Raw genomic sequence first — 57,671 nt, forward strand, 5'->3', positions numbered from 1 at the left:
GTGTGCTGGTCATAACACTCAGTGAAGCAGTGACCACTGACACTCACCCTGCCAGAACCCGCGTAAACACGGGGGTTGTGGACACGTTCTTCGAGAAAGTTCGCTGTGCAGAAGATGGGCAGAAAAGCAGGTCTCGACACGCTCGACCACCGCGGGGTGTGGCGGGCTCGACACCGTGGGGGTCTCGACAAGCTCGACCACCGAGGGGTGTGGCGGGCTCGACACCGTGGGGGTCTCGACAAGCTCGACCACCGAGGGGCTCGACCGGTGGGGGTCTCGACAGGCTCGACCACCGCGGGGTGTGGCGGGCTCGACACCGTGGGGGTCTCGACAAGCTCGACCACCGAGAGGGGTGGCGGGTTCGTCACCGTGGGGGTCTCGACAGGCTCGACCACCGAGAGGCGGGCTCGACGATGTGCTCGCGGGTCGGGTCAGGCACGCTCGACGAGCAACGCCGCGTGACGCCCGCCGACCCGCGTGAGCACGATGGTGGCCGTGGCAGAACCGGCCAGCGACATCCGCTTGCGAAACTGCGCAGGATCGATGTCGACACCGCGCTTCTTGACCTCGAGCGCGCCGACGCCGTTCTCTCGCAAACGCCGCTTGATCGCCCGCTCGTCGAACGGCATCCGCTCGATAACGCGAAAGCGGGTGGCGAACGGACTTGAGACATCGGTGTCACCGGTGAGATAAGCGATCCTGTCGCTCACCATCCCGGCCCCGAGGTCTCTCGCAAGGTCACCGATCAGCCTGGCCCTGATCACCGCGCCATCCGGTTCGTAGAGGTATTCACCGAGCTCGCGCACATCGACGTCTTCGCTGTTCCCCGGTCCGCTGATCTCGTGGGTGCCGTCCCGGTGCATAACGACTGCAGAACGACGGATGCCGTCGCGGGCGAGCGCACCGAACCAGAGACCGAGTTCGACGACGCTTCCGTCTACGCTCACCCACTGTGCTTCGCAGTCGTCTGGAATCAGCGTGTGGTCGAAGCCCGGGCCCAGCTTCACACCCGTCGGTTTCTGCGCAGCGAGACTCCAGGCGAACACGAGCGACGGTGTGTAGTCCTCAGGCCGCGTGAGCCTCGACGTGTTGGTGTGACCGGACGTGCGGCGCGCCGGGTCCAGGTACACGGCCTCGACGTGGTTCACGTCGAACGACTCGGCGTCCTGATGCACAACGCGCGCGGATTCGAACGGAGCCAGGTTGTAGCTGGCGAGCGTGGCCGTCACCTCATCGTGCTCGACGGCCGTCACCGTGAGCCCGATGCCCGCGAGGGCCAGTGAATCCGCCCCGATGCCGCACCCGAGATCAGCCACGGACGAGAAGCCGGCCCGCGCGATCCGGCCTGCGTGCAGTGACGCCACTGACAACCGCGTGGCCTGCTCGAGCCCGGCCTCCGTGAACAGCATGCGTGAGGCGAACTCGCCGAATTTCGCGGTCGCCTTCCGTCGAAGGCGCGCCTGGGTGAGCGCGGCCGCCACCAGTTCGGGAGAGTGTCCCTGGCTTCTGAGCCGAGAAACGGCTGCGACGACGTCTGCGGCAGCTGCCGTGGGATCGATCTCGTCGATGAGCCGCAGGCCCTCGGGAGTCAGCAGGGTGAGAAGCTCGGCTTTGTCCACCCAGCCAACCTAAGGCATGTCGGATGCCTCCGTTTCATCATGCCGCTCGCTGCGGGGAGAGATGCCAGACATAGACGCGTGAATGCGCCACCCGGTCGACACGATTGGCACTCACGTTGCACGAGTGCCAACGGATCCCTAAACTGGCATTAGCACTCTCGGTGTGAGGGTGCTAACTCAAGTCTTAGTCAAGAAAGAGGTCAACCGTGTCGGTCTCCATCAAGCCGCTCGAGGATCGCATCGTCATCAAGCAGGTCGAGGCAGAGCAGACGACTGCTTCTGGTCTCGTCATTCCTGACACTGCCAAGGAAAAGCCCCAGGAGGGTGAAGTCGTCGCCGTCGGCCCCGGCCGTATCGACGACAACGGCAACCGCATTCCGCTCGACGTTGCCGTCGGCGACCGAGTGATCTACTCGAAGTACGGCGGCACCGAGGTCAAGTTCGGCGGGGACGACCTGCTCGTTCTCTCGGCACGCGACGTGCTCGCGGTTGTGGTTCGCTGAACCGCGACACGCTGAGAAACGCCCGGACGGCTGTGGCCGTCCGGGCGTTTTCGTGTTTTCGCGGGGTCTGGCTCGCGGCGTCTGGTGCACGCCGTCGCGAGTAGCATCGAGGAGTGCCAAGCCCAAGCGATCCTGCTGACGTCGATATCGGACTGAACTCGGGCACCACCTCTCGCCCTTCTCGCGGCGGCATGCTCTACGCGGTGGGTGCGTACGGCCTGTGGGGAGTCCTGCCGCTGTATTTCATCGCGGCGCTTCCGACGGGAGCCGTAGAACTCGTCGCCTTGCGGATCGTGTTCTCTCTCGTCTTCTGCGCGATCCTGATCGCCGTGACGCGGGCGTGGACACGGTTCGCCGCGCTCCTGAAGCAGCCCAAGATCCTGTTCACCATGGCGCTGGCCGGTGTGCTGATCTTCATCAACTGGCAGACGTACATCTACGGCGCTCTCAGTGGACAGGTGGTCGAGGCCTCTCTCGGCTATTTCATCAACCCGATCGTCACAGTGCTCCTCGGTGTGATTCTTCTGCGCGAGAGGCTGCGTCCCGTGCAGTGGATCGCCATCGGGATCGGTATGGTCGCCGTGATCGTACTCACCGCGGCGCACGGCAGTGTGCCGTGGATCGCACTCACCCTGGCGTTCAGCTTCGGGTTCTATGGGTACATCAAGAAGCGGGTCGGTCCGCGCGTCGATGCCATCTCCGGACTGACCCTTGAGACCGCCTGGCTCACTCCTGTCGCGATCGTGCAACTCGTCGTCGTCGCCATGGGCCCAGGCCTCGTCTTCGGCACGGTGAGCACCTGGCACACACTGTTGCTCATCGGCACGGGGGTCGTCACGGCCCTTCCGCTGCTGTTGTTCGCCGCCGCATCGCGCCGCCTGCCGCTGATCTATATGGGGTTCATTCAGTTCTTCGCCCCGCTGATCCAGTTCATCATCGGTGTTGCGATTCTGCACGAGCCGATGCCGACGGAACGGTGGGTCGGGTTCGGGCTCGTCTGGGTTGCGCTGGTGGTGCTGATGGTCGACATGGTGGTGCACGCGCAGCACGGGCGCCGTCGCGTGCGCTCCTGAGGTGAGAGCGTGCCTCGATCGGGCATGCGCGCCTGACCGCCGGCTCCACCCGGCTTTCCGATCGTTCCTCAACGTCGGCTGCACGATTCAACGACGCGGGCATAACCGAAGCCGGAGCACGGTTACGATTAAGTACCGCGTGTGCAGGCCGTCCGGGTCGTTGCAGCGCGGGCCCGAGAGGGCTTTCGCCGCTGTGAAGGGATGCAATGGAACAGCCAGACCCGTTCGGATTCGTCGGACTGACCTATGACGACGTGCTTCTGCTGCCTGGGCACACGGATGTCATTCCGAGCGAAGCAGACACCACTTCGCGCCTGACCCGTCGCATCCGCGTGTCGATGCCCCTGCTCTCGAGCGCGATGGACACGGTCACGGAGTCCCGCATGGCGATCGCGATGGCCAGAGAGGGCGGCATCGGCATTCTGCACCGCAACCTCTCGATAGCCGATCAGGCGGAGCAGGTCGACCGCGTCAAGCGGAGCGAGTCCGGCATGATCACGAACCCGGTGACCACGACCCAGGATGCCACGGTCGCCGAGGTCGACGCGTTGTGCGGGCAGTTCAGGGTCTCAGGGCTGCCGGTCGTCGACGACGACGGGGTGCTCATCGGCATCGTGACGAACCGCGACATGAGGTTCGTCGCCCCGTTCGAGACACGCACCACGCTCGTGCGCGACGTGATGACGAAGACGCCCCTCTACACGGCGCCTGTCGGCGTGAGCCCCGACGACGCCATAGCGATTCTCGCCCAGCACCGCATCGAGAAGCTTCCGATCGTCGATGACAGGGGCCGGCTCAAGGGGCTCATCACCGTCAAGGACTTCGACAAGAGCGAGAAATACCCCCTCGCGACCAAGGACGACGCGGGCCGCCTGCGTGTGGGAGCCGCGATCGGCTTCTTCGGCGACGCGTGGGAGCGCGCGACGGCTCTGCTCGACGCCGGTGTCGATGTGCTCGTCGTCGACACCGCGAACGGCGATTCCGCGGGTGTGCTCGACATCATCAAGAAGCTCAAGTCCGATCCGGCGTTCGCAGGCGTCGACGTGATCGGCGGCAACGTCGCGACGCGCTCCGGCACCCAGGCGATCATCGATGCCGGTGCGGATGCCGTCAAGGTCGGGGTGGGCCCAGGATCGATCTGCACAACCCGTGTCGTCGCCGGCGTCGGCGTCCCTCAGATCACCGCCGTGTACGAGGCGTCGCTGGCCGCACGCGAAACTGGTGTTCCGGTGATCGCGGACGGCGGCCTGCAGTATTCGGGCGACATCGCGAAGGCGCTCGTGGCCGGTGCAGACACGGTGATGCTCGGCTCGCTGCTCGCCGGAACAGATGAGAGCCCCGGCGAGCTCGTGTTCGTCAACGGCAAGCAGTTCAAGACCTACCGCGGAATGGGCTCGCTCGGCGCGCTTCAGACACGCGGCGAGAAGACCTCGTACTCGAAGGACCGCTACTTTCAGGCCGATGTGCCCACAGACGACAAACTCATTCCAGAGGGCATCGAGGGCCAGGTCCCCTATCGAGGGCCGCTCTCGGCGGTCGCGTATCAACTGATCGGCGGCCTACGGCAATCGATGTTCTACGTCGGCGCCCGCACGATCGATGAGCTGAAGGCGAAGGGAAAGTTCGTCCGCATCACACCGGCGGGGCTCAAGGAGTCGCACCCGCACGACGTGCAGATCGTCGTCGAAGCGCCGAACTACACACGCTGACCCCTGCTGTCCTCATCCGACGGCACCCCGCCGACGCGGACGATAGGCTTGTTCGGTGAACATGCAGACCGAGATCGGCGCCGCCAAGCGCGCGAGACGCACCTACGCATTCGACGACATCGCCATCGTTCCCTCGCGGCGAACGCGTGACCCTGAGGATGTCTCGGTGACGTGGAGAATCGACGCGTACCAGTTCGACACGCCATTCATCTCGGCGCCCATGGATTCGGTCGTCTCGCCGACCACCGCGATCATGATCGGTCAGCTCGGCGGGCTGGGCGTTCTCGACCTCGAAGGCCTGTGGACCAGGTACGAGGATCCGGAGCCGCTCCTCGCCGAGATCAGGAATCTTGCCCCCGATCAGGCGACACGTCGTATGCAGGAGATCTATCTCGCGCCCATCCAGCCTGAACTCGTCACCGCCCGGCTGGCCGAGATCCGCGCTGCGGGTGTGACGGTGGCTGGAGCGCTTTCGCCGCAACGAACGCAAGAGCTGTATAAGACGGTGGTCGAGGCGGGTGTGGACCTCTTTGTGATCCGCGGAACAACAGTATCCGCCGAGCACGTCTCGCAGAACCAGGAGCCGCTCAATCTCAAGGAGTTCATCTATGAGCTCGACGTGCCCGTCATCGTCGGGGGAGCGGCCACCTATACCGCGGCGCTGCACCTGATGCGCACCGGCGCTGCGGGTGTGCTCGTCGGCTTCGGCGGCGGCGCGGCGACGACGACCAGGGCGACCCTCGGCATCCACGCACCCATGGCGACAGCCGTGGCCGACGTCGCCGGCGCCAGGCGCGACTACCTCGACGAGTCCGGCGGACGATACGTGAACGTCATCGCAGACGGCGGGCTGGGTGCATCGGGCGACATCGTGAAGGCGATCGCCTGTGGTGCAGACGCCGTGATGCTCGGAACGACCCTCGCCAGGGCGACGGATGCCCCTGGCGGCGGCTTTCACTGGGGCACAGAGGCCTATCACCCCCAGCTTCCCCGGGGGCGGCGCGTCGAGGTCGGGCAGGTGGGAACACTGGAAGAGGTCTTCTACGGGCCGGCGACCGCCGTCGATGGAACGGTCAACCTGGTCGGCGCGCTCAAGCGGTCGATGGCGACCACCGGCTACTCCGACATCAAGGAGTTCCAGAAGGTCGAAGTGGTTGTGGCGCCATACTGCGTGTAATAACGTCAGAGAAAACGCGGTGACCGTTTGTCACCATGCACGATTGCGGGCGTTGGCCGGTGGTCGCGCCAGGGGAGGCAGTGATGACGAAGCCGAACACCGTTGCACGATCGAGCAAGCTGGGGCCGGCTGAACGCGTCGCCGCCATCGAGGCGATGATGTCGAAGGAACTCGACGTTCTGGTGGTCGGCGGAGGCATCGTGGGCGCAGGCAGCGCCATGGATGCCGTCACGCGCGGACTGTCCACGGGCATCCTCGAGGCGCGTGACTGGGCGAGCGGCACGTCGAGCCGTTCGTCGAAGCTTGTGCACGGCGGCATCAGGTACCTCGAGCAGCTCGACTTCGGTCTGGTTCGAGAAGCCCTCATCGAGCGTGGTCTGCTGCTCCAGCGCATCGCCCCGCATCTCGTCAAGCCCGTGCGCTTTCTCTACCCGCTGACGAAGCCGGTCATCGAACGCTTCTACATCGGCACCGGCATGCTGCTCTATGACCTCTTCAGCTGGACGGGTGGGAGACCCCCCGGTGTTCCCCACCACCGTCACCTGAGCAAGCGGCAGATCGCGCGGTCGATTCCGTCGCTCCGCAGCAACGCCTTCGTCGGCGGGCTCACCTACTACGACGCCCAGGTCGACGATGCACGGTATGTCGCATCGCTGGTTCGCACGGCATCGTTCTATGGAGCCCACGCGGCAAGCAGGGTGCGCGTGGAAGGGTTCCTCAAGGTCGGTCAGCGTGTGGTCGGTGTGAAGGCACACGATCTGCAGACGGACGAGCATTTCGAGGTTCGCGCGAAACAGGTCGTCAACGCGACAGGTGTCTGGACGGACGACACGCAGTCGATGGTGGGGGAGCGCGGGCAGTTCAAGGTGCGCGCCTCGAAGGGCGTCCACCTGGTCGTTCCCCGCGACCGCTTCCAGTCGAACATGGGGATGATCCTGCGCACCGAGAAGAGTGTGCTCTTCGTGATTCCCTGGGGTCGTCACTGGCTGATCGGCACCACAGACACCGACTGGCACCTCGACAAGGCTCACCCGGCCGCAACGGCGGCAGACATCGACTACATCCTCGAGCACGTCAACGAGGTGCTCGCGGTGCCCCTCACCCGAGACGACGTCGAGGGTGTCTACGCCGGCCTCAGGCCGCTCCTCGCCGGAGAGAGCGACCAGACGTCCAAGCTGTCCAGGGAACACATCGTCACCCACTCGGTGCCGGGGCTCGTCGTCGTCGCCGGAGGCAAATGGACGACGTACCGGGTGATGGCAAAAGATGCCATCGATGCGGCGGCAGACGCGCTCGACGGAAAGATCCCCGTCTCTGCCACCGAGAACATCTCGCTGCTCGGAGCAGAGGGGTACCAGGCCGCGTGGAACAAGCGCGGAAAGATCGCGAGGGCCTTCGGTGTGCACAAGGCACGGATCGAACACCTGCTGAACAGGTACGGTGTGCTGACCGACGAACTGCTCGACCTGATCAGGGAGCGGCCCGAGCTCGCCGAGCCGCTTCCGGGAGCGGATGACTACATCGGTGCGGAGATCCTCTATGCGGCCACTCACGAGGGCGCGCTGCACCTCGACGACGTGCTCGCCAGAAGGACCCGCATCTCGATCGAGGCGTGGGATCGCGGCGTCGCCGCGGCACCGGTGGCCGCCCAGCTGATGGGCGAAGCACTCGGCTGGGACGCCGAACGGATCGAGCGCGAGGTCTCGTTCTACCTCAAGCGCGTCGCGGCCGAGCGGGAATCGCAGGAGCAGCCAGACGACGAGTCCGCGGATCGCATCCGGCTCGAAGCGCCAGACATCGTCTCCGCAGACAACTGACGGGAACACGGTCACGGCGGTCGGGGAGAGCATCCTCGACCGTCGTTTCTCTGCGGGCGATACGTCTCGGCGCAGGGACGACTGGGTCTTCAAATAGAATTGTCTGTACACCCCACAACGACAGGAGCCACAGGAATGGTTGATGTTCGGCGGGTCAAGCTTCCGGGAGTCGGTGTTCTGCACAGCTTCACCACCGGTGACGGCGGCAAGGTCGGAGTGATCGCACATCGCTCCGGGCACAGCGACCTCATCACCTTCGCAGACAACGAAGACGGCAAGGACGCGACGAAGATCTCGTTGCGTCTCAGCGACGACGAAGCGCACACCCTCGCCGAACTCCTCGGCGGCACCCAGATCACCGAGTCGCTGACCGCACTCGACCAGATCCCCGGTCTCAGCATCGACTGGTTCACCGTCGACTATGAAGACCATATCGCCGGCCAGCCGCTCGGCGACCCTGCCGATCGCGGAATCGTCGGCCTCACGGTCGTCGCCGTGGTGAGGGGCGAATCAGCCAACCCGGCTCCGTCCAAGGACTTCCGCGTTTTTCCCGGTGACACCCTCGTTGTGGCGGGTTCACCAGAGAAAGTGGCGAAGGCGTTCTCGTTCTTTCGCACCGGCAGCCCTGACGCTCCGCCGGGGAGCTGAGCGTGCACCTCGGCGAAGATCTCGTCATCCTCGGCGCGCTCCTGCTCATCGCCTATGTGCTCGGGCGCCTCGGCAAGCAGATCGGCCTGCCGGCCATCCCGGTGTACATGCTGGTCGGGCTGCTCGCGAGTCCGCACACCGGATGGTTCCCCCTCAGCTTCGACGGCGAGTACATCGAGCTGATCGCCGTGTTCGGGCTGATCATGTTGCTGTTCAACCTCGGTCTCGAGTTCGATCAAGACGAGTTCTTCGCCAACGCGGGCAAGCTGATCGTCTCCGGTGGCTCATATATCCTCGTGAACATGGCCGCGGGGCTGGTGTTCGGCTTCGTCGTCGGGTGGGGTTCGCGAGAAGCGCTCATCATCGCGGGGATCACCGCGACGTCGTCGAGCGCCATCGTCACCAAGCTGCTGATCGAGCTGCGCCGGCTGACGAACAAAGAAACACCGATGATCCTCGGTGTGACGGTCGTCGAAGACATCTTCATCGCGATCTACCTGGCGATCGTCGGTGTGGTGCTGAGCGGGGCGACAGAGCCGTGGCGCGTTGTCGTGCAGCTCGTGATCGCCTTCACCTTCATCGTTGTGATGTTCGCGCTGGCCCGTTTCGGCGGTCGTCTGGTCTCGCGGCTGTTCCGCACCAAAGACGACGAGCTGTTCACGATCCTGTTCTTCGGGCTTGCCGTGCTCTTCGGCGGCATCGGCGAGCTCATCGGCGTGACGGATGCCATCGGCGCGTTCCTGATCGGGCTTCTGCTCGGTGCGACAAGCTACAGGAACAAGATCGAACAGGTCGCGATCCCGCTGCGCGACGTGTTCGGTGCGTTCTTCTTCGTGAACTTCGGCCTCGCCCTCGATGTGGGCGCCTTCGGCCAGGTGCTCGTGCCGGTTCTGGTCGCCGTGGTGATGACCCTGGTGCTCAACGTCGCCGCAGGCCAGTTCGTCGCCTGGCTCAACGGGCTCGGACCCCAGGCCGGAATCAACGCGGCGGTGATACTGCAGAACCGTGGCGAGTTCGCGTTGATCCTCGCCACACTCTCGCTGAGCGCCGGACTGGACGAGCGCATTCAGCCGTTCGCCGGGATGTATGTGCTGATAATGTCGATCGGAGGACCGATCCTGGCCTCGCAGTCAGAGCGCATCGGCGCAGCGGTTCTCGGAACGAATCGCACACGCCGGGCGCAGCAGAGGACCGAACGTGTGGCACGCACAGAAGAGATCGCCCTGCTCGATGCCGTGATGAGTGAGGACCCAGTCGATTCCGCTGGTCCGGTGCAGAACGACATCGACCGTGCTGTCGACGAAGCCATGAACGCCCAGGGTGACAACACGGACCACAACACGAAAAAGGAGTCTGAGCGCGATTTCTGAGACGGAGCCCTCTGAGGCACAGCCTTCCGACGCGACCCCCTCATCTCGACGACCGCGGGTGCGCACCCTCGCGCAGGTCATGCGGAGTCCGCGATGGATCGGAGCTCTCGTCTTCGCTCTCGCGGTCTCTGGCGTGTTCGCCTGGCTCGGGCAGTGGCAGCTCTCGCGGGCCATCGTCTCGGTCGAGGTGACGGAGGCGCAGACCGAGAGCCCGGTTCCGATCGGTGGCGTCATCGAGCCGGGCGCATACCTGAACGACAGCGAGATCGGGCAGATGGTCGAGGTGACGGGCAGCTTTGTGCCCGGTGACTACCTGGTGGTCTCGAATCGGATCAACCTCAACGAGACCGGGTACTGGGTGACCGGACATCTCCGCACCGAAGACGACGTCTCGCTCGCCGTCGGGCTCGGCTGGGCGCCGGACGAAGAGACGGCAGACCGGGTGGCCGCACGCTTGAACGGCGAGCCCCGGGCATCCGCCGACCGTCTGACCGGACGTCTGCTGCCCTCGCAGGGGCCGGAGCTGCCGGCAGAAGACGCGGATCCGTATGAGATCACCACCATGTCTGTGGCCCTGCTGATCAACAGGTGGACGGGCATGGAGGACCAGGATGTCTACAACGGCTATGTCGTGAGCACGGAGGTGCCCGATGGCCTGGTGCAGATCGACGCTCCGCCGCCCCAGCCGGAGACCCAGGTCAACTGGCTCAACATCTTCTATGCGGCAGAGTGGGTGGTCTTCGCCGGCTTCGCCGTGTTCTTCTGGTATCGCCTCGCGAAGGATGCGTGGGAGCGCGAGACCGATGGGTCGGCGATCGCCGCTGAGACGACAGCACATGGCGAACGCGTAGACTGAGACCATGCCTCTCGAACCTCGCGAAAGCGACATCGCTCGTGTGCCAGGTGCGCTGAAGTTCTATCAGGTGGCCTCGATCATCACGGGTGTGATGCTGTTGCTGCTCTGTGCCGAAATGGTGATGAAGTATGCCTTCGGGCTCGAGCTCGAGCTCGGCGGCGCATACGGATTTCTCGCCTTCGTTCCGATCGAGACCGTGCAGGCCGTGAACCTCTCCACGGGCATCCTGATCGCGCACGGCTGGCTCTACGTGGTCTACCTGTTCGCCGACTTCCGCCTGTGGAGCCTGATGCGCTGGTCGTTCAGCCGCTTTCTTCTCATCGCACTCGGCGGTGTCATCCCCCTTCTGTCGTTTTTTCTCGAGGGACGCATCGCCCGCGAGGTGAGAACGTATCTCGCCGAGCGCGCAGCCCGCAGCGCATCGTCCTCGTCCACCAGTTCCTCGTCCACGAGTTCCTCGTCCACCAGTTCCTCGTCCACGACCGCGGAGGCCAGCCATTAGCGAGCAGCCCTTAGAGGCGAAACCCGTTCTCGTCGTCGATTTCGGCGCGCAGTACGCACAGCTCATCGCACGTCGAGTGCGTGAAGCCGGCGTCTACTCCGAGATCGTTCCCCACACCATCTCTGCCGCAGAGGTCGCCGAGAAGAACCCGGCGGGCATTGTGCTGTCCGGCGGGCCGTCGAGTGTCTACGAGGTGGGGGCGCCCGGCCTGGACAGCGAGATCTTCGACCTCGACGTGCCGACCCTGGGCATCTGCTACGGGTTCCAGGTGATGGCGAAGGCACTCGGCGGCGAGGTGGCGAACACCGGCCTCCGAGAATACGGCTCCACGGATGCCACGGTCATGTCGGACGGCGGTGTGCTCCTGCATGACCAGCCAGACGCGCAGACCGTGTGGATGAGTCACGGGGATTCCGTCGCCAGAGCGCCGGAGGGTTTCACCGTGCTCGCATCCACGGCGTCGACCCCCGTCGCCGCATTCGGCCACGACGAGCGCCGCATCTATGGTGTGCAGTGGCATCCAGAGGTCAAACATTCCGCGTTCGGGCAGCGTGTGCTCGAGAACTTTCTGCACCGAGCGGCCGGGATCCCCGCCGACTGGACCCCGGGCAATGTGATCGTCGAGCAGGTGCAGAAGATCCGCGATCAGGTGGGCGCGGGCAAGGTGCTCTGCGCGCTGTCCGGCGGCGTGGACTCCGCCGTGGCCGCGGCGCTTGTGCACGAGGCGGTCGGCGACCAGCTCGTCTGCGTGTTCGTCGACCACGGGCTGCTCCGTCAGGACGAACGGCGTCAGGTCGAAGAGGATTACGTCGCGGCGACGGGTGTGCGTCTGATCACCGTCGACGCCCGCGATCAGTTCCTCACCGCCCTCGACGGTGTGAGCGATCCTGAGCAGAAGCGCAAGATCATCGGTCGCGAGTTCATCCGCACCTTCGAGCAGGCACAGGCCGATCTCATCGCCGAATCCCTTGAAGACGACGGCGACCCGATTCGTTTTCTCGTGCAGGGAACGCTCTATCCCGATGTCGTCGAGTCGGGCGGCGGATCGGGAACGGCGAACATCAAAAGCCATCACAACGTCGGCGGGCTGCCAGAGGACCTGCAGTTCGAACTCGTCGAACCGCTGCGCACACTCTTCAAAGACGAGGTGCGCGCGATCGGGCGTGAACTCGGGCTGCCAGAGGTCATCGTCGGCCGTCAGCCGTTCCCCGGCCCTGGCCTCGGCATCCGCATCGTCGGCGAGGTGACGGCTGAACGCCTCGAGCTGCTGCGCCAGGCGGATGCCATCGTGCGCGCTGAGTTGAGCGCCGCCGGCCTCGACAACGAGATCTGGCAGTGCCCGGTCGTGCTGCTGGCGGACGTGCGCTCTGTCGGAGTGCAGGGAGACGGACGCACCTACGGGCATCCGATCGTGCTGCGCCCGGTGTCGAGCGAAGACGCCATGACGGCGGACTGGACCCGGTTGCCGTATGACCTTCTCGCGAAGATCTCGAACCGCATCACCAACGAGGTCACCGGGGTGAACCGTGTGGTGCTCGACGTCACGTCGAAGCCGCCGGGAACCATCGAGTGGGAGTGATGGGGGGCCGGAGCGGCGGGCATTGTGCTCCTCAACTCAGACATTGACCTGAAACGGACGGCTCCCGTGAGCCGTCCGTTTCGTGTTACACCGAGTCTTCCGCGAGGGAACGGGGAGCCGCCCGTTTCAGGTCAAAACTCGCACCCCGCACAACGCCCGCCACTCCGGCTGACGGGTGGGCCGCGAGATGCGAGTGTTGTGAGGGGTGGGAGCCGCCTGTTTCGGGTCAAAACTCGCACCCCGCGAAACGCACGGCCGCCAGGCCGGCTGGGATGGCCGCGAGGAACGAGTGGCATCCGCGTTCCAGCTGGATTGTGCACAATTCCGGGCGGAATGTAAGGAAAGTCCGGTACGTTTAATGCAGACAGAGTGACTCTGTCTCACGACGTACAGAAAAGGACCTCCACCATGGCCCTCAACAACCCAGCATTCCGCAGCAACGCCTTCGACCCTCGCGGCGGCTCAGCGCTCGCCCCGCAGACGGTTTCGGCGGACCAGCTGCAGAACATGTACAACCAGCCGTCAGCCGGGTCGGTCGAGACCGACCGCATGACCGTTGAAGACACCGTCCGCAAGACAGTCATCTCGTTCGGGCTGATGCTCGTCGGAGCTGCAGTCGGATGGTTCATTCCGATGCTCGCGATCCCGGCGGCCATCGTCGGCTTTGTTCTCGCCCTCGTGAACATCTTCAAGAAAGAGCCCTCGCCCGCCCTCATCCTGAGCTATGCGGGTGCGCAGGGCATCTTCGTCGGCGGAATCTCCGTTCTGTTCGAGGGGATGGCCCCCGGTGTCGTCAGTCAGGCCGTGCTCGCGACGCTTGTCGTCTTCGGCGTGACCCTGGCGCTCTTCGCGAGCGGAAAGATCCGTGCGTCGAAGAAGGCGACGAAGATCTTTATGATCGCGATGGTCGGCTACCTGGTGTTCTCCCTCATCAATGTCGGCCTGATGATGTTCGGTGTGAACGATGACCCGTGGGGCCTTCGCGGCGGCGACATCATGGGCATTCCGATCGCACTGATCCTCGGAGTGCTCGTGGTGATCATGGCCGCATACTCACTGGTGCTCGACTTCGACTACATCCAGCAGGGTGTGCGCAACCGTGCACCCCGCAAGTACGGCTGGACCGGCGCGTTCGGCATCATGATGACGGTCATCTGGCTCTACCTCGAGCTGCTGCGTATGCTCGCCATCCTTCGCGACTAGGTCTCGACGCAACAGCGTTCGACACAGCAGCGTTAGACATAGCAGAAGGGCCGGTTCGTTCGAACCGGCCCTTCTGCTGCGTTCGGCCTCGTCGATAGCGCCCACACGCTGAGAGAAGGAGATCAGCGCGGCAGAGGGAAGATACGGGCAGAATCTCCCGCTGCCGAGCTGATCTCCTTTTCTCAGGTTGATCTCCTTTTCTCAGGTTGATCTCCACTTCTCAGCGGGTTGCCGCGCCCACGAAAAACGGCTCGTGCCGGTGACGATCACCAGCACGAGCCGTTGGCGGTGGTGCTACGCGCTCGCCACCGGCTCTTCGGCGAGAGCCGCGAGACCGTCTGAGACGCGCACACCGAGGCCGGCGTCGACGTTCGTCCAATAGGCGATCACACGCTGGCGCAGCTCGGGGATGGTGACCCCCGATGCGTGTCCGACGATGTTCGACACCATACGATCACGTGCCGCGTCGTCGAGCACCTCACGGTAGAGCGTGCCCGCCTGGCCGAAGTCGTCGTCTTCTGCGTGCAGGTCGGCAGCCGTGCGAACGAGCTCGCCGTCGTTCTCCCAGCCGCTCGACTCGGCGGCGCGTGCGGCATCGGCGTGCGGGCCCCCGAACGAGTTCGGTGCATAGACCGGCCGGTCGCTCGGAGCGAAGTCGTGACGTGACGCACCGTCTTTCGAATACGAGTGCACCTCGGTCTTCGCCGCGTTCACCGGAAGCTGCGCGTGGTTCGTGCCCACGCGGTACCTGTGGGCGTCTGCGTACGAGAAGATCCTGGCCTGGAGCATCCGGTCGGGGCTTGCCGCGATGCCGGGGACGAAGTTCGACGGGGCGAACGCAGCCTGCTCGATCTGGGCGAAATAGTTGTCGACGTTGCGGTTGAGCGTCATCGTGCCGACCTTGATGAGCGGGTAGTCGCCATGCGGCCACACCTTGGTGAGGTCGAACGGGTTGAACCGGTAGTGCTTGGCGTCTTCGTATGGCATGACCTGCACCGAGAGCGTCCAGCTGGGGTGGTTGCCCTCCGCGATGTTCGTGTAGAGGTCGCGCTGGTGATAGTCGGCGTCCTGACCGGCGATCTCGTCTGCCTGCGCCTGGCTCAGCACCTCGATGCCCTGGTCGGTCTTGAAGTGGTATTTGACCCAGAAGCGCTCGCCGGCCTCGTTGATCCACTGGTAGGTGTGCGAACCGAAACCGTCCATGTGGCGCCACGATGCCGGAAGGCCCCTGTCGCCCATCAGCCAGCTCACCTGGTGTGCGCTCTCTGGTGACAGGGTCCAGAAGTCCCACTGCATGTTCGCATCGCGCAGGTTCGAACCGGGCAGGCGCTTCTGCGAGTGGATGAAGTCGGGGAACTTGATGCCGTCGCGGATGAAGAAGACAGGGGTGTTGTTGCCGACCAGGTCGTAGTTGCCCTCGCTCGTGTAGAACTTGAGGGCGAACCCGCGAGGGTCTCGCCAGGTGTCAGGTGAGCCCTGCTCGCCGGCGACCGTCGAGAACCTGGCGAGCATCTCTGTCTTCGCGCCGGGCTGGAACAGCGCGGCCCTGGTGTACGCCGAGACGTCTTCGGTGACGACGAGCTCACCGAACGCCCCACCGCCCTTCGCGTGCACAACGCGCTCGGGAACACGCTCACGGTTGAACTGGGCCAGCTTCTCGACGAGGTAATGGTCGGTGAGCGGAATCGCGCCGTCACGCCCGACGGTCTGCGAGTGGGAATCGGCAGCGACCGGCGCCCCGGTGTTCGTGGTGGTGTGCGGGGTGGATGACAAGGTGTCTCCTTCTGTGTTGGCGATTATGGGACGGATAGGTCTGAGTGGTGAGGATCGTGCGGAGGCCGTTCACCCGGCGGAGGGGTCGCCCGCGTCTGCGCATACGGGACAGAGCCCCCAATAGGTGACCTCGGCGGTCACCACGGTGAAGCCGCCGGTGGCGGACGGGCTGAGGCAGGGCGCCCGGCCGATGGCGCAATCGACGTCGGCGACGTCACCGCACCGGGTGCAGACGATGTGGTGATGGTTGTCTCCCGTGCGGCGCTCGTAGCGAGCGGGGGAGCCCGCCGGTTCGATGCGGCGCAGCAGGCCGGCATCCGTCAGGGCGCCGAGAACCCCATAGACGGTCTGCACCGAGGTGTCTGGCAGCGCTGAGATGACAGACGTGAAGACGTCGTCTGCCGTGGCGTGAGGATGCACTCGGAGTGCGGACAGCACGTGCAGCCGGGGTGCTGTCACCTTGAGCCCGGATTCGCGCAGCGATGCGGAGTCCGCTTCGCGCGTTTCCGGATGCCGTGCTGTTGTGTCCATCGTTGTCACGATATCGGTTGTTTTGAATAAGTCAAAACAACCCTCGGAGCGCGGATGTCATCGGGCGCGTGTGCGTGATGGCGGCCGCTTGGAGTTCAGCGGGCTCTTCTTCAGCGGGCTCTTCTAGACTGGCCGCATGACAGGAGCCCCGAAGCATCCGATCGTCATCGGGCACCGCGGCGCTCCCGGCTATCGCCCGGAGCACACGGCGTCTGGATACGAACTCGCGTTCGAGATGGGGGCGGACGCCGTCGAGCCGGACATTGTCGCGACGAGGGACGGCGTGTTGGTGCTGAGGCACGAGAACGAGATCGGGGCGACGACGGATGTCGCAGACCACCCTGAGCTCGCCGACCGCAGAACCACAAAAGAGATCGACGGCCAGACGCTCACGGGGTGGTTCACCGAGGACTTCACCTGGCCCGAACTGCAGACCCTGACGTTGCGGGAGAGGATCCCCGAGCTTCGCGCGTCGAGCGCGCGCTTCGACGGCACAGAGGGAATTCTGCGCCTGCGCGACCTGTTGGCCATCGTCGAGAGAGCGTCGGAGCGGCGCCGGCGTGAGCTCGGGATCGTCGTCGAGATCAAGCACCCGACCTATTTCGCCGGGCTCGGGCTTCCGCTCGACGAGCTGCTCGCGGCAGAGCTGGAGCACACGGGCTACGCCGGCGACCGGCTCGTGATCGAGAGCTTCGAGCAGTCCGTGCTCACCCGACTGCGGCAGCGCGGTCTCGATGCGCGGTATGTCTACCTGATCGAGAAGGCCGGTGCGCCGGCCGACCTTGTCGCGTCGATGGGATCTGACGCTCCTGACTATGCGGCAGCGATGACGGATGCCGGACTCGATGCTCTCGTCGGCGGAGTCGACGGCATCAGCGTCGACAAGTCTCTGCTGATGGGCGTTGATGAAGGCGGCGAGGCGCTCGGGGCATCCGATCTGGTGGAACGGGCGCACACCCGCGGCCTCGATGTGTACACGTGGACGCTGCGGCCGGAGAACGTGTTTCTGGCGAAGAGCTTTCGGCGCGGCGACGACCGCGGGGCGTTCGGGGACTGGCGCGGTGAATTCGGCCTCATCCTCGACACGGGGGTCGACGGGATCTTCGTCGATCACACGGACCTCGGCATCGCCGTGAGGGATGCCGCCTCGAGCTGAACGCGCAGGCCGGTGTCAGCGGCGCCACGTACACTGGAATCGATATGGCGAGCAGCACTCAAGACGATCAGGCGCCCCCGCGTTCCTCGCACAGCACCCCGGTGATCATGGACGGGTCGGCGACGGCGACGCTCGGCGGCAGCGATCTCGGCAGCGCGGGCAGCCGGCTGCTGCACGGGCTGAACCCCGAGCAGCGTGAGGCCGTCGAATACCGCGGTCAGGCTCTGCTCATCGTCGCGGGCGCCGGCTCGGGAAAAACGCGAGTGCTCACCCACCGGATCGCCAGCCTCATCGAGAACCGCGAGGCATGGCCCAGCCAGATCCTGGCGATCACCTTCACGAACAAGGCGGCGAGCGAGATGCGCGAGCGCGTCGAGGCGTTGCTCGGGCAGGGTGCTCAGGGTATGTGGATCTCGACGTTCCACTCGGCGTGTGTGAGGATTCTGCGGCGTGAGGCCGAGAACTTCGGGTTCACCAAGAACTTCACGATCTACGATTCCTCCGACACCCGTGTGCTCATCAAGCGCATCATCAAAGACCTCGATGCCGACGTGCTCGGGTTCACACCCGCGAACGTCTCTGCGCGCATCTCGAAGCTCAAGAACGAGCTGGCCGACGTCGAGACCTTTGCACGTGACGTGAACCTCAGCGATCCGCGCGAGGCGGCGTTCCTGCAGATCTTCCGGCAATACACCCGATCGCTCACCGCGGCGAACGCGTTCGACTTCGACGACCTCATCGGGCAGACGGTGTTCCTGTTCCGTGCCTTTCCGCAGGTCGCCGCCCTGTATCAGAAGCGATTCAGGCACATCCTCGTCGACGAATACCAAGACACCAACCACGCCCAGTACTCCCTGATCAGGGAGCTGACCCGTGCTCCGCAGCCTGAAGCGGGTGCGCTGATCTCATCGGCAGACGAACGAGGGGCGTCGCTCACGGTCGTCGGCGACTCCGACCAGTCGATCTATGCGTTCCGCGGAGCGGACATCCGCAACATCGTCGAGTTCGAACGCGATTTTCCGGGCGCCAAGGTGGTGCTGCTCGAGCAGAACTACCGATCGACCCAGAACATCCTCTCTGCGGCGAACGCCGTCATCGGCAACAACTTCGACCGCAAAGAGAAGAAGCTGTGGACCGCCGTCGGCGACGGCGAGAAGATCGTGGGCTACACGGGGTACTCCGGGCACGACGAAGCGCAGTTCGTGGCAGACGAGATCGAGAAGCTGCATGGCGCCGGCACCGCATACAGCGACATCGCGGTGTTCTACCGCACCAATGCGCAGACGAGAGCGCTTGAAGAGATCTTCATCCGCTCGGCGTTGCCGTATCGGATCATGGGCGGCACGAAGTTCTATGAGCGGGCAGAGATCAAGGATGCCGTCGCCTACCTGGTCTCTGTCGCCAACCCGGCGGACCCCCTCGCGCTCCGGCGCATCCTCAACACGCCGAAGCGCGGAATCGGCCCGGCCACCGAGACCCAGCTCGCGAGTTTCGCCGAGGCCAACGGGATCAGCTTCAGAGAGGCGATGCGTGAGGCCTCGTCGCTCGGCCTCGGGCCGAAGGTGACGAACGCGATCCTGTCGCTTTCGGCGCTGCTCGACGAGGGCGCCGCGCTCGTGGAGCAGGGCAAGGTGTCTGAGGTGCTGTCGCTGCTCATCACCCAGAGCAGACTCGTCGACACGCTGAGGGCGAGTCGCGACCCCCAGGATGAGGCGAGGGCCGAGAACATCGAAGAACTCGTCGCCGTGTCGAAAGAGTTCGAGCGCAACAACCCAGACGGCGGCCTCGTCGACTTCTTGACCGAGGTGTCGCTCGTCGCCGCAGCCGACGAGCTCGACGATTCCTCTGGAACCGTCTCGCTGATGACCCTGCACACGGCCAAGGGCCTCGAATATGACGCCGTGTTCCTGACCGGCGTCGAAGAGGACCTGCTGCCGCACAAGATGTCTGCGTCTGAACCGGGCGGGCCGGCTGAAGAACGACGGCTGTTCTACGTGGGCATCACCAGGGCGCGCAAGCGACTGTATCTGTCTCTTGCGATGACGCGGGCGCAGTACGGCGAGACGGCCGTGGCCATGCCGAGCAGGTACCTGCAAGAGATTCCCGCCGAGCTGATCGAGTGGCGCCAGTCGCCTGGTATGGCGAACTCCAGGGGTGGCACACAGCCGAGGGCGCTCAACGCGAACCGTTCCCGATGGTCCGGCGGCAACGATCTGGCCTCGAAACCGCTCACCGAGAAACGAGACTGGCCGAACCGCGTGACCAACCAGGTGCGTGACAACGGCGATCTCGAGCTGGTTCCCGGTGACCGCATCCGTCACAGCGATTTCGGCGACGGTCGTGTGAACGCCGTGACCGGTGAGGGCCCGAAACGAGTGGCCCACGTGCAGTTCGACGCTGCCGGAACCAAGAAGCTGCTGATCAAGATCGCGCCGATCGAGAAGCTCTAGCGCGAGCCATCATCACCAGGCCCCCGAGGGCGAAGACCGCTGCGATCAACAGCCCGGCAACAGGCCCAGCGGCACCGGTCTCAGCGAGCTCGGGCGGCGCGGGCGGGTTGGGCGCGGGCGCTTCTGGCACCGGCGTCTCTGGCACGGGGAACGGCACCAGCGTGATCTCCGATGCCACACCGAACCGCGATTCCCAGGGCGCGATCCGCCCACCGCCCTGCTCGTGAGGGGTGTCGCCGGGAACGATCCGCTCCACCCAGACGTAGTAACCGGCTGCGGGGAGTGTGCACTCCGGTGTTGTGTATTCCCCTGGCCCGGTCGTCACAACGAGTTGCACGTCGCACACGACCGGGGCATCAGCGGGCGGGGCGTCCGCCTCGACGACCGGGTCGGTGAACGGCCCGAGCAGACGACTCCGGATCGTCACGGGAATAGGCGAGTAGGGGCCGCCCGGGGGCCCGTAGACGCCCCACTCCGATGTGTGTCCCTCGCTCGGAGCCACGTCGAGAGTGACGACGTCGTGCACGGCGGTTCCCGGTTGGGCTTCAGCCGCACTCGTCTGCGTGCTCACAACGGGCTGGAACGGAAACACCGAGGGACCCTCCGTCTCGGCGTCCGCCGTTGCGGTTGCCGTCGCCGTCGATGCGATGAGCAGGTTCTGCGCACCGCTCGTGCTCTCGCCCATCGACAGGGACAGGCCATAGGGGAGCGAGGTGAATCGGACCGTCGCGCTCACCTCGAGCACCCTCTCGGCACTGGTCTGCAGAATCGGGTGTCGCACCCCGTTCGTGATCGTCTTCGTGGTGCTGCCGTCTGCGAAGGTCGCTCCGCCCGCCAGCGTCGCTGTTCCCTCGTGCGCGCCCGCCGGCAGAACCGCAGACCCCTGACGGAGCGAATCGACGATGAGATCGGCTTTCAGCGAAGGACCGGGAACCGACTCCGCCGCAGAGAGGGTGAGCGTCGCGGTGACACCACGCGTGGCGTTCGCCTCGGTCTCGGCCAGCATCTGCCCGGTGAGCGCCAGCACCCGGTCGGCGTCTGGCCCGGCCTTCGCGGCATACTGCTCCACCGTGTAGCGACCGAGACCGGTGATGGACCAGGTGGCGATCTGGCCGGCTGCGGCGGTCGCCGGGTCTGCCGAGGCAGCCCACGTTCGCGAGATGTACGCGAGTTTTGCGGCGTTGTCGTCCGAGTACCAGTCCGCGCCGTCGACGGGTGTGAACGAGCCGCCGTTCGGAGTGCCGCGGTCGCTGTTGACGCAGAAGGCCGTGCGACCGTCGTCCAGGCGCCATGAGCCGAGCCAGAAGCCGCCGGAATCTGCGGAGTAATACCCGACACCGCGCCCGGTGACAGTCGTCGCCTGCGCGGGAGCGGTCATCCAGACGCTGCCGACGAGAGCGACGACGAGGGCGATGATGAGATGGACATAAGAGACGGGGGACCTGGTTGAGTTCGACATGCCAGCAGTCTTCTTGCTGACGGCGGGCGGATGCCGGGGCGGTCGTCATCGGTGCAGAACGTTCGTGCGGTGCCCGGGTTGTGCAGAACCCCTCTCAGTGCGGGGATCCTGCGTCTGCGTGCGGGTCGGCGATGTCAGCCGCGACGCCGGCCGCACGAAAGCGGCGCAGATAGTGGCGTGCGGGCCAGTGGCGAAGACGGCGTGGAAGCCTCGGCCACACGACTCGCGTCACCGTCATCACACGTCCGAACCGACGCTCGTGCCTCTCGCTCCAGTCGAGCGCGAATGCGTCTCGAAGCTCCGGTTCGAGAAGCCCGCACGTCACCAGCCTCGCCAACGGCATCACCGTGCGCAGCCAGAGCGGAGCCGCGACCGGGTGCAGAAGGTCATGGGCGACCCGCCTGGAGGCATCCGTGACGTCAAGCTCTGACAGACGGGCCTGCCACCACTCTCGGAACGCGGCACGGTCAGAGGGCCAGAGCTCCGCCGGCATCTGCAGTGAGGTTCCGAGCACCGCATAGTCCCGGTACACCCGCTCTGCGCTCTGCTCGTCGAGTGCGCCGAAAACCGGTTCATACACCGTGATCGCCGTGTCATAGAGCGTCGCCGCGACCCAGAGCTGCAGAGCCGGGTCGAACGCCGAGTATGCCGGTTCGCCGTCGGCGGAGCGCACAGGGCCGTGGGCGTGGTTCACGCGTGTGGCGACGGCCTGCTTCTCGGCGGCGGACCCATAGGCGACGACATAGACGAAGGTCAGGGTCGCGTGGAGCCGATCCAGCGGCCGGTGCGCGAAATCGCTGTGCGCGGCGACCCCGGCGCCGACAAGCGGGTGGGCGATCTGCAGCAGGATCGCGCGACCGCCACCGGCGACGAGCACCCCCTCAGCCGCGATGTCTGTGAGTCTCTGCACGGGTGTCACGATAGCGCCGGTCCCTGAGCGAGTCCGTCACGCGTCATCGGCGGAGTGCAGGACGGGGTAAAGTCGTAGGGGTGAAATCTCGCGGTATCGAGATACTCTCGCGCGGTGACACCACCCCCAGCGTGACATTCATGTATCCGATTTCGATGCACTCAGATTCGACGCAGCAACGCGGTTAGGAACCAGCACGTGGACCTTTACGAGTACCAGGCAAGAGACCTATTCGAAAAGTACGAGGTGCCGGTGCTCGCCGGCATCGTCGCTGACACGCCGGAGGAGGTGCGTGCGGCCGCTGAGAAGCTCGGTGGGGTCGTCGTCGTCAAGGCCCAGGTGAAGACCGGCGGTCGTGGCAAGGCAGGCGGCGTCAAAGTCGCCAAGAACCCCGACGAAGCCGAAGAAGCGGCGAAAGCGATCCTCGGCCTCGACATCAAGGGCCATGTCGTCAAGCGCGTCATGGTCGCCGCCGGGGCGCGGATCGCTGAAGAGTATTACTTCTCTGTGCTGCTCGACCGGTCCAACCGCTCCTACCTGTCGCTCACCAGCGTCGAGGGCGGCGTTGAGATCGAGCAGCTCGCGGTCGAGAGGCCAGAGGCTCTCGCCCGCGTCGAGGTCGACCCGCTCGCCGGAATCGATGAGGCGAAGGCGCGCGAGATCGCCGTGGCCGCGAAGTTCCCCGACGAACTCGTCGACAAGGTGGCGAACGTGTTCGTCAAGCTGTACGACGTCTACAAGGGTGAAGACGCCACTCTCGTCGAGGTGAACCCGCTCGTGCTGACCGAAGAGGGCGACGTCATCGCCCTCGACGGCAAGGTGACGATCGACGAGAACGCCGCATTCCGCCACCCGGGCCACGCGAAGCTCGAAGACAAGAGCGCCGCAGATCCCCTCGAGGCCAAGGCCAAGGAGCAGGACCTCAACTACGTGAAGCTCGACGGTGAGGTCGGCGTCATCGGCAACGGTGCGGGGCTCGTGATGTCGACCCTCGACGTGGTCGCCTATGCCGGCGAAGCCCACGGTGGTGTGAAGCCCGCGAACTTTCTCGACATCGGCGGTGGAGCATCCGCCGAAGTGATGGCAGCAGGACTCGACGTGATTCTCGGCGACGAACAGGTGAAGAGCGTCTTCGTCAACGTCTTCGGCGGCATCACCGCCTGCGACGCCGTCGCCAAGGGGATCGTCGGGGCCCTCGCCGAACTCGGCAGCGCCGCGAACAAACCGCTCGTCGTGCGCCTCGACGGCAACAACGTCGAAGAGGGCCGCCGCATTCTGAACGAGGCGAACCACCCGCTGGTCACGAACGCCGCCACCATGGACGAAGGCGCCGACAAGGCCGCCGAACTCGCCAACGCCGCCCGCTGAGACAAGAAGCCAAGGAAAACAGATATGTCGATCTTTCTCAACAAGGACTCCAAGGTCATCGTCCAGGGCATCACCGGTGGTGAGGGCACCAAGCACACGGCGCTGATGCTCAAGGCCGGCACCAACGTCGTCGGCGGCGTCAACGCCCGCAAGGCCGGCACAAGCGTTGTGCACGGTGACGTCGAACTGCCCGTTTTCGGAACCGTCGCAGAGGCGATGGAGAAGACCGGCGCAGACGTGTCGATCGCGTTTGTGCCACCGGCATTCACCAAGGACGCCGTCATCGAGGCCATCGACGCCGAGATCCCCCTGCTGGTGATCATCACAGAGGGTGTTCCCGTCGGCGACTCGGCCGAGTTCTGGGCCTATGCACAGCAGAAGGGCGAGGTGACGCGCATCATCGGCCCCAACTGCCCTGGCATCATCACCCCCGGGGAATCCCTTGTGGGCATCACCCCCGCGAACATCACGGGCAAGGGGCCGATCGGACTCGTCTCGAAGTCGGGAACGCTCACCTACCAGATGATGTACGAACTGCGCGAGATCGGCTTCTCGACGGCCATCGGCATCGGGGGAGACCCGATCATCGGCACCACGCACATCGACGCGCTCGCCGCGTTCGAAGCGGATCCAGAGACCAAGGCGATCGTGATGATCGGTGAGATCGGCGGAGACGCCGAAGAACGTGCGGCCGACTTCATCAAGGCCAACATGACGAAGCCCGTCATCGGCTATGTCGCCGGCTTCACCGCTCCGGAGGGCAAGACGATGGGCCACGCCGGCGCGATCGTCTCGGGTTCGGCCGGAACCGCCCAGGCCAAAAAAGAAGCGCTCGAGGCCGCCGGGGTCAAGGTCGGCAAAACGCCGAGCGAGACCGCGAACCTCGCACGAGAGATCATCAACGCGCTCTGATCCAACCTCAAAAACGGATGCCGTCCCTCATCGAGGGGGCGGCATCCGTTTCTGGTGCGTCATCAGTTGGCACCGTGCTCCGGCGTGGGTCGGATGCCGTGGGGTTATGCCCGGTAGGCTCGCTTTCGCATGAACCGAACATCCGTCGCCCTGCTCGCCGCGCTCGAGGCGTTGCTCACGGTCGCCATCGGCATCTCGATAGCCCTCGTTCCGCTCACCCTGCTGTGGGCCGTCGAGTTCGGGTTCGCGGTCGACTGGACGGTCTTCTGGCACGCGGCCGTGGACACCTGGCTGCTCGGCAACGGTGCTGATCTGCACATCACTCTGCCGCCTGACTATGCGGCGAGCCTCGGCGTGGCCGAGGCCGCCACGGGTTTTATGGTGAGCCTCACCCCGCTCGCCTTCGCCGCCCTGACCGTCTACATGGGGTTCCGCACCGGCCGTCGAGGTGTGCGAACGGGGCCGTGGATCACAGCGGGCGCCGTCTCACTCGTGGTGTTCGCCGCACTGACCGTGCTCGTCAACCTGAGCGCCCACAACGACGTTGCCTCGGTATCGTGGGGGATGGTGCTGCCGACAGCTGTCTATGCCCTCGGACTCGCGACCGGCATCATCGGGCAGCACCTGGGCGAGAACTCCGGCGAAGACTCCTCGTTCCTGAGCCGATTCGGCAGCCACAATCGAGACCTGGTTGTGGGAGTCCTGCGTGGGGGACTCGGCGCTGTGACCATTCTGATCGGCGTGTCGGGTGCGCTGCTCGCTGTTCTCGTCTTCGCCAACTTCGGCCTGATCACCGGTCTCTATGAGACCGGTCAGCCGACCGTCGTCGGCGCGACGATGACGACACTCGCTCAACTCGCTTTTCTGCCCAACGCGGTGATCTGGGTGGCGTCGTGGCTGGTCGGGCCCGGGTTCGCCCTCGGTGCGGGAACGTCTGTTTCGCCGGTCGACACGGTTGTGGGTCCTGTGCCAGCCGTCCCGCTTCTGGGCGTGGTGCCGACCGGGGACTTCGTGTTCGGTTTCGTCGGCCTCGTTGTGCCGCTCCTCGCCGGGTTCATCGCGGCGATGGCTGTGCGCCCCCGTCTCGCCGCAGCCATCGGGAATCGTTCACCGATCGTCTGGCTGAGCATCGCCGCGGCCGGAATCGGTGTTGTATCCGGGGTCATCCTCGGGCTGCTGGCCTGGTTCTCGCACGGTGCCGCGGGGCCGGGCAGGCTCGCCGACGTCGGCCCGAACGCGCTCCTGGTCGGCCTCGTCTCGTGTGCACTCGTGACGGTGGCCGCGTTGATCGGCATGGCGTCGGGCAGCCACCGCCCGGCAGAGCACCCGGCCCGCCGCTAGGATCGGAGGGTGCTTTCACTCGTTGTGCTGATCTCGGGCACCGGCTCGAACCTGCGAGCCCTGCTCGAGGCGACGTCCTCCCCGGATTTCCCGGCCAGGGTGATCGCCGTCGGCGCTGACCGCGATGCGGAAGGCCTTTCGCACGCCGAGGAATACGGCATTCCGACGTTCACCGTGCCGTACCAGTCGTTCGATTCACGCGACGCGTGGGGCGAGGCGCTGCTCGAGCAGATTCTTGTCTGGAACCCCGACCTGGTCGTGTTGAGCGGGTTCATGCGTCTGCTGCCCCGCAACGTCGTGGATGCGCTGTCGCCGCACCTCATCAACACTCACCCGGCCTATCTGCCCGAGTTCCCCGGAGCCCACGCCGTTCGCGACGCGCTTGCCGCAGGTGCGGCTGAGACCGGGGCATCCGTCATCGTCGTCGACAACAGCGTCGACGGCGGGCCGATCATCGTGCGTGAGCGTGTGAAGGTGGAGTTCGGCGATTCCGAGCAGACACTGCACAACCGCATCAAGCACGTCGAACGCCGCCTGCTCGTGCAGACCGTTCGAGAAATCGCCGAGGGTCTCGACCTCGCCTCACTCTGACCACCCCATCGCACACAGGAGATCCCCTATGGCCGGCCCACGTCACGACAAAAACCTCTACCGCGAACGCGACATCGTCCCGATCAAGAGGGCGCTCATCTCCGTCAGCGACAAGACCGGCCTGCTCGACCTGGCCAAGGCGCTCGCCGAAGCGGGGGTCGAGATGGTCTCGACCGGTTCGACCGCCCAGACCATCCGCGATGCAGGCTATGAGGTCGCCGACGTCTCGAGCGTGACCGGGTTCCCCGAATCGCTCGACGGTCGTGTGAAAACACTTCATCCCTCCGTGCACGCCGGCCTGCTCGCCGATCTTCGGCTCGAGGCACACGAACAGCAGCTGGGTGAACTGGGCGTTGAACCGTTCGAGCTCGTCGTTGTGAACCTCTATCCGTTCGTCGAAACGGTCGCGAGCGGCGCAGAGGGCGACGATGTGATCGAGCAGATCGACATCGGCGGCCCCGCGATGGTGCGCGCAGCGGCGAAGAACCACCCGAACGTCGCCATCGTCGTCTCACCGGCGAGCTACGGCGACGTCATCGAAGCGGTGAGGGCGGGGGGCACGACCCTCGCGCAACGCCGTGAGCTCGCCGCACGGGCTTTCTCGCACACTGCAGCGTATGACACTGCTGTCGCCGGATGGTTCACAGACATGGCAGAGGGCTTCGGGTCGTCGCTCACGATCCAGGCCGAGCTCTCGAACGTTCTGCGCTACGGCGAGAACTCCCACCAGGAGGCCGCGTTGTACCTGCGCTCGGGAGGGCAGGGCATCGCGCAGGCCACCCAGCTCGGCGGCAAAGAGATGAGCTACAACAACTTCGTGGACGCCGACGCGGCGGTTCGCGCCGCCTACGACTTCGTCAACCCGGCCGTCGCCATCATCAAGCACGCCAACCCGTGCGGAATAGCCATCGCCAGTCCCAAAGCGCCAGACCCGATCGCCTCTGCCCACCGTCGTGCACACGAGTGCGACCCGGTATCGGCCTTCGGGGGAGTGATCGCCGCGAACCGCACGGTGACGCTCGGCATGGCAGAGACGGTCAAAGAGATCTTCACAGAGGTGCTCGTCGCACCCGGGTTCGAAGACGACGCCCTCGACGTGCTCCGGACCAGAAAGAACCTGCGCCTGCTGCAGCTGCCAGATGGGTTCGCCCTCGAACCCATGGAGTCCAGGCAGATCTCGGGCGGCCTGCTCGTTCAGCAGGCCGATCGCTTCGATCTCGAGGCGGATGTCGCGGCCGGCTGGAGGCTCGTCTCCGGCGAGGCCGCCGACGAAGAGACACTCGCAGACCTGCGTTTCGCCTGGAAGGCCTGCCGCAGTGTGAAGTCGAACGCCATCCTGCTGGCCAAGGGGCAGGCGGCCGTCGGCGTCGGCATGGGGCAGGTCAACCGGGTCGACTCGTGCCATCTCGCCGTTGTGCGCGCCGGGGACCGCGCCGCCGGCTCCGTTGCGGCGTCTGACGCGTTCTTCCCCTTCGCCGACGGCCTGCAGATCCTGCTGGATGCCGGGGTGTCGGCGGTCGTGCAGCCCGGCGGGTCCGTGCGCGACGAAGAGGTCATCGCGGCGGCGCAGGCTGCGGGTGTGACCATGTACTTCTCAGACGAGCGCCACTTCTTCCATTGACGCTGCCTTTCCGTGTGAAGAGAGAGAGTTCGGCGAATCCATAGCCTCGATGTGAGAGGCTCCTCCTATGTCTATTAACTGGGGCCGCCGGCTCGTCGCATCCCTTCTCGTCGGCCTCGTCGTCTCGGTGCTCACGCACCTTGTGACCATGATCGTGTTCCTCATCGCGGGGCAGGCGGACGTCTCGACGATTACGCAGCTCAGCGATTATTACGCCATCGGCTCCGTAGCCCTCTTCGTGCTGGCTTTTCTGACGGCATTCGCAGGCGCCCTCACCTGGCGGGTCACCGCCTTTGCGGCGGGCATCCTCGTGGGCGCCCTCGCGGCCGGGCTCGCTACGGTCATGTCTGCGTTGACCTCGGGTACCGCGTTGACCGACGAAGTTTGGACGCAGGTCCTGGGGACCCTGATCGGTTTCAACACCGGCTACATCTTCTTCACCGCGCTGCTGATGCTGCTTCTCGGCTACCCGCTGTTCCGGTCGATGACAGCGAGCAGAGAACGGCAGGCATCCGACCGGAAGGTCGCCATCGTGCGTATGCCCGGGTCGAGTCTCGGCGCCAGGCACCGCGAGACCGTCGCGGTCGCATCCGGTGCGGCGGCTGCCGACTCCGACGCGGCTGGTGACCCGGTCGTTGACGCTGCCGGCTCCACTGACGATTCGGCAGACGGCGCGAATGCCGTCACCACCTCATCGGACCCCGTCGCCGAAGCAGACGCGTCGCCCGTCGTCACCGAAGGCGACGACGAGTCCTCGACCGATGTCAACACCAGAGACGCTCAGTGGGATGCGTACGTCACAGCCTTCGAGGCGAACGGGTGGGAAACCACCCAGGCTCCGTTCGTCGAGGCGCTCAGCGATTCGGTGTTCGTGGCAGACGCAGCTGTTGTTCTCGAGACGACAGCTGTCATCGGGCGTTTCGGCTCTGACGAACGACGCGGCGAGGTCGACGGGGTCGAAGAGACGCTTCGCCGCCAGGGCCTGGCGATCGAGCGGATCATGAGCCCTGGCACTCTCGAGTGCCGCGACGTGCTTGTGCTCGGCACAACGGTTCTCGTCGGTCGCAGCGCTCTGACGAACGCCGAGGGCGTTCGCCAGCTGCGGGTCATCGCGGCGGCGGAGGGCTATTCGGTTGTTGTGGTGCCGGTGTCCGGTGGCCGCCACCTGCAGTCGGTGGCGACGGCGCTGCCAGACGGCACAGTCCTGACGGCGGCCGGGCTGCTCGACGATGTGAGCGCGTTCGGTCGTGTCATCGAGGTTCCAGAACCCGAAGGCGTCTCGGTCGTCCCGCTCGCGGTGGATAGAGTTCTGATCTCGTCGTCAGCCCCCGCGACGGCGGCGATGCTCGAAGACCGCGGATACTCGGTGGTGCAGGTCGACATCAGTGAGTTCGAGAAGCTCGGCGGCAACGTCTCGGCGCTCTCAGTTCGCATCAGCTGAGCGCGGCTGCGTCCCTGCCACCTCATCCCTGACGCAGCCCTCCCTGCACTCCCGTTCGTTCCGACCGCGTCGTTGCGCCGGAACACCTCGTGGCAATAGGCTGGAGGGCTGCCTGGGGACGCCGGCCTCTCAACGACCGGTGGTCGCCATGCGCATAACAGACGTGCGAATGAGGAGGATGCCATGATGGCGATCGCGAACAGGGCCGGGTTGAACACTGTGCGCGTCCCGTCGGCGTGGCGCCCACTCCGGTCAGTGCGCTGAGGCCCGGCGCACTGACGTTCTCACGCGCAGTCGGCCCCGTCCCATCATCGACCCGCTCCGCTCCGGCGGAATGTCAGGCATCCGTCTCACGTTCCAACACGTGACGCCCCTCTCGGCTCACGACGCATTCTGCAGGGATAGAACACCCATGTCTCGTCAACCAGGCGACAGAAAACACCTCCACAAATCGGACCTCAACACGATGCGCGCCATTGCGCGCATCTATCCCTATGCCCGGTCGGCGATGCCCCGCATCTGCCTGGGGATGGCGGCGGCACTCCTCGCGGGTCTCGTCGCACTCGCCATCCCGCTTGTGCTCGAGAACCTGGTCAACGGTCCGCTCTCGTCTGGAGACAGATCACAGATCTGGCTGGGGGCGCTCGCCGTGCTCGGTCTTGGCATCGCCGAGGCGATCATGATCGCGCTGCGACGCTGGTTCGTGCTCACTCCTGGCACCCATGTCGAAGCACGGATGCGCAACTCGCTCTATAAGCGCCTTCAAGACCTTCCCGTCGCCTTTCATGACCGATGGCAGTCGGGGCAGTTGCTCTCGCGCGCCGTCCACGACCTCAACCTGATCAGGCGCTGGCTCTCGTTCGGCCTCGTGCTGCTCGTCGTCAACGTCGTGATGATCGTGATCGGTTCGGCCGTGCTGTTCTACTGGCACTGGCTGCTCGGCACGATTTTTCTTGTGCTTGCCGTGCCGATCTGGGTCTACGGGTTCGTCTTCGAGAAGAAGTACTCCGTCATCGCGCGCCGCAGCCAGGACCAGGCTGGTGACCTCGCGACGGCCGTCGAAGAGTCCGTTCACGGCATCCGTGTGCTGAAGGCGTTCGGCCGCGGTGCATACGCTCTCAAGAACTTCGAATCACGGGCGGAGAGCCTCCGCGGCACCGAGATCGAGAAGGCCAGGGCGATCGCGGGCATCTGGCTGTGGTTGCTTCTGCTGCCGGACATGGCGTTCGCGCTCTGCCTGCTCGCGGGCGTGTGGCTGTTCTCGACGGGTGATGTCAATCTGGGGCAGCTCCTCGCGTTCTTCGCGACGGCGACGGTTCTCAGGTTCCCGATCGAGTCGATAGGTTTTCTGCTCTCGATGACATTCGACACACGCACAGCCGTCGATCGATTCTTCGAGGTGATGGACACCACGAACACGATCACCGATCCTGAGCATCCGAAGACGATCGCCGAGCCTCTTGGCCGCCTCGCGTTCGAGAACGTGCACTTTCGCTACCAGGATTCCCCCGAGAGCTACCCCGACCTCATCAACGGCGTCGATCTGACGCTCGAACCGGGAGAGACGATGGCCCTTGTCGGTCTGACCGGCAGCGGCAAGTCGACCCTCACGGCCCTGACGACGCGGCTCTATGACGTGACGGGCGGCGCTGTGACCCTGGACGGGGTCGACGTGCGTGACCTGACTCGTGAAGAACTGCGCAGGCACGTAGCCATGGCGTTCGAAGACGCGACGCTGTTCTCGGCATCCGTTCGTGACAACGTTCTGCTCGGCCGGGAGGATCTCGACCCGAACAGCCCAGAGGCGCAGGAGGTTCTCGAAGAGGCGCTGTCAATCGCCCAGGCCGGTTTTGTGCATGATCTTCCCGACGGACTCGACACGAGGGTCGGTGAGGAAGGGCTCAGCCTGTCAGGTGGGCAGAGGCAGAGACTGGCCCTCGCGCGCGCTGTTGCCGCTCGGCCGGCGGTGCTGGTGCTGGACGACCCGCTTTCCGCGCTCGACGTCGACACCGAGGCCCTCGTCGAGGCAGCACTCCGGCGTGTGCTCGCGTCGACCACCGCCCTGATCGTGGCCCATCGACCGTCGACGGTGATGCTGGCCGATCGCGTCGCACTGCTCGAGAACGGCGTTGTGACGGCCGTCGGAGCGCACAGTCAGCTGCTGCAGTCGAACGAGCACTATCGCTTCGTCATCTCGAGCCTCGAAGACGAAGAGAAGCGCGAGGCCGCGGACGAACTCGACCGTCGCCTCGACGACGAGAGCTTCGAGAACGAGGAGGTGCCGAGGTGAGCGCGACGGTGCTCGGTGTGCAGGGTGAAGAGCGCGACGACTTCACGGCTGAAGAGAGCAGGCAGATCCGCCGCCGTTCGCTGCGCCTGCTCGGTTCCCTTCTGCAGCCCCTGAGATGGCGCGTCACACTGACGATGCTCGTTGTCGTCATCTCGACGGCCGCGCAGGTGGCCGGGCCGTTCCTCATCGGCCTCGGCATCACGAACGCCCTGCCGGCCGTCACCGAATCCCGGGACTGGATGCCGGCGTTCCTCACCGTGGGCATCTACCTGCTGACGGGTGTCGCCGGTGCCGTTCTCATGGCGCAGTACACGATCCTCAGCGCCCGCATCAGCCAGGCGATCCTCATCGATCTGCGCAAGCGCGTTTTTCTGCAGACCCAGAAGCTGAGCCTCGAATTCCACGAGACCTACACGTCTGGGCGCATCATCTCCAGGCAGACGAGTGACCTCGACTCGATCAGGGAACTTCTCGACTCGGGGATCAACCAGCTGGTGTCAGGCGCGCTCTATATGGTCTTCACGGCAGGCGCTCTGTTCATCGTCGACTGGGCCTCTGGTGTTGTGCTGTTCATCGCGCTCGTGCCGCTCTACGTCTTGACCAGATGGTTCCAGAAGCGTTCCCAGAAGATGTTCCGCCACACCAGAGTGGCGTCCGCGCGGGTGATCGTGAGTTTCGTGGAGACCATGACAGGCATCCGTGCCGTCAAGGCGTTCCGCAAAGAGAAGCGCAACGAGAAGGAGTTCGGGGGACTCGTCGAGGACTACCGCGACGTCAACGCGAAGGTCATCCAGCTGTTCGGCATCTTCGATCCTGGGCTCGTGCTGATCGGCAATGTCACGGTCGCCGCGGTTCTCCTCCTCGGTGGTTTTCGTGTCATCGACGGCCAGCTCGCGGTCGGCTTTCTCCTGTCGGCTGTGCTCTACACCCGTCGGTTCTTCGATCCGATGGAAGAGATGGCGATGTTCTACAACTCGTACCAGTCTGCCGCTGCCGCGCTCGAGAAGATCTCGGGTGTGCTCGAAGAGCAGCCGACGGTTCCTGACCCCACTGCGCCCGTCGACCTCTGGAAGGCGCGCGGCCAGGTCACCTTCTCCGATGTGCGCTTCGCGTACAAGGGTGACAAGGTCGTGCTCCCCGACTTCTCGCTCGAGCTGCCCGCTGGGCAGACCGTCGCCCTGGTCGGGTCGACGGGTGCGGGCAAGTCGACGCTCGCCAAGCTGATCTCGCGGTTCTACGACCCGACCGAGGGAACCGTGTCGCTCGACGGGGTCGACCTGCGCCGGCTCCATCCGAAGGACCTGCGCCGGGCGATCGTGATGGTGACACAAGAGGCATACCTCTTCTCGGGATCGGTGGCAGACAACATCGCCATCGGAAAACCGGACGCGTCCCTCGACGAGATCAAGTCCGCCGCGCGGGCGGTTGGCGCGGATGCATTCATCGAGGAGCTGCCGAACGGATATGACACCGACGTGAACAAGAGGGGCGGCCGTGTCTCAGCGGGGCAGCGTCAGCTCATCTCGTTCGCCCGTGCGTTTCTCGCCGACCCCGCGGTGCTGATTCTCGACGAGGCGACGGCGTCCCTCGACATCCCGAGCGAGCGCCTTGTGCAAGAGGCACTGCAGACACTGCTCGCCGATCGCACAGCTGTGATCATCGCGCACCGCCTGTCGACTGTCGCGATCGCCGACCGTGTGCTCGTGATGGAGCACGGGCGGATCGTCGAAGACGGGAGCCCGCGCGAGCTGATCTCTGGCACCGGGAGGTTCGCGCAGCTGCACGCGGCGTGGCGCGATTCGCTGGTCTGAGGCCGTGGACCCGACCTCACCGGCGGCTCATCTCAGCCATCGAGGGATACTCTGCGACGTCTCTCTGTGGCCTTTCCGGACGCATGCGCCCGTTGCGACGGCCACCTGCGTCCGGAAAGGTCACATCGAGGGCGGGGTCACACGAAAGCGGGGTCACACGAAGGCGGATGGCGCGATCCGGTAGCCGTTGACCGACTCGAGCGTGGGTGTTCCCTCATCGCGGTAGTGCTCGAGTGCGGATGCCTCGTGACACTGCGGCGGGTGACCGCCCGCACGAACGACCCGCCACCAGGGCAGGTTCTCGCCGTAGAGCGCCATCACCCGGCCCACACCACGCGCAGACCGCGAGCCGATCATGGCGGCCACCTGCCCGTAGCTCATCACCCGCCCGGGCGGGATGCTCTCGACCACCTCGATGACGGCGGTCGTGAAGTCCTCGTTCAGAGCCTGTGCACCTTCAGAGCCGGTGTACGGCGATCGTCTCGCCGTACGGCGTCTCGCCGGCGGGCTCGAACCCGACATAGCGGAAAAACGATTCCGGGCCGGACTCGCCGGGCTCGTAGATGACGTTCACGTAGTCGAAGCCCCGACGTTTGGCCTCGGCGAGCAGCTGCTCGACGGCATACGTTCCGACCCCGCGACGCTGGTCGTCTGCGTCGACGTTGATTCTCCACAGGATGCTGCGGAAATCCTCTTCGGCCTGTGAATCGAAATTGCCCTGGATGAAGCCCACGACCTCGTCGCCGTCGAGCACAACACGCTGCCAGGTGGTCGCGGGGTCGACAACGGCTGCGGCGACCGAGTACGAGACCGGTGCGATGAACTGTTCCTGCCCCGGCTTCAGCGTGAGCGCGTTCACCGCGACAATCGTGTTCGCCGACAATTCCTCAAGTCTCAACTCACCCATGCATTCAGGTTAGCGGCCGTCGGCTGCAGCGGATAGTCGGGACGAGCACTCCGCAGCGAAACCACAGCAGAACGAATCTCTCGATATCAAGGTAACTGAACGCCTCGGGTAAGCTAGTCGGCGGCCCAGCTGAGCCCCGCGACTATAGGAGCTATTCCATTGGCAAAAATCAAGGTTGACGGCACCGTCGTCGAACTCGACGGCGACGAGATGACCAGAATCATCTGGCAGAAGATCAAAGACACGCTCATCCACCCGTATCTCGACATCGACCTCGAGTACTACGACCTGGGCATCCAGAAGCGTGACGAGACCGACGATCAGATCACGATCGACGCTGCCCACGCCATCCAGAAGCACGGGGTCGGGGTCAAGTGCGCGACCATCACACCAGACGAGGCTCGTGTCGAGGAGTTCGGTCTCAAGAAGATGTGGCGCTCGCCGAACGGGACCATCCGGAACATCCTCGGCGGCGTGATCTTTCGTGAGCCGATCATCATCTCGAACATCCCGCGCCTGGTCCCGGGGTGGAACAAGCCGATCATCATCGGCCGTCACGCATTCGGCGACCAGTACCGCGCAACGGACTTTCTCTTTAAGGGCGAGGGCACGCTGACCGTCGAGTTCACCCCGAACGACGGCGGCGAGCCGCAGAAGTTCGAGGTCTACCAGGCACCGGGCGACGGCATCGCTCAGGTGCAGTACAACCTCGATGCATCGATCCGCGACTTCGCCCGCGCCAGCCTGAACTACGGCCTCAACCGCAACTACCCCGTCTACCTGTCGACGAAGAACACGATCCTCAAGGCATACGACGGCCGGTTCAAAGACATCTTCCAAGAGATCTTCGACACCGAGTTCAAGGAGCAGTTCGACGCGGCGGGCCTGACCTACGAGCACCGCCTGATCGACGACATGGTCGCATCGGCGATGAAGTGGGAGGGCGGATACGTCTGGGCCTGCAAGAACTACGACGGTGACGTGCAGTCCGACACCGTCGCACAGGGCTTCGGCTCGCTCGGACTGATGACGAGCGTCCTCGCCACTCCGGACGGCAAGGTCGTCGAGGCGGAAGCCGCTCATGGCACCGTGACCCGCCACTACCGTCAGCACCAGCAGGGCAAGCCGACCTCGACGAACCCGATCGCCTCGATCTTCGCATGGACCCGTGGGCTCGCACACCGCGGCACTCTCGACGGCAACCAGGAGCTCATCGACTTCGCGTCGACACTCGAGGACGTCGTTGTCAAGACCGTCGAGTCGGGCAAGATGACCAAGGACCTCGCTCTGCTCGTCGGCCCGGACCAGGGCTATCAGACGACAGAGGAGTTCCTCGCGACTCTTGACGAGAACCTCCAGGCGCGTATGGCGTAGTCCGCCGCCCGCACGAGACGGCCAGGGCAGACGACGCACTGGCCCTGTTCGTTCTCAGCGTCCGCACTCGTGCCTGCGATGGATGCCGTGACGGCATCTACGGGCACAGTGTCCAAGGGCGCGCGCGTCGGGTAGGTTCTGAGAAGACCGCCCTGAGCAGGTCGGCACAGGCAGAGGCACATATCGACAGGGGAACACGCAGATGACACGCATTCACGCAGACAGGAGAGCTCCTTTGGCCGATTCGAATCGATCGCCCCGGCACACGGGGATGCACAGGTTCTTCGCCGCACTGGTGAGCACAGTGGTGGTCTCGACAGGACTCGTGCTCGCCACGGCGCACGCGGCCTCAGCGGCATCTCGTGCGCCGAGCGGCCCGCTGGCCGACACCGGCTTCAACGGAACGTGGCTCTGGTGGATCGCGGGCGCTCTTGTGGTCGCCGGTGTTGTTGTGTTCGTGCTGGCGAGGATCCGCCGTTCGAAGCAGTAGCCGCACGACGGCACGGTACGCCTCTTCGGCTCACACGACGAGGCCATCCGACGTGCAACCGGTGAGGTCAGAACACCTTCCCCGGGTTCAGGATCCCCTGTGGGTCGAACACGTTCTTGATCTGCCGCTGAAGCTCCAGCTGGTCTGAGCCGAGCTCGTCGCCGAGCCAGCGCTTCTTCAGGATGCCGATGCCGTGTTCGCCGGTCAGGGTGCCTCCGAGTGCGAGTGCGGCCCGGAACAGCTCGTCCGCGGCGAGCCAGATGTGATCGGGCACCTCTGTGCCGGCGAAGACGAAGTTGGGGTGCAGATTGCCGTCTCCGGCATGGGCGACAGTCGGAATCCGGATGCCGAAGCGACGTTCGATGTCGTCGATCGCCTGGAACATCGCCGGCAGTGCGCTGCGCGGCACCGAGACATCCTCGATGAGGGTCGTGCCCAGTTTCTCCATGGCAGGATGCATCGCCCGACGGATCTCGAGCAGCCACTCGCCAGAGGCGGCATCCGGTGCGAGCTCGCCTCGACCGCCGAGCGACAGGATGATCCCCATCGCGGCGTCCGCCTCGGCGGCTGCGGCTGGCCCGTCCGTCTGCACGAGAAGGTGGGCCTCGCCGTCCGCCGCCATTCCAAAATGGAGAACGGCTTCGACGGCGCGCAGCGCTTCGGCGTCCATCAGCTCCATCACCGAGGGCTGAATGCCCGCAGCGGTGATCGCAGCCGCAGCGGCAGCGGCATCCGTCACCGAGGGAAAGAACGAGGCGATCGTCGCGACCTGCCCAGGCACGGCGCGACGGACGCGCACGGTCGCCTCGACGATCACGCCGAGCAGACCCTCTGACCCCACCATCAGAGCGGTGAGGTCGAGTCCGGTCACACCCTTGACGCTGCGGTGCCCGAGCGTGAGCAGCCTGCCGTCTGCGAGAACGACCTTGAGTCCGAGCACCGCCTCACGCGTGACACCGTATTTTGCGCAGAGCAGTCCACCCGCGTTGGTCGCGATGTTGCCGCCGACGGTTGAAATGGCCTTGCTCGCCGGGTCAGGGGCGAACCACAGACCCCGCTGTGCGAGCTCGGCGTTGAGGTCGGCGTTGATGACCCCGGGCTCGACGACGGCGAGCAGGTCGGGCTCGTTGATCTCGAGCACCCGGTTCATTCCGAGGGTTGAGAGCACGATGTCGCCGTGGGATGCCATCGCGCCACCGGCGAGACCGGTTCCGGCGCCGCGCGTGACCACGGGAGTGCCCGTTGCGCTTGCGATGCGCATCGTCTGGCGCACGTCGTCGACGGAGCGCGCATAAACGATCGCCGCGGGCCGGGCTGTGCTTCGGTGACCAGACATGTCTGCCCGCGCGGCGTCAAGCTGCGCCGGATCGATGCTGACCGCGTCGCCGAGCGCTTCGACGAGCCGATCGACGACACTCACCGGAACTCGCGTCGCCCGTTGATCACCCCGGACACCACGGCGAGAACCCCGAACACGATCGCCACAACGGGAACGCCGAGGTGAATCCAGGCGAAGATCGCAGAACCCATCACGACCAGCTCGACGAACCCCTTGCCGAAGGCGTCGATGCGAAAAACGGCCTTCGGGGAGCGGAAGAGCCCCCAGAGCACGATGGCGACGACGGGAGCGGCGATGCCGATCACAACGTTCCACGGGAACGGCCAGGCCAGGAATCCCCAGATGCCGAGGCTCACGATGGCGAAGAGCTCGAGAAAGAACCTGAGGATCTCGTTGGGGCCGATGCGAACGTCGGAACGGGTTTCTTGCACCGGTCAAGTCTACGGGAGCGGCCTCGGCGGAGGGGTTGGCGGGTGACGGCCGTGCAAACGCCGTCGCGATGAGGATTTGTGAGGGGTCCCGGCCGCGATCGGAATAGCGCCGTGGCGGCCGCACGCATTTGGTGAGCTGGGCTTGCAGTACTGTGTGTCACTATGTAACGTGTGTCGCATGGTAGATAGCCCGACACAGCTCGGCCGTCTCGAACAGGATCTTCGCAAGGGCGTCCTGGTGCTGGCGGTACTCTCCCAACTGCGCACGGAGCAGTACGGGTACTCCCTGCGGCAGGCGCTCGCCCAACGCGGGATGCCGATCGAGGAAGGCACGCTCTACCCGCTGCTGCGCCGACTCGAGAGCCAAGGGCTGCTCGTGTCGCAATGGCAGGCCGACGATGGCCCGCCGCGGCGCTACTACCGGCTCAGTGCGCTCGGCGGCGGGCTCTACCAAGACTTGACCTCTGCATGGGGGTCGCTGGCGTCGGTGATGGACCGACTCCTGAACGAGGAGGACTGAATGGACCCCAAGGTCATCATCGACAGCTACGTCGGCGACGTGGTCCGGTACCTGCCACGCCGTCAACGCGCCGACGTCGCCCGCGAGCTGCGCTCGTTGCTCGACGACGAGCTGGCTGGCCGGGCGGCGGAAGCCGGGCGCTCGACAGACTCCGTCCTCACGATGGGGCTGCTCACGGAGTTCGGCCGCCCGCAGGAGGTCGCCGACCGCTACCGCCCGGCGGGCTTCACGATCATCCGGCCATCCGACGCCCCCCGATTCACCTGGCTCACCCTCGGCGGCGTCGCACTCATCTGGGCGATCACACTGCCCGCTGCCCTGCTCGGCATCACGCCGGTGATCGGCTGGGACTACGGCGCAGACGAATGGTGGGGACGCCTGACCGCGTGGTGGTTCGGCCCGGGCCTCGGTGCCCTCTGGTGGCCCGGGGTGATGATCACCTACGTCCTCATCGGCGCACTGGTCGATCGCCGGCGTGAATCCACACCAAAGGCCTGGGCGCCTGCCTCGCCGCGGGCGATCGACCGCGACCTGGTGAGTCGTTCGGCGACCGTCGCCGCGCTCGGGGCGGCGCTGCTCGGTGCCACCGTTGTCGTCGCACTCCCTTGGCTCGCCACTTGGGCGCCCGGTTTGCCAGCCCCGGTGCGGGATGCCCTCGCGCTCGACCCCGAATTCCTCCGGCTCCGGGCGCCGTGGGTCCTGCTGGCCTGGGCTGCCCCGTTCGCACTCCAGGTGGTCGTGCTCATCGCCGGGCGCTGGACCGCGAACACGCTGCGCGTTCGCGGCGTGCTGGACCTGGTGATGGTCGGCCTTCTCCTGTGGTGGACGCTCGGCGGGGTCGTGTTCGTCTCGGCGGAAGCGGACAGCACGGCGAAGTTCCTCTTCGTCGCGCTCGGCATCGTCGCAGCGATCGACGCGGTCGTCGCCCTTCGGCGAAGCTGGTCGACATCACGGCACCCATCGACCCTGGAGTGACCCCGAGATGCTCATCACGGATGTTCGGGACGCCACCAACGATGCGCCACCGCAGGGTTCTACGCTTCACGGAAGACGTGCCCGAAGCGTGCGTCTGGTCTCGTCGACGAGCGCCGCGTGGGGGGAGCGCTCCAGGAATCCGAGCACGGTGTCCCTGCTCGCGGTGAGGCACTGGATGCGCGTCTCGAGCTGGACCAGTTCGTCGAGAAGGGCCCGGGCGAAATCCAGTGAGCACGCCTCAGCGCGGGTTTCGCCACAGTGCGCTCGCATCTCGAGCACGGCTTTCACCAGACGCGACGACAGGCCCGATGTGATGAGGCCACGCACCTCGATCGCCCGGGCGACCGCATCCTCGCCATAGGACCGATACCCGTTCGCGCTGCGCTCCGAGTGCAGCAGGCCCTGGTCTTCGTAGTACCGCAGCATCCGCGTCGGCACCCCTGTGCGTTCCGACAGTTCGCCGATCTTCACCGCTGCCTCCGCAAGCTTGACATTAACATTAGTGTCAAAGTTTAGTCTGACTGTTATGACGACGACAACACCGGTTCCGACGGTTCTCGGCACCGAAGCGACACGCTTTCCGCTGGGGAAACTCGTGATTCTCTCTGCGGCGGTGATGGCGGCGGTGACGGCCGAGATGATTCCCGCCGGGGTCCTGCCCGAGATGGCGGCCAGTTTCGGTGTGCAGCCGCTTCAGATCGGTGTGCTCGTCACGGTATGGGCTCTCACGACGATCATCGTGAGCATCCCGCTCGCGCGGCTGACGGCATCCGTCGACCGCAGGCTGGTGATCGGGGTGTCGTTCCTCATCTTCGCCGGGGCGAACGCGCTGACCGCCCTCGCGCCGAGCTATGAGGTGGCCTTCGCCTCACGTGTGATCGCCGCCGCGGCACACGGCCTGTTCTGGGCGATCGTGCTCGTGTATGCGGGCCAGCTGGTGTCTGGCAGCCACCTGGGTCGCGCCATCTCGATAGTCGCCGGCGGGGTGGCGCTGACCAACGTGATCGGACTGCCGCTCGGCACAGCTCTGGCTCACGCCCTCGACTGGAGGATGACCTTCGCAGCGATCGCCCTGCTGATGGCGATCGTCGCCGTCGTCGTCTTCACCCGGATGCCCTCGGTCACACCGGGCACAGGCCGTCACGACGGAGGGGTGCGATTCTGGCGTGATCCCAGTGCGTTGCCTGTGCTCGGCGCAGGGCTCACCACCTCATTCCTCGCTCTCGCGCACACAGCGATGTTCACCTATATCACCCCGTACCTCTCACAGAGCGCCGGCTTCGGCGGGGAGTGGACGAGCGTGCTCCTGCTCGTGTTCGGCGCGGCTGGGGCCGGCGGGCTCATCGCGAGCGGGTTCGTCGCCGATCGGTGGCCCGCGGCCTCGCTCGCCTATGCACTCGTGCTGTTCACCGTCGCGTTCGTGATGCTCGCCGCCGTTCCAGGCAGCGCTGCGGTCGTGGTCGCGGGCGTTGCGCTCTGGGGCCTGGCGTTCGGTGCGCTCCCTCCGCTCGCACAGACCCGCACGTTGCGCCTGGCCTCCGACCGGCTTCGTCCGGTCGCGAGCGCGTCACTCGTTGTGTTCTTCAACCTCGGGATCGGCACCGGTGCCTTTGTCGGAGGGATGCTCGACGTGCAGAGCGGGCCCGCCTCGATAGCGCTGTTCGCAGCGGGTATGTCGGCGGTTGCGCTCATCGTCGCCGTCGGAACCACGGTCAGTGCGCGCAGGCGGGCGGCTGTCGGCTAGAATTGCAGGCGGTTCGCGGTCACCGCGAGCCCTGGGCGCGCACATCGGCGCGAAGACGAGCTCCCTGCGGCGGATCAGACCGGATCGTCGGCATCGAGCGAACGCCTCGTGGACTCTCGCGATGACCACTACTCCCATTCCCCTCGTTCCGGGAGCCGAACCGGCGAGACCGGGCACACCTTTCCCCTGGATCGGCCTGATCACCCTCAGCGTCGGGATCTTTCTCGCGATCTCGAGCGAGATGATGCCGACGGGCCTGCTGCCAGAGATGAGCCGGGAACTCGGTGTGACCGAGGCGCAGATCGGACTCCTCGTCTCGATCTTCGCATTCACTGTCGTGATCTCTGCAGCGCCGCTCAGCGCCCTCACCGTGCGGATTCCCCGACACGCGCTGCTCGTCACCGTGATCGCCGTGCTCGGCGTCGCCAACCTGCTGACGGCCGTCGGGCCCAGCTATGAGCTCGTGCTGGCGAGCCGAGTGCTCGGCGGGCTCGCGCACGGACTCTTCTGGTCGCTTGTGCCCGCATACGCCGCGCATCTCGTGCCCAGGGAACAACTGGCACGCGCCGTCTCGATCATTCTCGCCGGCGGCACGATCGCGCTCGTGCTCGGTGTGCCGATCGGCACGGCACTCGGTCACGCGATCGGATGGCGCTGGTCGTTCGTCGCCGTTTCCGCCCTGTTGCTCGTCGGTGCCGCCGTGGTTCTGCGCTGGCTGCCGAAGGTGTCGCGTTCACGCGACCACAAGGATGCGTCCGGCACCGCTGGACGCGACCGCACGATCGCTCCCGTCGTCGTCATCTGCGTCGTCGTCGGCCTGCTGATGATCGGCAACTACAGCTTCTACACCTATATCGCGCCTTACCTGATCGATCGCGTCGGCGTCGCGCCGGAATACCTTAGCATCGTGCTGTTCGTTGCGGGTTCCGCCGGAGCGATCGGTCTCGTCCTGTCTGGAACCGTCTTCGCGAAGCGATCGAGCCTGGGGCTGGTGCTCGGTCTCATCGCCAGTGCGCTCGCCGTCATCGTGCTCGCGATCATCGGAGAGAACCTCTGGCTCGGGATCGCCGCCGTCTTCGTCTGGAACGCGTCATTCGGCCTTGTTCCGCCTCTGCTGCAGACGCGGATGCTGCACACCGCGAGCGAGAGGTTCCGCGATACGGCGAGCGCGTACTACACGGTCGCGTTCAACGTGGGTATCGGGGCGGGAGCCGCGATGGGAGCACTGCTCCTCGACTGGCAAGGGCTTGAAGCGCTGCCGTTCTCGAACATCGTGCTCACGCTCGTCGGCCTCGCGATCGTGTCGACGACCCTTGTTATCTCTCGCGCGCGCCGTTGAAATTCGTGGCATCCGATTCGTCCCTGAGATCCGGGTTCCGGAGTCTGGTGCGGCATCTGGACCGAGTGTGGGGCGCTGATTCTGCGAACGGCGGCCAGGCAAAGCCCGCATCGACGAAGCCGTTGATCGTTGTGTGAGTCCACTCAGACGAACGTCACGATGGCGGGAGCCGACATAAAGCCAAGACGCAGTCCGGTGCCCGAGGGGTGGGGAGCGACGTACTGCGCGACGATCGAATAGCTCGACGATGGTGCGGGGAACGGACCGTTGACACGGTGCACACTGACACCGTTCGAGTCGCTCACTTGAAGCGTTTCCAGGGGTATATCGTTGATCACCAGTCGCACGGTGCTCCCCGGTTTGCTGCGCACCTCGACCTCGAAATATTGTTTGGTGCGATTGGCTGTCACCCGATTGTCATCGTCGATCGGATCGACAATGGCGAGCTCTACGAAGGAATGGCTGAAGGAAATCCGTGACTCCGCTGAGGTGCCGTTGGTCGTCGTCTGGCGAACCGAGACGGTGTAGTCACCTGGGCTCAAGCCGCTGTCCAGCTCGACGGACCAGGTTCCGTCATTGTTGGTCGTTGTGGTTGCGAGAGGAACATCTGGCTCTACAGCGGGATCCGCTGGGTCTATAGCGGGATCCGCTTGCGCGAGAAACAGCGGTGCAGCGGACGCAACCTCGGTGATCGTGATCGTACTGCCGGGAACAGCGGTTCCGCTCAAAATCGGGACGAACATCCCGCCACCGTCATCGACGGAGACGACGGGAGGCGCAGGGTCGTCCGGGTCGTCCGGGTCGGGGTCCGGGTCCTCTCCGCCGGTGCCCGGGTCGATGGGAGGAGTCGTCGGCTCGGTCGGCGGTGGTGACTCCGGCTGCCCGATGGTGGGCACGAGGGGAGCAGAGGCTGGCGGAGACGGTGTCCGCTGCGGTGGCACGGTGCGATCCTCGCCATCTGGCGGGGTGAGCGGGGGCGCAATCGGTGGAGACTCCGCTTCGCTCTCTGTGTCCCGCTCGGTGTCAGCGTCAGTGCCGGCATGAGAGTCGGGATCGGCTGTCGGCGCTTGGCTCGTATCCGCCAGCGGAGGGCTCGTCGGAGCGAACAGCGTCGGACCGAAGACCACGGCAGCTGCGACACCCGCCGCAACGAGAGTCGCTGCCACCGCTCCGACGACAACAGTTGTTGCTGACGCGCCCGTCATTGCTCTCGACGACCTCGCCCCGGAACCGACGACAGAGCCCGTCGCAGTCCCGCCTCCCGTTGATCCGCTCGCGGCCGCCGGGATGCTCGATGCTGTTCCCCCACCGGCCGTTGCGGTCGGCGTACCAGCGAGTGAACCCGTGACGCCACCGGCGGGGGAGCCCGCCATGGAGGAGCCCGCGGCATCCGCTGCACCTGCCGAGCCGTGCACGAAAACAGCACCGGCAGCACCACCCGTGACCGACGCGGGCATCGCCATCGTCGCCGCGGCATGCTGGCCGCCCTGCTGCAGCCACGCGAGGTAGGCGGCCGTGCCGGCCACCCCCGCCGTCAGCGGCAGAAGAACGAGTGCGATACGCGACGAGACGTCTTTCGCCTCGGCGGCCACGATCGTGCATCGCGAACAGCTGTCGAGGTGTTCTTCGAGCTTGCGGGTGTCTCGTTCCCCGAGGTTTCCCCGCGCATAGCCGGGCAGCCGTTCGATCGTCCACTGGCAGTCCGAACTTTCTGGGGCCGCCTTCAGGTGCGCCTGGATCCACGCGTGCCGCAGGCCCTCGCGGGCCCGGTAGGCCAGCGCAGCGACGCTGTTCGGTTTCATGCCGAGCAACGGCGCCGTCTGCTGCGGGGTCATCTGCTCGATCTCGGTGTACCAGAGCACCTCCTGCCACCTCGACGGGAGGCTCTTGAACGCCTGGGCGGTGAGTCCGTGGTCGAGCGCTTCGAGGCTGGCGTCTTCATTGGTGTTCGGGTCCTCGAACGATTCGAGGGTGTCGATAGACGTTTCGTGGCGTGCACGGCCCCACGCTGCTGCCGTGTTGCGGATGGTTGTGAACAGGTAGGCACGGAACGAGCCGGTCGGTCCGCCGCCCTTCTGCACGGCCTGGAAGATCTTGGCGAACGACTCCTGCACAAGATCATCGGGATCGAGGCTCGACGTGAACGATCTGGCCACCGTTCGGCCGGCGTTGTAGTGACGACGCCAGAGCTCGCCGAACGCCGCTTTGTCTCCGGCGCGGGACCACTCGATGAGTTGCGCGTCAGAGGCATCGGCGAACGACGCCTCGCGGCCTATGGGTGGGGTCACTGTCTTTTTGAGTCCTCTCCGACAAAACTGTCCTCGGGTGAGAGAGCCTCGGGCCGGGCAGATTATGACGTGACGTCTCGACAATTGTCGAGGATTCACAGCCATTTGACAATGTACTCCTGATCGGCGCCGCCGAGCCGCAGAACAACGACAGGGCGACGCCGGCCATAACGACAGCTGGGTTAGCGTTGAGAAGTGACCGAACATGCGCAGCACAGACTGCCGGGTGCACTCGACCCGGTGCTCGCTGCACTGGCCTGCCCCGTGTGCGGGCAGGCTCTTGAACCGGCTGAGGGGCAGCTGCGATGCGGCGACCGGCATGCCTTCAACCTGGCGAAGCAGGGTTACGCATCGCTTCTGACCGGGGCGAGACGCACATCACCCGGCGACGACGCCGACATGGTCGCCGCGCGAGCCGATTTTCTGGCCACCGGGCACTACCTGCCGATCGCCGATGCGGTGTCTGCCGCCATCCCGGCGTCGACGGCCGGCCTGTGCGTCGACATCGCCGGCGGAACGGGCTATTACCTGTCGCACGTGCTCGAGGCCCGCGCGGGGCTCGTCGGCCTGTCGCTCGACCTCTCGCCGTTCGCCGCACGTCGTGCAGCTCGGGCACACCCTCGCCAGGCGGCCGCCACAGCGGATGCCTGGCGCCGGCTTCCCCTCGCAGACGGCTCGGCGACACGACTGCTCAGCATCTTCGGGCCGAGGAACGCCGACGAGATGGCCCGCGTGCTTCACCCGGCCGGTGAGCTCATCGTTGTGACCCCCACCGCGCGACACCTTCAGGAGCTGAGGCGAGAGCTCTCTCTCATCGGTGTCGACTCCCAGAAACAGGAGCGACTCGACGCGCAGCTCTCCCGGTTCACGAGAGTCGCGGCGCACGACGTCGAATACGGCGTGCGGCTCACGAGGGACGACGTCTTCAACGACGTCAGGATGGGGCCGAACGCGCACCACACAGAAGCCGGTCCGCTTCGCGAACGGATCGACGCGCTCGGCGACGAAACGCTCGTCACCGTCTCGGTGACGGTGGCCAGGTACGCGCTCCGCGCCCAGAAGCACCCTGCCGTCTGACCCGCTGACACCGATGCCCAGGCGAGGGCGAGATTGTTTCGGAAACCCGCGTCATGATTCCCCCTGTGAATGCTCTCTCATGGTGAGGGGCAACGGCACCCCACGGTTCACCGAGCCGATGCGATGGAGAAAACATGGATGCACTCACCACACTCATTGTCGTCGCCGTTGTCAGCGCGGCGGCATCGGTCGCCCTCGCCTTTTCGTCTGCATACGTCCGGCGACCGCGGTACTACCGCTCGACGCGTTAGACAGACGAATCGCCACCGGCACCCGACGGCGGCACCGCCCCATTCGGCCAGAACGGGCGGCACACAGTCCTGATCAGACCCGAACTGCGTCAGGCCCGGCGAGCAGGGGGGAGCGCATGCGCTCAGCTCGTCGGAACCAGGTGGGAGCCGGACGCTCGGGGGAGCGTCCGGCTCCCACCGCCTCTGCGCGTGTATGTCTCAAACGGCATACGCATGTCTGCGATTCCCGGGGAGCCCCATGCCATCCGGGCCCACGCGGGCTCCATCGTGGCGGAGCCCGCTTGCCATCGGGCCTCATCGAGCCCGTCAGGCCCACCCGATGGCGGCTAGCCCCCTGTGGAGAGGCCGACCGCTGACTGTCGCGGTGTCACCCCCGGGCCGGCGCACCGGTAAACTGGTCGTTCCATCACCCGCCTCGACCGAGAGACCCGGATGGCGCTGCTACTGCTCACGTTCCTTCTGCTCTCTCTCGGCGCGCCTGCTCTCACGGCCTGGCTTTCAACGCGGGTCTTCTACGCGCTCGCACTGCTGCCGGCCTTCGCATTCGGCTATACGCTGACACAGGGAGCGAGTGTGATGGCAGCCGAGGCCGTCACCGAGTCGGTCCCCTGGGTGCCGCAGCTCGGCATCGCCCTGTCGTTCAGAGTGGATGCCCTCAGCTGGGTGCTCGCCCTCGTCGTCACCGGCATCGGGGCGCTTGTGCTGGTCTACTGCGCTCGCTACTTCTCTGCTGACGAGCCCAGCCTCGGGCGCTTCGCGGGTCTGATGCTCGCCTTCGCCGGAACGATGTACGGCCTCGTGACCGCAGACAACATCTATGTGCTTTTCGTGTTCTGGGAGATCACGAGTGTTCTCTCGTATCTGCTGATCGGGCATTACACCGGAAGGAAAGAGAGCAGGGGGGCGGCGCTCCAGGCGCTTCTGGTCACCACCTTCGGCGGCCTCGCGATGCTGGTGGGCATCGTTGTGATCTCGGGCCTGACCGAGAGCACGTCGATTCACGATATCGTCGAGGCGTCCGCAGACGGCCCTCTCGCCACCCTGGCGATCGTTCTCATCCTGGTCGGCGCACTCTCGAAATCGGCGATCGTCCCGTTCCATTTCTGGCTGCCGGCCGCCATGGCCGCACCCACCCCCGTGAGCGCATACCTGCACGCTGCGGCGATGGTGAAGGCCGGCGTGTATCTGGTGGCACGCCTCGCCCCCGGATACGCCGAGACGCCGGGGTGGATGCCCCTCGTCGTCGGGCTCGGGGTCTTGGCGATGCTCGTCGGCGGCTGGCGTGCCATGCGTCAGTACGATCTGAAGCTGCTGCTCGCATACGGAACCGTCAGCCAGCTGGGCTTCCTGATGGTCGTCGTCGGCTTCGGCACGCCGGATGCTGCGCTCGCCGGTGTGGCGCTGCTCATCGCACACGCGCTCTACAAGGCGACGCTGTTCCTTGTGGTCGGCATCATCGACCATCGCGCGGGCACCAGGGACTGGCGCCAGCTCTCGGGCGTCGGGCGTCGCGCGCCCGGTCTGGCGACTCTCGCGATCATCGCAGCGGCTTCGATGGCGGGCCTGCCGCCCCTTCTCGGTTTCTCGTCGAAGGAGAGCGTCTTCACGGCGCTGATCGACGCGGCGGTCGCCGGGAGCGGCTGGGGCTGGCTCGCGATCATCGGCGCGGCGATCGGGTCGGCGATGACCGTCGCATACAGCGCGAGATTCATCTGGGGCGCCTTCGCCACGCGTCGTGATGCCGAGCCCACACCGCTGCGGTCGGAGGGGACCGGGATCCTCGTCGCCCCGGCGGCACTGACCCTCGGCACCGTCGTCTTCGGGATTGCCATCGCCTGGCTCGATCCGCTGATCGCTCCCTATGCCGAAAGCCTGCCGGGGGAGCTGACCGCTCACCTCGCACTCTGGCACGGATTCGAACCGGCGCTGGCCGTGTCGGCTGCCGTTGTGACCGTTGGGCTTCTGCTCTTCTGGCGGCGCCTGTGGGTGGCCCGCGTGCAGGACGCGGTGCCGCCGCTCATCGAGAGCTCTCACGGCTATTGGGCCATCATGCGCTTCACAGACGGACTCGCGGCGCGTGTCACGATCTTCGCGCAGCGCGGAGGTCTTCCCAAGTACCTCGCCACGATCCTCGTCGTGTTCGTTCTTACGCTCGGCATGGCGGCGGCGGTCAATCGCACCTGGCCGGACAGCATCCGGTTGTGGGACTACCCCTCGCAGGTCTTCATCGCGGCGGTCATGGCCGTCGCGGCCGTCGCCGCTGCATCTGCGGGGCAGCGGATGACAGCGGTTCTGCTCGTCGGTGTGACCGGCTTCGGCCTGGTCACCCTGTTCGCGCTGCACGGCGCCCCGGACCTCGCCATCACGCAGGCGCTCGTCGAACTGGCCACGATCGTCGCATTCGTGCTTGTTCTTCGCCGGCTGCCGAACAAGATCGCGCAGCACAACAAACCGGTGAAGCCCGTTGGCCGCGCGCTCGTCGGCATCGCGGTCGGTGCCGTGATGGCGACAATCGCGGTGATCGCGCTCGGGGCGCGGCAGCACGAGAGCATCTCCTCGGAGCTCCCGAGGCTGGCGACAGAGGCGCACGGTGCGAACATCGTCAACGTGATGCTCGTCGACATCCGCGCGTGGGACACCATGGGGGAGATCTCAGTGCTCGTGGTGATGGCGACGGGAATCGCGAGCCTGATCTTCGTGACCGGTCGTGTGGCATCCGTCGACCGCCTCAAGGGCGCACGTCGCAAGCGCCGCCGCCGACAGCGCGGCCACGTCTTCTCAGACGCCGTCATCTCTGACGCCCACTCGTCGTCGAGTCGTCAGTCCTGGCTGATCGCCGGTGAGACGATTTCGCCGCACCACCGATCGGTAATTCTCGAGGTCGTCGTCAGGCTGATCTTCCACCCCGCGATAGTGGTGTCGGTGTTTCTGCTCTTCGTCGGCCACAACGCGCCCGGCGGGGGTTTCGCGGGAGGACTCGTTGCCGGTCTCGCGCTGGTGTTCCGCTACCTGGCAGGCGGCAGGCATGAGCTCGTGGAAGCCGTGCCGATCGATCCGGGCAAGGTGCTCGGCTCCGGCCTGATCCTCTCTGTCGGAATGGCGATCGTGTCGCTCTTCTTCGGCGGGCCGGCCCTCGAGTCCGCCTACGTCGAGGCAGACGTGCCGCTGCTCGGCCACATCTCGTTCGGCACGTCGACCATCTTCGACGTCGGTGTCTACCTGGTCGTCGTCGGGCTGACGCTCGACATTCTGCGCAGTCTCGGCGCAGAGATCGACCGCCAGCTCGACGAGGCGGATTTCGACCAGAGCAACCCTGAGAGCTCAAGCGACACCGACGAGCGGAGCGGGGCGATGCGATGAGCGCCTCACTCGCCCTGATCGTTGTGATGGCCGTTTTGTATGCAGCGGGCATCTACGTCATGCTCGAGCGCAGCCTCACGCGCGTGCTCATCGGGTTCCTGCTCGTCGGCAACGCGACGAACCTGCTCATCTTCATCATGAGCGGCCCGGACGGATCAGCGCCCATCGTGACCGGTTCCGATTCAGACGCCAACATGGTCGATCCCCTTCCGCAGGTGTTGATGCTCACGGCGATCGTGATCAACTTCGGGTTGAGCGCATTCCTGCTTGCGCTGATCTATCGTTCGTGGTGGCTCGCCCGCCTGGGCGACGAGGGAGATGTGCTTCCAGACGAACACCGCTCTGACACCGAGACATCCACTGAGGCGACGTTCAATTCCGTCGACATCGACGAAGAGGCGGTGCAGGACGTGCTCGACGCGAGCGACGAACATCCGTCAAGACCGCGCCAAGGGGGTAACCCTACGTGAACGCTATCGTCGCGCTCGTCGTGACCCTGCCGATGGTGGGGGCCGCCGCCGCACTGATGCTCGGCCGGCAGCGCCGCGCCCAGATCCTGGTCAGCACCGTGAGCCTCGCCGCCGTCGCCGTGCTCAGCATCGTGTTGCTCGTCGCAGTGGACGCCAACGGGCCGCTGGCGATGCATGTCGGCGGATGGGACGCACCGTTCGGCATCGTGCTCGTGGCAGACCGGCTGTCGGCGATCATGCTGGTGATCTCATCGCTGATGCTGCTGGGCGTGCTGGTCTTCGCCATCGGGCAGGGCCTGGCAGACGGCGATCGCGAGACACCTGTCTCGATATTCCACCCGACCTACCTCATTCTCGCGGCCGGGGTGTTCGACGCGTTCGTCGCCGGCGACCTGTTCAACCTGTATGTCGCGTTCGAGATGCTGCTCGCGGCGAGTTATGTGCTGCTGACCCTCGCAGGCACGGGTGCTCGTATTCGCGCCGGCGTGACCTACATCATCGTGAGCCTGATGTCGTCGTTGCTGTTCCTCAGCGCCATAGCGCTGATCTATGGGGCGACCGGAACGGTGACGATAGCCGAGATAGCGGAGCGTGCGCGGGAGCTGCCCGGCGACATCCAACTCATCCTCTGCCTCGCGCTCCTGATGGGCTTTTTCGTGAAGGCAGCCGTGTTCCCCCTCTCGTTCTGGCTTCCGGACTCGTATCCGACCGCGCCGGCGCCCGTGACCGCTGTGTTCGCCGGATTGCTGACGAAAGTCGGTGTCTATGCGATCATCCGCACAGACACGGTGATCTTCACAGACGTCGACATCGACAACCTGCTGATGGTGATCGCGCTCCTCACCCTGGTGATCGGCATCTTCGGAGCACTCGCACAGGCCGACATCAAACGTCTGCTCTCGTTCACCCTGGTCAGTCACATCGGATACATGATCTTCGGCATCTCGGTCGGCAATCAGCTGGGTCTCACCGCAACGATCTACTACATCGTTCACCACATCGCCGTTCAGACGGCCCTGTTCCTCGCCGTCGGCCTCATCGAGCGGATCGGGGGCACAACGTCGATCAGCAGGCTCGGGGGCATGCTCAAAGAGTCGCCGCTCGTCGCGGTTCTGTTCTTCGTCGGGGCGATCAACCTCGGCGGCATCCCGCCGTTCTCGGGCTTTCTCGGCAAGGTCGGACTGTTCGAAGCCGGGGTCGCGGCGGGGACTCCCCTTGCATACGTCCTGATCGCGGCCGGCGCGCTGACGTCACTGCTCACGCTGTATGCTCTCGCACGAGTCTGGAACATGGCGTTCTGGCGTGACAACACAGAGGTGGCCGACTACCAATCACCACTGCTCGCGAGTCTCAGCGAGAGCCCTGACGACTCGGGCACAACGAAGGTCAAAGAGATCTCGCGCCTGATGGTCGGGGCGACGACGGGACTCATCGCCCTCACCGTTATGCTCACCGTTTTCGCCGGACCCCTCTTCGATCTCGCCGCCCGGGCGGCGGGCGATGTCGAGAAGCACTCCACCTATGTCAACATCGTCTACGGGGATGAGGAATGAGCCCTGTCACCGAACGCCGGGCGACGAGCATCTGGAGCAGGCTCGTCCTCACCGTTGGACTCGTTCTGCTCTGGTCCCTGCTCTGGGGCGATTTCTCGCTGCTGACGATCCTTACGGGAATCGTGCTGGCCGTCGTCGTCGCTGCCGTGTTCTTTCTTCCGGCGATCGACTGGAGCGGGCGGGTCAATCCCTGGTACGTCGTCGTCTACTTCTCACGGCTGCTCGTCGACATCGTCCTGGCATCGATAGAGGTCGCGTGGCTTGTGCTGAAGCCGAGGTATGAGCCGAGCAACGCGATCCTCGCGGTCGCCCTGCACACACGCTCTGACCTCATCATGACCTGGACCGCCGGTTCTGTGTCGATAGTGCCAGGGTCCATCGTGGTCGACATCGACCGTGAGGAATCCGTGCTCTACGTGCACGCGCTCAACGTGACCGGCGCTGACGATCTCGAGGGTGTGAGGTCGAAGATCCTCGGAACCGAGTCAAGGCTCGCTCACGCGGTCGGCTCAGCCCAAGACGTCGAGCGCGTTCGGCAGGGCAGAGAAGCGAGGCTCGACGTGCGGAGCGAGCGACACGACGACACGGAGGCCGGCTGATGCTCGTTATCCTCTTCATAGCCGGTGTGCTTTTCACCGTGGCGGCCGCGGCGGCGACCTATCGGATCGTGCGGGGCCCGAGCCTTCTCGACCGGGTGGTCGCGAGCGACGTGCTTGTGGTGACGGTGATGTGCGTAGTCGGGGCCGAGATGGCCATCAACCGCCACACCGACACACTGCCGATCATGCTTGTGCTCGCGCTGTTCGCCATCGTCAGCTCAGTCGCCGCAGCACGATTCATGTCGAAGCAGGACGACGCATGACTCCCGACGACGCACACAACTACGTCACAGCCGTCCTGATCCTGGTGGCCGCGATCATGTGCCTCGCGGCCGGGGTCGGGCTCCTGCGATTCCCAGACGTGCTCTCGCGGCTGCACGCCGGCACGAAGCCTCAGATCTTCGGCCTGATCGTCATCTGCGCCGATATCGCCTTCTCGAGCCCAGACCTCGCCACGGTCACGGTCATCGTGGCCGTGTTGCTCTTCCAGTCGCTCACAGCGCCCCTCTCGGCGCACATGGTGGGACGGGCCGCCTATCGCACCGACCATGTGAGACGAGACCTCCTGATCAGGGACGACCTCGCGGATCGTGTGCACCGCGCAGACAGCGAATCCTTCGGGGGCGAGTCCTCCTCTGAGAGCGGGTCCGCCGGCGGTGAGTCCTCCTCTCAGAGCGGCTCCTCCGAGAAGTGACTCGCAGAAGGTCAGAGGTCTGACCTGACGCGTTCGCCCGCCGCCCAGACGCCGATCACCCGAAGGTCGCTCCCGAGCAGCACGGCGTCTGCGGCGCAGCCAGGTGCGAGCATACCGAGGTCTGACCGGCCGACAGCCCGCGCCGGGGTCTCCGTCACGGCAGTCACCGCCGTCACCATATCGACGCCGCAGCTCTGAACGGCGTGGCGGAGCGCGGTGTCGAGGGTCATGGTCGACCCGGCGATGCTGCCTCCGTGCGTCAACCTGGCGACGCCGTGAGAGACCGTCACCGGGAGCGATCCGAGGAGATACTCGCCGTCCGGAGCACCCGTCGCAGCCATGGAATCCGAGACCATCGCCACACGACCGGGGCTGGCGGCGAACACCATGCCGACCACGTGCGGATGCACGTGCACACCGTCGTTGACGATCTCGAGGGTGACCCCGTCGCTCGCCATCGCCGCCACAACCGGTCCAGGGGCACGGTGGTGAATTCCGTTCATACCGTTGAAGGCATGGGTCAGGATGCTCGCGCCCGCGTCGAAGGCGGCGCGGGCCTGCTCGTCGTTCGCATCCGTGTGGCCGACGGCCACCCTCACCCCCTGTTCGGTGAAACGCTCGACCGCACGCAGCCCGCCATCGAGCTCAGGAGCGAGGGTGATCTGCGTGATCGCCCCGCGGCCGGCATCGAGAAGCCTGCCGATGGCGTGGTCATCGGGCGGCATAAGATGCTCGGGGTCATGGGCGCCCCTGTGAGCCGGGCTCAGGAAGGGGCCTTCCAGATGGGCGCCGAGAACTGTGGGATCGCTCGACGAGCGGTCGGCGATGACGGCGAGCCGGGAGCAGAGGTCGTCCAGGGAACCTGTGACCAGCGAGAGCACGGACCTGGTTGTTCCGCGCTCTCGATGAACCGCAAGAGCCCGATCGAGGGTCTCCGGTCCGGAGGGGCCGTCGTCATACGAGACGCCACCGCCCCCGTGGCCGTGTATGTCGACAAATCCAGGGACCAGCCAGTCTCCCGCCGCATCGACGATCGTCGTACCGGAGCACAACAGGCCGTTGTCGTGCCAGCCGTTCCCGGTGCCGACCTCGCCGACCCGGTCTCGCTCGAAGAGCACCCAGGCGTCGTCGACGATGCGTCTGTGAGACACGAGCCTGGCGGAATGTATCAGCGTGCGCGGGGGGCTCATGCTGCGAGTCAACCACATCGCCGACGCGTGCCGCCCTGTTCCGTGCATGGCGGCATCCGCTGTTATGCTTGCCTTGTCGCAACTGGCGTATAGACGGGCTCCCTCACGGGAACCCGCCTCAGATGGTCACCATCGGGGAGCGACCCTGCACCTTTACATGGGGCGGACTCGGCCGCACGCCTGGGCCGATACGGATCGATCGACACGGATGTCCGCCGCTGACACCAAAGGAGCCAGGATGACCGACACGTTCAACGCACCCCTCGCCGAAGTCGACCCAGACATCGCCGCCGTGCTCGAGCAGGAGCTCGGGCGCCAGCGCGAGTATCTCGAGATGATCGCGAGCGAGAACTTCGTGCCCGTCTCTGTTCTGCAGTCGCAGGGATCGGTGCTCACCAACAAGTACGCCGAGGGCTACCCCGGCCGTCGCTACTACGGCGGCTGCGAATACGTCGACGTCGCCGAGAGCCTCGCCATCGAACGGGCCAAGAGCCTGTTCGGCGCGAAGTTCGCGAACGTGCAGCCGCACTCGGGTGCGTCTGCGAACGCCGCGGTACTGTCCGCGATCGCCTCGCCTGGTGACACCATCCTCGGGCTCGAGCTCGCCCACGGCGGTCACCTGACGCACGGCATGAAGCTGAACTTCTCTGGCAAGCTCTACAACGTCGCCGCATACGGCGTCGACCCCGAGACGTTCCGCATCGACATGAACGTGGTGCGCGAGAAGGCGATCGAGCACAAACCGAAGGTCATCATCGCCGGCTGGTCTGCGTACCCGCGTCAGCTCGACTTCCAGGCTTTCCGCGACATCGCAGACGAGGTGGGCGCAACGCTCTGGGTCGACATGGCTCATTTCGCCGGTCTCGTCGCCGCCGGTCTGCACCCGTCGCCCGTGCCGTTCGCAGACGTGGTGTCGTCCACAGTGCACAAGACCATCGGGGGCCCGCGCTCGGGTTTCATCCTGACGAACGATGCAGACATCGCGAAGAAGATCAACTCGAATGTCTTCCCCGGCCAGCAGGGCGGCCCGCTGATGCACGTCATCGCCGCGAAGGCCACGGCGTTCCTGCTCGCGGCGAGCGACGACTTCGCCGATCGCCAGCAGCGCACCCTGTCTGGCGCGCGCATCCTCGCCGACCGTCTCACCTCAGACGACTCGAGGGCAGCCGGCGTCGATGTGCTCACCGGGGGAACGGACGTGCACCTCGTGCTGGCCGACCTTCGCACGTCGCCGCTCGACGGCAAGCAGGCTGAAGACGCGCTTCATGAAGTCAAGATCACGGTCAACCGCAACTCCGTTCCCTTCGACCCCCGCCCGCCGATGGTGACATCCGGCCTGCGGATCGGCACCCCCGCACTCGCGACCCGCGGATTCGGGGATGCCGAGTTCACAGAGGTCGCAGACGTCGTCGCGCTGGCACTGCGCCCCGGAGCGGACCTGGGTGCGCTGCGCGAGCGGGTGGCCTCGCTCACCGAGGCGTTCCCGCTCTATCCGGGCCTGCAGCAGTAGCGCGCACGGTCGGCAGCCTCGCCGACCACCCTCTATGTGGCCTTTCCGGACGCACGTGGCCGGTGGAACCGGCACATGCGTCCGGAAAGGCCACATCGAGGCAGCTGAGACACAAGCACACAAAGCACACGACAGCGACTAACACAGACGGAGGTTTTTGTGACGGCGACGAAATTGGATGGCCTCGCTGCGGCATCCGCCATCAAAGAAGAGCTGGCCACGCGGGTCGCCGATCTGCGTTCGCGCGGCATCACACCCGGGCTCGGCACGCTGCTGGTCGGCGACAATCCGGCGTCACGAAGCTACGTCACCGGAAAACATCGCGATTGCGGCGAGGTCGGTGTCGAGTCGATCGCCGTCGAACTGCCCTCCGACGCCACGGAAGCCGATGTTATGAGCGCCATCCGCGACCTCAACAATGCGCCAGAGGTGACCGGTTACATCGTGCAGCTGCCGCTTCCCGACGGCATGAACGAGAACGCCGCGCTCGAGGCGATCGACCCGGACAAAGACGCAGACGGCCTGCACCCGACAAACCTCGGCAGGCTCGTTCTCGGTGTGTCCGGCGACCTCGACTCACCACTGCCGTGCACACCGGCAGGGGTCATCGAGTTGCTCCGTCGGAACGACGTGCCGATCGCGGGCACGAACGTCACGGTCATCGGCCGCGGCATCACCGTCGGTCGCCCGCTCGGCCTGCTGCTCACCCGCAAGGGCATCGACGCGACGGTCACACTGACCCACTCGCGCACCCCCGACATCGCCGCGGAGGTCGCCCGGGCAGACATCGTGATCGCGGCCGTCGGCGTTCCGCACCTCGTCAAACCGGAGTGGGTCAAGCCGGGGGCGGCAGTGATGGATGTCGGGGTGACCCGAGTGGGCACCACGGACAGCGGAAGGGCGAAGCTGTCAGGCGACGTCGATCCCGGGGTGGCAGAGGTGGCGGGCTGGCTCTCGCCGAACCCGGGCGGAGTCGGGCCCATGACGCGTGCAATGCTCGTTGCGAACGTGGTCGAGGCTGCCGAGCGTCGCTGAGGGCGATGTGTCCGTTCCGTTGTAGTCTGCAGAGATGACGAGCACCGAGAGCTCTCCCGCCAGGTCGTTCTTCGGGCAGCCGAAATCCCTGGCCACCGTTTTCGGTGTGGAGATGTGGGAACGGTTCTCGTTCTACGGCATGCAGGGCATCCTGCTGCTGTACCTCTACTACACGGCCGCAGAGGGTGGTCTCGGGCTTCCGGAATCCGTCGCCGCCGGGATCGTCGGCGCCTACGGCGGTGCCGTCTATCTCGCGACGATCCTGGGCGCGTGGGTCGCGGACCGCCTGCTCGGCAGCGAGCGCACCCTGTTCTACAGCGCGGTTGTGATCGTGTGCGGCCACGTCGCCCTGTCGCTGCTGCCCGGCGGTGCCGGTGTGCTCGTCGGCCTGGTGCTCGTGGCAGCGGGCAGCGGTGGCGTGAAGGCGAACGCGACATCCGTTGTCGGCACGTTGTACGGACCCGAGGACGCCCGCAGGGACGCCGGCTTCTCTCTGTTCTATCTCGGGATCAACCTCGGTGCGTTCCTGGGGCCGATCCTGACGGGTCTGCTGCAGACCAACCTGGGCTTCCACTACGGTTTCGGGCTCGCAGCCGTCGGCATGGCCATCGGGCTCGTGCAGTACTCGTTCGGAAGAAAGAAACTGCCCGCAAACGCGAGTCATGTGCCCAATCCACTGCCCGCGAAGAAGCGGATGCCGGTGATCGGCATCGCCGTCATCTCGATAGTTCTCATCGTCATCTGTGTGTTCACCGGCCTGATCACCGCCGAGAACATCGCCGCAGTCGTCATCGGGGTCATCCTCGTGGCCTCGG

General features: G+C 65.6%; 49 protein-coding genes and 1 riboswitch (1 of these 50 running past the window's edge). Of the genes, 37 read left to right on the top strand and 12 right to left on the bottom strand.

What is annotated here, in order from left to right; translation table 11 throughout:
- Positions 1-431: 431 nt before the first annotated feature.
- Positions 432-1,619 carry a class I SAM-dependent methyltransferase gene (locus ACYVF5_RS04205; RefSeq protein WP_460943667.1) on the bottom strand — a complete coding sequence of 396 codons (1,188 nt, stop codon included), beginning with the start codon at positions 1,617-1,619 and terminating at the stop codon, positions 432-434.
- A gap of 206 nt (positions 1,620-1,825) precedes the next feature.
- Between ACYVF5_RS04205 and groES the strand changes: the two genes are divergently transcribed.
- The 11 genes from groES (at position 1,826) to ACYVF5_RS04260 (ending at position 14,056) form a co-directional block, all read left to right on the top strand.
- A complete protein-coding gene (gene groES, locus ACYVF5_RS04210; protein WP_460943669.1) occupies positions 1,826-2,122 on the top strand; it encodes a co-chaperone GroES in 297 nt (98 codons plus the stop codon).
- Between the two features lie 113 nt (positions 2,123-2,235).
- Positions 2,236-3,195 (top strand): EamA family transporter RarD, encoded by a 960-nt coding sequence (gene rarD / locus ACYVF5_RS04215; RefSeq protein WP_460943671.1) that lies wholly within the window; start codon positions 2,236-2,238, stop codon positions 3,193-3,195.
- Between the two features lie 206 nt (positions 3,196-3,401).
- Entirely contained in the window at positions 3,402-4,904 is a 1,503-nt protein-coding gene (gene guaB, locus ACYVF5_RS04220) for an IMP dehydrogenase (protein ID WP_460943673.1), read from the top strand.
- 61 nt (positions 4,905-4,965) lie between these two features.
- Entirely contained in the window at positions 4,966-6,081 is a 1,116-nt protein-coding gene (locus ACYVF5_RS04225; RefSeq protein ID WP_460945265.1) for a GuaB3 family IMP dehydrogenase-related protein, read from the top strand.
- Positions 6,082-6,164: 83 nt separating this feature from the next.
- Entirely contained in the window at positions 6,165-7,898 is a 1,734-nt protein-coding gene (locus tag ACYVF5_RS04230) for a glycerol-3-phosphate dehydrogenase/oxidase (protein WP_460943675.1), read from the top strand.
- 135 nt (positions 7,899-8,033) lie between these two features.
- Positions 8,034-8,546: a cation:proton antiporter regulatory subunit gene (locus tag ACYVF5_RS04235; protein WP_460943677.1), complete on the top strand. Its 513-nt coding sequence runs from the start codon at positions 8,034-8,036 to the stop codon at positions 8,544-8,546.
- 2 nt (positions 8,547-8,548) lie between these two features.
- Complete coding sequence (locus ACYVF5_RS04240; protein WP_460943679.1) at positions 8,549-9,916, top strand: cation:proton antiporter; 1,368 nt, start codon at positions 8,549-8,551, stop codon at positions 9,914-9,916.
- A gap of 58 nt (positions 9,917-9,974) precedes the next feature.
- Positions 9,975-10,772 carry an SURF1 family protein gene (locus tag ACYVF5_RS04245; protein ID WP_460943681.1) on the top strand — a complete coding sequence of 266 codons (798 nt, stop codon included), beginning with the start codon at positions 9,975-9,977 and terminating at the stop codon, positions 10,770-10,772.
- A 4-nt stretch (positions 10,773-10,776) separates the two neighbouring features.
- Complete coding sequence (locus tag ACYVF5_RS04250) at positions 10,777-11,274, top strand: DUF3817 domain-containing protein (RefSeq protein ID WP_460943683.1); 498 nt, start codon at positions 10,777-10,779, stop codon at positions 11,272-11,274.
- On the top strand, positions 11,270-12,853 hold the full coding sequence (gene guaA / locus ACYVF5_RS04255) for a glutamine-hydrolyzing GMP synthase (RefSeq protein WP_460945267.1): 1,584 nt from the start codon (positions 11,270-11,272) through the stop codon (positions 12,851-12,853). Before ACYVF5_RS04250 ends, guaA begins: the two co-directional genes overlap by 5 nt.
- 408 nt (positions 12,854-13,261) lie before the next feature.
- The gene (locus ACYVF5_RS04260; RefSeq protein WP_460943685.1) at positions 13,262-14,056 is read left to right on the top strand and encodes a Bax inhibitor-1/YccA family protein; all 795 of its coding nucleotides are present in this window, start codon (positions 13,262-13,264) and stop codon (positions 14,054-14,056) included.
- Positions 14,057-14,350: 294 nt separating this feature from the next.
- Here the strand turns inward: ACYVF5_RS04260 and ACYVF5_RS04265 are convergent, their stop codons facing one another.
- Entirely contained in the window at positions 14,351-15,829 is a 1,479-nt protein-coding gene (locus ACYVF5_RS04265; RefSeq protein WP_460943687.1) for a catalase, read from the bottom strand.
- Between the two features lie 69 nt (positions 15,830-15,898).
- Entirely contained in the window at positions 15,899-16,360 is a 462-nt protein-coding gene (locus tag ACYVF5_RS04270; protein WP_460943689.1) for a Fur family transcriptional regulator, read from the bottom strand.
- A 136-nt stretch (positions 16,361-16,496) separates the two neighbouring features.
- Here ACYVF5_RS04270 and ACYVF5_RS04275 point away from each other — a divergent pair, with 136 nt between their 5' ends.
- Together ACYVF5_RS04275 and ACYVF5_RS04280 are read left to right on the top strand one after the other, a co-directional pair.
- Positions 16,497-17,516 carry a glycerophosphodiester phosphodiesterase family protein gene (locus ACYVF5_RS04275; RefSeq protein WP_460943691.1) on the top strand — a complete coding sequence of 340 codons (1,020 nt, stop codon included), beginning with the start codon at positions 16,497-16,499 and terminating at the stop codon, positions 17,514-17,516.
- Between the two features lie 44 nt (positions 17,517-17,560).
- On the top strand, positions 17,561-19,966 hold the full coding sequence (locus tag ACYVF5_RS04280; RefSeq protein WP_460943693.1) for an ATP-dependent helicase: 2,406 nt from the start codon (positions 17,561-17,563) through the stop codon (positions 19,964-19,966).
- On the opposite strand, the gene ACYVF5_RS04285 is transcribed toward ACYVF5_RS04280, so the two are convergent.
- A complete protein-coding gene (locus ACYVF5_RS04285; RefSeq protein ID WP_460943695.1) occupies positions 19,938-21,425 on the bottom strand; it encodes a hypothetical protein in 1,488 nt (495 codons plus the stop codon). The two genes, ACYVF5_RS04280 and ACYVF5_RS04285, sit on opposite strands and share 29 nt — an antisense overlap.
- Positions 21,426-21,519: 94 nt before the next feature.
- The gene (locus ACYVF5_RS04290; protein ID WP_460943697.1) at positions 21,520-22,335 is read right to left on the bottom strand and encodes an oxygenase MpaB family protein; all 816 of its coding nucleotides are present in this window, start codon (positions 22,333-22,335) and stop codon (positions 21,520-21,522) included.
- Positions 22,336-22,500: 165 nt separating this feature from the next.
- Between ACYVF5_RS04290 and sucC the strand changes: the two genes are divergently transcribed.
- The 8 genes from sucC (at position 22,501) to ACYVF5_RS04330 (ending at position 33,710) form a co-directional block, all read left to right on the top strand.
- Positions 22,501-23,703: an ADP-forming succinate--CoA ligase subunit beta gene (sucC, locus tag ACYVF5_RS04295; RefSeq protein WP_460945269.1), complete on the top strand. Its 1,203-nt coding sequence runs from the start codon at positions 22,501-22,503 to the stop codon at positions 23,701-23,703.
- A gap of 24 nt (positions 23,704-23,727) precedes the next feature.
- Positions 23,728-24,615: a succinate--CoA ligase subunit alpha gene (gene sucD, locus ACYVF5_RS04300; protein ID WP_460943699.1), complete on the top strand. Its 888-nt coding sequence runs from the start codon at positions 23,728-23,730 to the stop codon at positions 24,613-24,615.
- A 129-nt stretch (positions 24,616-24,744) separates the two neighbouring features.
- On the top strand, positions 24,745-25,956 hold the full coding sequence (locus ACYVF5_RS04305) for a cell division protein PerM (protein ID WP_460943701.1): 1,212 nt from the start codon (positions 24,745-24,747) through the stop codon (positions 25,954-25,956).
- A gap of 9 nt (positions 25,957-25,965) precedes the next feature.
- A complete protein-coding gene (gene purN / locus ACYVF5_RS04310; RefSeq protein WP_460943703.1) occupies positions 25,966-26,547 on the top strand; it encodes a phosphoribosylglycinamide formyltransferase in 582 nt (193 codons plus the stop codon).
- 28 nt (positions 26,548-26,575) lie between these two features.
- Complete coding sequence (purH, locus tag ACYVF5_RS04315; RefSeq protein ID WP_460943705.1) at positions 26,576-28,168, top strand: bifunctional phosphoribosylaminoimidazolecarboxamide formyltransferase/IMP cyclohydrolase; 1,593 nt, start codon at positions 26,576-26,578, stop codon at positions 28,166-28,168.
- Between the two features lie 67 nt (positions 28,169-28,235).
- On the top strand, positions 28,236-29,609 hold the full coding sequence (locus ACYVF5_RS04320) for a dimethylarginine dimethylaminohydrolase family protein (RefSeq protein ID WP_460943707.1): 1,374 nt from the start codon (positions 28,236-28,238) through the stop codon (positions 29,607-29,609).
- 412 nt (positions 29,610-30,021) lie between these two features.
- A complete protein-coding gene (locus ACYVF5_RS04325) occupies positions 30,022-31,899 on the top strand; it encodes an ABC transporter ATP-binding protein (RefSeq protein ID WP_460943709.1) in 1,878 nt (625 codons plus the stop codon).
- A complete protein-coding gene (locus ACYVF5_RS04330; protein WP_460943711.1) occupies positions 31,896-33,710 on the top strand; it encodes an ABC transporter ATP-binding protein in 1,815 nt (604 codons plus the stop codon). The genes ACYVF5_RS04325 and ACYVF5_RS04330 overlap by 4 nt, the downstream gene beginning before the upstream one ends.
- 153 nt (positions 33,711-33,863) lie before the next feature.
- Here the strand turns inward: ACYVF5_RS04330 and ACYVF5_RS04335 are convergent, their stop codons facing one another.
- Positions 33,864-34,232 carry an MGMT family protein gene (locus tag ACYVF5_RS04335; protein WP_460943713.1) on the bottom strand — a complete coding sequence of 123 codons (369 nt, stop codon included), beginning with the start codon at positions 34,230-34,232 and terminating at the stop codon, positions 33,864-33,866.
- Entirely contained in the window at positions 34,168-34,617 is a 450-nt protein-coding gene (locus ACYVF5_RS04340) for a GNAT family N-acetyltransferase (protein WP_460943715.1), read from the bottom strand. Before ACYVF5_RS04340 ends, ACYVF5_RS04335 begins: the two co-directional genes overlap by 65 nt.
- A gap of 159 nt (positions 34,618-34,776) precedes the next feature.
- Between ACYVF5_RS04340 and ACYVF5_RS04345 the strand changes: the two genes are divergently transcribed.
- Both ACYVF5_RS04345 and ACYVF5_RS04350 read left to right on the top strand, forming a co-directional pair.
- Positions 34,777-35,991: an NADP-dependent isocitrate dehydrogenase gene (locus ACYVF5_RS04345; RefSeq protein WP_460943717.1), complete on the top strand. Its 1,215-nt coding sequence runs from the start codon at positions 34,777-34,779 to the stop codon at positions 35,989-35,991.
- 235 nt (positions 35,992-36,226) lie between these two features.
- The gene (locus ACYVF5_RS04350; protein WP_460943719.1) at positions 36,227-36,481 is read left to right on the top strand and encodes a hypothetical protein; all 255 of its coding nucleotides are present in this window, start codon (positions 36,227-36,229) and stop codon (positions 36,479-36,481) included.
- A gap of 67 nt (positions 36,482-36,548) precedes the next feature.
- Here ACYVF5_RS04350 and ACYVF5_RS04355 read toward each other — a convergent pair whose 3' ends face one another.
- Complete coding sequence (locus tag ACYVF5_RS04355) at positions 36,549-37,901, bottom strand: FAD-binding oxidoreductase (protein WP_460943721.1); 1,353 nt, start codon at positions 37,899-37,901, stop codon at positions 36,549-36,551.
- Complete coding sequence (locus ACYVF5_RS04360) at positions 37,898-38,251, bottom strand: YrdB family protein (RefSeq protein WP_460943723.1); 354 nt, start codon at positions 38,249-38,251, stop codon at positions 37,898-37,900. The genes ACYVF5_RS04355 and ACYVF5_RS04360 overlap by 4 nt, the downstream gene beginning before the upstream one ends.
- A 178-nt stretch (positions 38,252-38,429) precedes the next feature.
- Between ACYVF5_RS04360 and ACYVF5_RS04365 the strand changes: the two genes are divergently transcribed.
- Entirely contained in the window at positions 38,430-38,771 is a 342-nt protein-coding gene (locus ACYVF5_RS04365; protein ID WP_460943725.1) for a PadR family transcriptional regulator, read from the top strand.
- Positions 38,772-39,746: a hypothetical protein gene (locus ACYVF5_RS04370; RefSeq protein ID WP_460943727.1), complete on the top strand. Its 975-nt coding sequence runs from the start codon at positions 38,772-38,774 to the stop codon at positions 39,744-39,746. It begins immediately after the preceding gene.
- 66 nt (positions 39,747-39,812) lie between these two features.
- Here the strand turns inward: ACYVF5_RS04370 and ACYVF5_RS04375 are convergent, their stop codons facing one another.
- Positions 39,813-40,217, bottom strand: a complete 405-nt coding sequence (locus tag ACYVF5_RS04375) for a MerR family DNA-binding transcriptional regulator (RefSeq protein ID WP_460943729.1) — start codon at positions 40,215-40,217, stop codon at positions 39,813-39,815.
- A 55-nt stretch (positions 40,218-40,272) separates the two neighbouring features.
- On the opposite strand from ACYVF5_RS04375, the gene ACYVF5_RS04380 reads away from it, so the two are divergent.
- Entirely contained in the window at positions 40,273-41,490 is a 1,218-nt protein-coding gene (locus ACYVF5_RS04380; protein WP_460943731.1) for an MFS transporter, read from the top strand.
- 121 nt (positions 41,491-41,611) lie between these two features.
- Positions 41,612-42,829 carry an MFS transporter gene (locus ACYVF5_RS04385; protein WP_460943733.1) on the top strand — a complete coding sequence of 406 codons (1,218 nt, stop codon included), beginning with the start codon at positions 41,612-41,614 and terminating at the stop codon, positions 42,827-42,829.
- Between the two features lie 143 nt (positions 42,830-42,972).
- Here the strand turns inward: ACYVF5_RS04385 and ACYVF5_RS04390 are convergent, their stop codons facing one another.
- Positions 42,973-45,117, bottom strand: a complete 2,145-nt coding sequence (locus ACYVF5_RS04390; protein ID WP_460943735.1) for a sigma-70 family RNA polymerase sigma factor — start codon at positions 45,115-45,117, stop codon at positions 42,973-42,975.
- A 195-nt stretch (positions 45,118-45,312) separates the two neighbouring features.
- On the opposite strand from ACYVF5_RS04390, the gene ACYVF5_RS04395 reads away from it, so the two are divergent.
- The 7 genes from ACYVF5_RS04395 to mnhG all read left to right on the top strand — a co-directional run bounded on the left by ACYVF5_RS04395 (position 45,313) and on the right by mnhG (position 53,121).
- Entirely contained in the window at positions 45,313-46,194 is an 882-nt protein-coding gene (locus ACYVF5_RS04395) for a putative RNA methyltransferase (protein ID WP_460943737.1), read from the top strand.
- 683 nt (positions 46,195-46,877) lie between these two features.
- A complete protein-coding gene (locus ACYVF5_RS04400; protein WP_460943739.1) occupies positions 46,878-49,805 on the top strand; it encodes a Na+/H+ antiporter subunit A in 2,928 nt (975 codons plus the stop codon).
- Positions 49,802-50,275, top strand: coding sequence for a sodium:proton antiporter (locus ACYVF5_RS04405; protein WP_460943741.1), 474 nt, complete (start codon positions 49,802-49,804; stop codon positions 50,273-50,275). Before ACYVF5_RS04400 ends, ACYVF5_RS04405 begins: the two co-directional genes overlap by 4 nt.
- Positions 50,272-51,828: a Na+/H+ antiporter subunit D gene (locus tag ACYVF5_RS04410; RefSeq protein WP_460943743.1), complete on the top strand. Its 1,557-nt coding sequence runs from the start codon at positions 50,272-50,274 to the stop codon at positions 51,826-51,828. Before ACYVF5_RS04405 ends, ACYVF5_RS04410 begins: the two co-directional genes overlap by 4 nt.
- Entirely contained in the window at positions 51,825-52,427 is a 603-nt protein-coding gene (locus tag ACYVF5_RS04415) for a Na+/H+ antiporter subunit E (RefSeq protein ID WP_460943745.1), read from the top strand. The genes ACYVF5_RS04410 and ACYVF5_RS04415 overlap by 4 nt, the downstream gene beginning before the upstream one ends.
- Entirely contained in the window at positions 52,427-52,690 is a 264-nt protein-coding gene (locus tag ACYVF5_RS04420; RefSeq protein WP_460943747.1) for a monovalent cation/H+ antiporter complex subunit F, read from the top strand. Before ACYVF5_RS04415 ends, ACYVF5_RS04420 begins: the two co-directional genes overlap by 1 nt.
- Entirely contained in the window at positions 52,687-53,121 is a 435-nt protein-coding gene (gene mnhG, locus ACYVF5_RS04425; protein ID WP_460943749.1) for a monovalent cation/H(+) antiporter subunit G, read from the top strand. The genes ACYVF5_RS04420 and mnhG overlap by 4 nt, the downstream gene beginning before the upstream one ends.
- An 11-nt stretch (positions 53,122-53,132) precedes the next feature.
- Here the strand turns inward: mnhG and nagA are convergent, their stop codons facing one another.
- Positions 53,133-54,311, bottom strand: coding sequence for an N-acetylglucosamine-6-phosphate deacetylase (nagA, locus tag ACYVF5_RS04430; protein WP_460943751.1), 1,179 nt, complete (start codon positions 54,309-54,311; stop codon positions 53,133-53,135).
- Between the two features lie 68 nt (positions 54,312-54,379).
- Positions 54,380-54,504, top strand: a riboswitch (ZMP/ZTP riboswitch).
- A gap of 45 nt (positions 54,505-54,549) precedes the next feature.
- Between nagA and glyA the strand changes: the two genes are divergently transcribed.
- From glyA to ACYVF5_RS04445, 3 genes are all read left to right on the top strand, one after another.
- Complete coding sequence (gene glyA, locus ACYVF5_RS04435; protein ID WP_460943753.1) at positions 54,550-55,821, top strand: serine hydroxymethyltransferase; 1,272 nt, start codon at positions 54,550-54,552, stop codon at positions 55,819-55,821.
- 159 nt (positions 55,822-55,980) lie between these two features.
- Positions 55,981-56,856 (top strand): bifunctional methylenetetrahydrofolate dehydrogenase/methenyltetrahydrofolate cyclohydrolase, encoded by an 876-nt coding sequence (locus ACYVF5_RS04440; RefSeq protein WP_460943755.1) that lies wholly within the window; start codon positions 55,981-55,983, stop codon positions 56,854-56,856.
- A gap of 34 nt (positions 56,857-56,890) precedes the next feature.
- A protein-coding gene (locus tag ACYVF5_RS04445) for a peptide MFS transporter (RefSeq protein ID WP_460943757.1) crosses the window boundary here: on the top strand, positions 56,891-57,671 show its 5' portion. 674 nt of this gene lie beyond the right edge of the window; 781 of the gene's 1,455 nt are visible here — the first part of the coding sequence; it begins with the start codon at positions 56,891-56,893; its stop codon lies off the right edge, out of view.

Source organism: Okibacterium endophyticum (genome assembly GCF_054780075.1).

What these genes read in the sequence shown, in the direction of transcription:
- guaB (WP_460943673.1), top strand. Translation starts at nt 3,402, where the DNA reads ATGGAACAGCCAGACCCGTTCGGATTCGTCGGACTGACCTATGACGAC.
- ACYVF5_RS04225 (WP_460945265.1), top strand. Translation starts at nt 4,966, where the DNA reads ATGCAGACCGAGATCGGCGCCGCCAAGCGCGCGAGACGCACCTACGCA.
- ACYVF5_RS04230 (WP_460943675.1), top strand. Translation starts at nt 6,165, where the DNA reads ATGACGAAGCCGAACACCGTTGCACGATCGAGCAAGCTGGGGCCGGCT.
- ACYVF5_RS04235 (WP_460943677.1), top strand. Translation starts at nt 8,034, where the DNA reads ATGGTTGATGTTCGGCGGGTCAAGCTTCCGGGAGTCGGTGTTCTGCAC.
- ACYVF5_RS04250 (WP_460943683.1), top strand. Translation starts at nt 10,777, where the DNA reads ATGCCTCTCGAACCTCGCGAAAGCGACATCGCTCGTGTGCCAGGTGCG.
- ACYVF5_RS04260 (WP_460943685.1), top strand. Translation starts at nt 13,262, where the DNA reads ATGGCCCTCAACAACCCAGCATTCCGCAGCAACGCCTTCGACCCTCGC.
- ACYVF5_RS04270 (WP_460943689.1), bottom strand. Translation starts at nt 16,360, where the DNA reads ATGGACACAACAGCACGGCATCCGGAAACGCGCGAAGCGGACTCCGCA.
- ACYVF5_RS04275 (WP_460943691.1), top strand. Translation starts at nt 16,497, where the DNA reads ATGACAGGAGCCCCGAAGCATCCGATCGTCATCGGGCACCGCGGCGCT.
- ACYVF5_RS04280 (WP_460943693.1), top strand. Translation starts at nt 17,561, where the DNA reads ATGGCGAGCAGCACTCAAGACGATCAGGCGCCCCCGCGTTCCTCGCAC.
- ACYVF5_RS04285 (WP_460943695.1), bottom strand. Translation starts at nt 21,425, where the DNA reads ATGTCGAACTCAACCAGGTCCCCCGTCTCTTATGTCCATCTCATCATC.
- sucD (WP_460943699.1), top strand. Translation starts at nt 23,728, where the DNA reads ATGTCGATCTTTCTCAACAAGGACTCCAAGGTCATCGTCCAGGGCATC.
- ACYVF5_RS04305 (WP_460943701.1), top strand. Translation starts at nt 24,745, where the DNA reads ATGAACCGAACATCCGTCGCCCTGCTCGCCGCGCTCGAGGCGTTGCTC.
- purH (WP_460943705.1), top strand. Translation starts at nt 26,576, where the DNA reads ATGGCCGGCCCACGTCACGACAAAAACCTCTACCGCGAACGCGACATC.
- ACYVF5_RS04320 (WP_460943707.1), top strand. Translation starts at nt 28,236, where the DNA reads ATGTCTATTAACTGGGGCCGCCGGCTCGTCGCATCCCTTCTCGTCGGC.
- ACYVF5_RS04325 (WP_460943709.1), top strand. Translation starts at nt 30,022, where the DNA reads ATGTCTCGTCAACCAGGCGACAGAAAACACCTCCACAAATCGGACCTC.
- ACYVF5_RS04335 (WP_460943713.1), bottom strand. Translation starts at nt 34,232, where the DNA reads ATGTCGGGTTCGAGCCCGCCGGCGAGACGCCGTACGGCGAGACGATCG.
- ACYVF5_RS04340 (WP_460943715.1), bottom strand. Translation starts at nt 34,617, where the DNA reads ATGGGTGAGTTGAGACTTGAGGAATTGTCGGCGAACACGATTGTCGCG.
- ACYVF5_RS04365 (WP_460943725.1), top strand. Translation starts at nt 38,430, where the DNA reads ATGGTAGATAGCCCGACACAGCTCGGCCGTCTCGAACAGGATCTTCGC.
- ACYVF5_RS04370 (WP_460943727.1), top strand. Translation starts at nt 38,772, where the DNA reads ATGGACCCCAAGGTCATCATCGACAGCTACGTCGGCGACGTGGTCCGG.
- ACYVF5_RS04380 (WP_460943731.1), top strand. Translation starts at nt 40,273, where the DNA reads ATGACGACGACAACACCGGTTCCGACGGTTCTCGGCACCGAAGCGACA.
- ACYVF5_RS04385 (WP_460943733.1), top strand. Translation starts at nt 41,612, where the DNA reads ATGACCACTACTCCCATTCCCCTCGTTCCGGGAGCCGAACCGGCGAGA.
- ACYVF5_RS04400 (WP_460943739.1), top strand. Translation starts at nt 46,878, where the DNA reads ATGGCGCTGCTACTGCTCACGTTCCTTCTGCTCTCTCTCGGCGCGCCT.
- ACYVF5_RS04405 (WP_460943741.1), top strand. Translation starts at nt 49,802, where the DNA reads ATGAGCGCCTCACTCGCCCTGATCGTTGTGATGGCCGTTTTGTATGCA.
- ACYVF5_RS04415 (WP_460943745.1), top strand. Translation starts at nt 51,825, where the DNA reads ATGAGCCCTGTCACCGAACGCCGGGCGACGAGCATCTGGAGCAGGCTC.
- ACYVF5_RS04420 (WP_460943747.1), top strand. Translation starts at nt 52,427, where the DNA reads ATGCTCGTTATCCTCTTCATAGCCGGTGTGCTTTTCACCGTGGCGGCC.
- mnhG (WP_460943749.1), top strand. Translation starts at nt 52,687, where the DNA reads ATGACTCCCGACGACGCACACAACTACGTCACAGCCGTCCTGATCCTG.
- nagA (WP_460943751.1), bottom strand. Translation starts at nt 54,311, where the DNA reads ATGAGCCCCCCGCGCACGCTGATACATTCCGCCAGGCTCGTGTCTCAC.
- glyA (WP_460943753.1), top strand. Translation starts at nt 54,550, where the DNA reads ATGACCGACACGTTCAACGCACCCCTCGCCGAAGTCGACCCAGACATC.